The sequence below is a fragment of the Flectobacillus roseus genome, from assembly GCF_030056595.1.
Lineage (GTDB): Bacteria > Bacteroidota > Bacteroidia > Cytophagales > Spirosomataceae > Flectobacillus > Flectobacillus roseus.
Map to the genome: position 1 here is coordinate 57,672 of NZ_JASHIF010000003.1, position 57,671 is coordinate 115,342.

The 57,671-nt window shown below is 36.9% G+C and carries 45 protein-coding genes (1 of these 45 only partly in view); 13 read left to right on the top strand and 32 right to left on the bottom strand.

Features of this window, described 5'->3' with window-relative positions; genetic code table 11:
- Nucleotides 1–500, top strand: the final stretch of a protein-coding gene (locus tag QM524_RS04555; protein WP_283343673.1) for a sodium:solute symporter. It extends 946 nt beyond the left edge of the window; the window shows 500 of its 1,446 coding nt (coding positions 947–1,446); the start codon falls outside the window, past its left edge; the stop codon is at nt 498–500.
- 165 nt (nt 501–665) lie between these two features.
- On the opposite strand, the gene QM524_RS04560 is transcribed toward QM524_RS04555, so the two are convergent.
- Nucleotides 666–1,298 (bottom strand): LolA family protein, encoded by a 633-nt coding sequence (locus QM524_RS04560; RefSeq protein ID WP_283343674.1) that lies wholly within the window; start codon nt 1,296–1,298, stop codon nt 666–668.
- A 277-nt stretch (nt 1,299–1,575) separates the two neighbouring features.
- Here QM524_RS04560 and QM524_RS04565 point away from each other — a divergent pair, with 277 nt between their 5' ends.
- The 3 genes from QM524_RS04565 to QM524_RS04575 all read left to right on the top strand — a co-directional run bounded on the left by QM524_RS04565 (nt 1,576) and on the right by QM524_RS04575 (nt 6,166).
- Complete coding sequence (locus QM524_RS04565; RefSeq protein ID WP_283343675.1) at nt 1,576–4,020, top strand: hypothetical protein; 2,445 nt, start codon at nt 1,576–1,578, stop codon at nt 4,018–4,020.
- 260 nt (nt 4,021–4,280) lie between these two features.
- On the top strand, nt 4,281–4,997 hold the full coding sequence (locus tag QM524_RS04570) for a 3-keto-disaccharide hydrolase (protein ID WP_095165393.1): 717 nt from the start codon (nt 4,281–4,283) through the stop codon (nt 4,995–4,997).
- 293 nt (nt 4,998–5,290) lie between these two features.
- Entirely contained in the window at nt 5,291–6,166 is an 876-nt protein-coding gene (locus QM524_RS04575; RefSeq protein WP_166578172.1) for a YicC/YloC family endoribonuclease, read from the top strand.
- A gap of 159 nt (nt 6,167–6,325) precedes the next feature.
- Here QM524_RS04575 and QM524_RS04580 read toward each other — a convergent pair whose 3' ends face one another.
- Together QM524_RS04580 and QM524_RS04585 are read right to left on the bottom strand one after the other, a co-directional pair.
- A complete protein-coding gene (locus tag QM524_RS04580; protein ID WP_166578171.1) occupies nt 6,326–6,955 on the bottom strand; it encodes a response regulator in 630 nt (209 codons plus the stop codon).
- Nucleotides 6,948–9,935: a ligand-binding sensor domain-containing protein gene (locus tag QM524_RS04585; protein WP_283343676.1), complete on the bottom strand. Its 2,988-nt coding sequence runs from the start codon at nt 9,933–9,935 to the stop codon at nt 6,948–6,950. Before QM524_RS04585 ends, QM524_RS04580 begins: the two co-directional genes overlap by 8 nt.
- Nucleotides 9,936–10,092: 157 nt before the next feature.
- Between QM524_RS04585 and QM524_RS04590 the strand changes: the two genes are divergently transcribed.
- Nucleotides 10,093–10,665 carry a DNA-3-methyladenine glycosylase gene (locus QM524_RS04590; RefSeq protein ID WP_283343677.1) on the top strand — a complete coding sequence of 191 codons (573 nt, stop codon included), beginning with the start codon at nt 10,093–10,095 and terminating at the stop codon, nt 10,663–10,665.
- A 276-nt stretch (nt 10,666–10,941) separates the two neighbouring features.
- Here the strand turns inward: QM524_RS04590 and QM524_RS04595 are convergent, their stop codons facing one another.
- The 18 genes from QM524_RS04595 to QM524_RS04680 form a co-directional block, all read right to left on the bottom strand.
- The gene (locus tag QM524_RS04595; RefSeq protein ID WP_283343678.1) at nt 10,942–11,829 is read right to left on the bottom strand and encodes an EamA family transporter; all 888 of its coding nucleotides are present in this window, start codon (nt 11,827–11,829) and stop codon (nt 10,942–10,944) included.
- 215 nt (nt 11,830–12,044) lie between these two features.
- Nucleotides 12,045–13,118, bottom strand: a complete 1,074-nt coding sequence (hemH, locus tag QM524_RS04600; RefSeq protein WP_283343679.1) for a ferrochelatase — start codon at nt 13,116–13,118, stop codon at nt 12,045–12,047.
- A gap of 136 nt (nt 13,119–13,254) precedes the next feature.
- On the bottom strand, nt 13,255–14,409 hold the full coding sequence (locus tag QM524_RS04605; RefSeq protein WP_283343680.1) for a DUF4249 domain-containing protein: 1,155 nt from the start codon (nt 14,407–14,409) through the stop codon (nt 13,255–13,257).
- 20 nt (nt 14,410–14,429) lie between these two features.
- Nucleotides 14,430–16,862, bottom strand: a complete 2,433-nt coding sequence (locus tag QM524_RS04610) for a TonB-dependent receptor (RefSeq protein WP_283343681.1) — start codon at nt 16,860–16,862, stop codon at nt 14,430–14,432.
- 296 nt (nt 16,863–17,158) lie between these two features.
- Nucleotides 17,159–17,845, bottom strand: coding sequence for an HAD family hydrolase (locus QM524_RS04615; RefSeq protein ID WP_283343682.1), 687 nt, complete (start codon nt 17,843–17,845; stop codon nt 17,159–17,161).
- Between the two features lie 57 nt (nt 17,846–17,902).
- Nucleotides 17,903–19,501 carry a serine hydrolase gene (locus QM524_RS04620; RefSeq protein WP_283343683.1) on the bottom strand — a complete coding sequence of 533 codons (1,599 nt, stop codon included), beginning with the start codon at nt 19,499–19,501 and terminating at the stop codon, nt 17,903–17,905.
- 146 nt (nt 19,502–19,647) lie between these two features.
- Nucleotides 19,648–21,123: a serine hydrolase gene (locus QM524_RS04625; RefSeq protein ID WP_283343684.1), complete on the bottom strand. Its 1,476-nt coding sequence runs from the start codon at nt 21,121–21,123 to the stop codon at nt 19,648–19,650.
- A 166-nt stretch (nt 21,124–21,289) separates the two neighbouring features.
- Entirely contained in the window at nt 21,290–21,985 is a 696-nt protein-coding gene (locus QM524_RS04630) for a LytR/AlgR family response regulator transcription factor (RefSeq protein ID WP_095165420.1), read from the bottom strand.
- Between the two features lie 2 nt (nt 21,986–21,987).
- On the bottom strand, nt 21,988–23,565 hold the full coding sequence (locus QM524_RS04635) for a sensor histidine kinase (RefSeq protein ID WP_283343685.1): 1,578 nt from the start codon (nt 23,563–23,565) through the stop codon (nt 21,988–21,990).
- Nucleotides 23,566–24,198: 633 nt separating this feature from the next.
- Complete coding sequence (locus QM524_RS04640) at nt 24,199–25,713, bottom strand: DUF7133 domain-containing protein (protein WP_283343686.1); 1,515 nt, start codon at nt 25,711–25,713, stop codon at nt 24,199–24,201.
- Nucleotides 25,714–25,724: 11 nt separating this feature from the next.
- Nucleotides 25,725–26,759 (bottom strand): plastocyanin/azurin family copper-binding protein, encoded by a 1,035-nt coding sequence (locus QM524_RS04645; protein WP_283343687.1) that lies wholly within the window; start codon nt 26,757–26,759, stop codon nt 25,725–25,727.
- Between the two features lie 232 nt (nt 26,760–26,991).
- Nucleotides 26,992–28,101 carry a DUF2891 domain-containing protein gene (locus QM524_RS04650; protein WP_283343688.1) on the bottom strand — a complete coding sequence of 370 codons (1,110 nt, stop codon included), beginning with the start codon at nt 28,099–28,101 and terminating at the stop codon, nt 26,992–26,994.
- Nucleotides 28,102–28,331: 230 nt separating this feature from the next.
- Nucleotides 28,332–29,519: a helix-turn-helix domain-containing protein gene (locus QM524_RS04655; protein ID WP_283343689.1), complete on the bottom strand. Its 1,188-nt coding sequence runs from the start codon at nt 29,517–29,519 to the stop codon at nt 28,332–28,334.
- A gap of 532 nt (nt 29,520–30,051) precedes the next feature.
- Entirely contained in the window at nt 30,052–31,692 is a 1,641-nt protein-coding gene (locus tag QM524_RS04660) for a sodium/sugar symporter (protein WP_283343690.1), read from the bottom strand.
- Between the two features lie 199 nt (nt 31,693–31,891).
- Entirely contained in the window at nt 31,892–33,172 is a 1,281-nt protein-coding gene (locus QM524_RS04665) for a Xaa-Pro dipeptidase (RefSeq protein WP_283343691.1), read from the bottom strand.
- 151 nt (nt 33,173–33,323) lie between these two features.
- Nucleotides 33,324–34,649 (bottom strand): TolC family protein, encoded by a 1,326-nt coding sequence (locus tag QM524_RS04670; RefSeq protein ID WP_283343692.1) that lies wholly within the window; start codon nt 34,647–34,649, stop codon nt 33,324–33,326.
- Between the two features lie 108 nt (nt 34,650–34,757).
- Entirely contained in the window at nt 34,758–36,338 is a 1,581-nt protein-coding gene (locus QM524_RS04675) for a DHA2 family efflux MFS transporter permease subunit (RefSeq protein WP_283343693.1), read from the bottom strand.
- 316 nt (nt 36,339–36,654) lie between these two features.
- Nucleotides 36,655–37,674, bottom strand: a complete 1,020-nt coding sequence (locus QM524_RS04680) for an HlyD family secretion protein (RefSeq protein ID WP_283343694.1) — start codon at nt 37,672–37,674, stop codon at nt 36,655–36,657.
- 449 nt (nt 37,675–38,123) lie between these two features.
- Between QM524_RS04680 and QM524_RS04685 the strand changes: the two genes are divergently transcribed.
- Entirely contained in the window at nt 38,124–38,648 is a 525-nt protein-coding gene (locus tag QM524_RS04685; RefSeq protein ID WP_283343695.1) for a MarR family winged helix-turn-helix transcriptional regulator, read from the top strand.
- Between the two features lie 179 nt (nt 38,649–38,827).
- A complete protein-coding gene (locus QM524_RS04690; protein WP_283343696.1) occupies nt 38,828–39,292 on the top strand; it encodes a c-type cytochrome in 465 nt (154 codons plus the stop codon).
- A gap of 192 nt (nt 39,293–39,484) precedes the next feature.
- Here QM524_RS04690 and QM524_RS04695 read toward each other — a convergent pair whose 3' ends face one another.
- Both QM524_RS04695 and QM524_RS04700 read right to left on the bottom strand, forming a co-directional pair.
- Nucleotides 39,485–40,576 (bottom strand): complex I subunit 1/NuoH family protein, encoded by a 1,092-nt coding sequence (locus QM524_RS04695; protein ID WP_283343697.1) that lies wholly within the window; start codon nt 40,574–40,576, stop codon nt 39,485–39,487.
- An 80-nt stretch (nt 40,577–40,656) separates the two neighbouring features.
- On the bottom strand, nt 40,657–41,829 hold the full coding sequence (locus tag QM524_RS04700) for a trans-sulfuration enzyme family protein (RefSeq protein ID WP_283343698.1): 1,173 nt from the start codon (nt 41,827–41,829) through the stop codon (nt 40,657–40,659).
- A gap of 393 nt (nt 41,830–42,222) precedes the next feature.
- Here QM524_RS04700 and QM524_RS04705 point away from each other — a divergent pair, with 393 nt between their 5' ends.
- The gene (locus QM524_RS04705) at nt 42,223–43,503 is read left to right on the top strand and encodes a metal-dependent hydrolase family protein (protein WP_283343699.1); all 1,281 of its coding nucleotides are present in this window, start codon (nt 42,223–42,225) and stop codon (nt 43,501–43,503) included.
- 160 nt (nt 43,504–43,663) lie between these two features.
- Here the strand turns inward: QM524_RS04705 and QM524_RS04710 are convergent, their stop codons facing one another.
- Nucleotides 43,664–44,251: a DUF4202 domain-containing protein gene (locus tag QM524_RS04710; protein WP_283343700.1), complete on the bottom strand. Its 588-nt coding sequence runs from the start codon at nt 44,249–44,251 to the stop codon at nt 43,664–43,666.
- Nucleotides 44,252–44,409: 158 nt separating this feature from the next.
- Between QM524_RS04710 and QM524_RS04715 the strand changes: the two genes are divergently transcribed.
- The 3 genes from QM524_RS04715 (at nt 44,410) to QM524_RS04725 (ending at nt 46,452) form a co-directional block, all read left to right on the top strand.
- Nucleotides 44,410–45,186, top strand: coding sequence for a PspA/IM30 family protein (locus QM524_RS04715; protein ID WP_283343701.1), 777 nt, complete (start codon nt 44,410–44,412; stop codon nt 45,184–45,186).
- A gap of 82 nt (nt 45,187–45,268) precedes the next feature.
- Nucleotides 45,269–45,826, top strand: coding sequence for a TerD family protein (locus QM524_RS04720; RefSeq protein WP_283343702.1), 558 nt, complete (start codon nt 45,269–45,271; stop codon nt 45,824–45,826).
- Nucleotides 45,827–45,846: 20 nt separating this feature from the next.
- Nucleotides 45,847–46,452 (top strand): TerD family protein, encoded by a 606-nt coding sequence (locus QM524_RS04725; RefSeq protein ID WP_283343703.1) that lies wholly within the window; start codon nt 45,847–45,849, stop codon nt 46,450–46,452.
- Between the two features lie 274 nt (nt 46,453–46,726).
- On the opposite strand, the gene QM524_RS04730 is transcribed toward QM524_RS04725, so the two are convergent.
- Together QM524_RS04730 and QM524_RS04735 are read right to left on the bottom strand one after the other, a co-directional pair.
- Nucleotides 46,727–47,812, bottom strand: a complete 1,086-nt coding sequence (locus QM524_RS04730; protein ID WP_283343704.1) for a carboxypeptidase-like regulatory domain-containing protein — start codon at nt 47,810–47,812, stop codon at nt 46,727–46,729.
- A 436-nt stretch (nt 47,813–48,248) separates the two neighbouring features.
- Nucleotides 48,249–48,524, bottom strand: a complete 276-nt coding sequence (locus QM524_RS04735; RefSeq protein WP_166579332.1) for a DUF7710 domain-containing protein — start codon at nt 48,522–48,524, stop codon at nt 48,249–48,251.
- Between the two features lie 409 nt (nt 48,525–48,933).
- Here QM524_RS04735 and QM524_RS04740 point away from each other — a divergent pair, with 409 nt between their 5' ends.
- Both QM524_RS04740 and QM524_RS04745 read left to right on the top strand, forming a co-directional pair.
- Nucleotides 48,934–49,890, top strand: a complete 957-nt coding sequence (locus QM524_RS04740) for a TIM barrel protein (RefSeq protein ID WP_283343705.1) — start codon at nt 48,934–48,936, stop codon at nt 49,888–49,890.
- Between the two features lie 143 nt (nt 49,891–50,033).
- On the top strand, nt 50,034–50,849 hold the full coding sequence (locus tag QM524_RS04745) for a mechanosensitive ion channel family protein (RefSeq protein WP_283343706.1): 816 nt from the start codon (nt 50,034–50,036) through the stop codon (nt 50,847–50,849).
- Nucleotides 50,850–50,968: 119 nt separating this feature from the next.
- Here the strand turns inward: QM524_RS04745 and QM524_RS04750 are convergent, their stop codons facing one another.
- The 6 genes from QM524_RS04750 to QM524_RS04775 form a co-directional block, all read right to left on the bottom strand.
- Nucleotides 50,969–52,222, bottom strand: coding sequence for an aspartate aminotransferase family protein (locus tag QM524_RS04750; protein ID WP_283343707.1), 1,254 nt, complete (start codon nt 52,220–52,222; stop codon nt 50,969–50,971).
- A gap of 3 nt (nt 52,223–52,225) precedes the next feature.
- Nucleotides 52,226–53,422: a hypothetical protein gene (locus QM524_RS04755; RefSeq protein WP_283343708.1), complete on the bottom strand. Its 1,197-nt coding sequence runs from the start codon at nt 53,420–53,422 to the stop codon at nt 52,226–52,228.
- Nucleotides 53,423–53,484: 62 nt separating this feature from the next.
- A complete protein-coding gene (locus QM524_RS04760; RefSeq protein WP_283343709.1) occupies nt 53,485–54,336 on the bottom strand; it encodes a type 1 glutamine amidotransferase in 852 nt (283 codons plus the stop codon).
- Nucleotides 54,337–54,576: 240 nt separating this feature from the next.
- Nucleotides 54,577–55,680 carry a carboxylate-amine ligase gene (locus QM524_RS04765; protein WP_283343710.1) on the bottom strand — a complete coding sequence of 368 codons (1,104 nt, stop codon included), beginning with the start codon at nt 55,678–55,680 and terminating at the stop codon, nt 54,577–54,579.
- 66 nt (nt 55,681–55,746) lie between these two features.
- Nucleotides 55,747–56,724 (bottom strand): ATP-grasp domain-containing protein, encoded by a 978-nt coding sequence (locus tag QM524_RS04770; protein ID WP_095165474.1) that lies wholly within the window; start codon nt 56,722–56,724, stop codon nt 55,747–55,749.
- A gap of 62 nt (nt 56,725–56,786) precedes the next feature.
- A complete protein-coding gene (locus QM524_RS04775; protein ID WP_095165476.1) occupies nt 56,787–57,491 on the bottom strand; it encodes an esterase family protein in 705 nt (234 codons plus the stop codon).
- Nucleotides 57,492–57,671: the final 180 nt, after the last annotated feature.

Here is a 57,671-nt window from a genome sequence, read left to right on the forward strand (position 1 = left end):
CATTGGGTGGACATTTTGGAACCGTAGCTGCTATCACATTTTTACTAGGAATCACAGCAGCGACTTATGCAAGTTCTGATTCGGCGCTTACGGCATTGACGACTGCCTTTTGCATTGACTTTATGCACATCGAAAAATTTGAGGAATCACAACGTACCAAAATCAAGCATTATGTACATATAGGCTTTTCAGCTTTGTTCTTTGTCGTAATTATGATTTTCTATGCTTTTAGTGAACAGTCTATCGTTTCGGCAGTATTTAATATCGCTGGATACACTTATGGTCCGTTGTTAGGCTTATTTTCATTTGGTTTATTTACAAAGACTCCTGTAAAAGACAAGTTAGTTCCCTATTTGTGTGTTGCCTCTCCAATTCTGACGTACATTATTGATAGTAACTCACAAGCATGGTTGAATGGCTATCAATTCGGCTTTGAGAAACTATTAGTAAACGGAGCTATTACCTTTATTGGATTGTGGTTGTTGAGAAAACCAGAATAAGTATTAGTGCTGAATTGTGAATTAGTAACGTACGAAGAATTCTCAACAATTAAGGAATATATTTTCTTAAAAAATAGCAACTCACCATTCCGAAAATCCAGATCCGATATTTCAATAAAAAAAGGCTAACTCATTACTGAGTTAGCCTTTTTTTATGTCTATTATCTAGCGAAGATCATTAATCTCTACACCTGGATATTTCGATTTGTCGAATGAAAAGAATTTGTCATCAACATTTGTATTAGGATTAAATTTAATCACATTGAATGTTTGACGCTTTCCACTCTTGTCAATGATTGTCCAACCACCAACGGATTTGTCTGCTTTATTTACTTTAATTTTTACCTTCGAAACTTGACCACCCTTTTTTTCAGGAGAAAGCTCTACTAGTTCAAAAGTATTGGCTCCTTCCTTAGCTTCACCTGCAAAAGTATACTTGTATCCTTTCTTATCGAAAGAATAAACCTTTGCTGGATTTAAGTCATTTTCGCTTGGTTCGTATTCGGAGATATTAACTTCGTTAGTCTCCTTAATATAAGTTGCAACGTCTTTGCCGTTATTAAATAATTCCTGACCAGCTAGTTTTAGACGATACTTTTGGCCTTTTACCGTAATATCGCCTTTTAGCAATTGCTTACTACCGTCAGCTCCATAAGTAAATGTAGCGCTAAACGACTTCATCGACTTATATTTTTTTTGCATAGCATCAATGATTGCGCCAGCTTTTGAGTCTTGTGCATAGGCACCAGATAGGTTTACAGCCACCGCAAACGTGATAATCGAAATCAACTTTTTCATTATATCTAGTTATGAGTATTATTATACGTATTGACAAAGTTAAGGATAAATGGTTTGAATTTTTGAGGAAAAAAATCAAAACTCGATAAAAATAGCCTGTTTTTCTTTTAAAAATCCAATAATCATTGTCGCTATAACGTAATTAGTCCAAGAAACTGATATAAAAACTCTCGAAAGTGCCAACAAGTTCATTTATCAATGAAGGATTCCTTTTATCTTTGTTTCATAGCAGATAAGATATGTATTCATTAAATCAAGAAAATCTTAATCACAAAACATGCAATTTTCATTCAAAAAATTCCTTCCGCACGTTGTAGCGATTGTATTTTTTGCGGTATTGGCAGGGATTTACGCATCACCAGCCCTTAAAGGCAAAGTCATTCAGCAACATGATATTCAAATGGCTCAAGCAGCCGCTCACGAGTCTGTCGAGTTCAGAAAAACGACTGGTGAAGCCACTTGGTGGACTAACTCCATGTTTGGGGGTATGCCTACCTATATGATTTCGGCACAATACCCTAATAGTATTACAACCAAGATTGGTCAGTATGCCAATAATGCACTCCCTAGCCCTATCAACATGATATTCTTGAATATGCTTGGGATGTATATCTTCCTCATTATACTTGGTCTTAACAACTGGCTATCAGTTTTGGGAGCCATAGGCTATGCCTTGGGTACTTTTAATATGGTGATTATCCCCGCAGGACATAACTCAAAAGCTTTAGCTCTTGCCTTTGCTCCTTTAGTATTAGCAGGTACAGTTCTTATCATGCGAGGCAAATACTGGATTGGTGCGGCGCTTACTGCCCTATTTATGGGATTGGAGCTATATGCCAACCACGTTCAGATTACTTATTATCTATTCCTATCGTGGGGAATTTTAATAGTAGCAGAAGCCATCGAGAAAATCAAAGCAGGTCAAGTAAAACAATTGGTTATTTCGCTCGCTATTTTGGCTGGTTCGCTAGGTGTTGGTGCAGCAAACCACGCTATGCGTTTATGGAGTAACCTTGAATATTCGAAAGAAACAATTCGTGGCAAATCAGAATTAACATCGAATAAGCAGTCAAATGGTGGTTTGGACAAAGATTATGCTTTTGACTGGAGTTATGGTATAGGTGAAACAGGAACGTTACTTATTCCAAATTTTAGAGGGGGGGCTTCAGGTGGTTCACTTGGTGGCAACAAATCTGAAACATACAAAGTACTTCTTGATAACGGACAGCCAGAAGAAGTAGCACTTGGATTCTCGGAAAGAAGTGTAGCTTACTGGGGCGATCAAAGCTTTGTTGGTGGTCCTGCATACGCCGGTGCAGTAATCTGCTTTTTGTTCTTGCTAGGATGCTTTGTAGTAAGAGGTTCATTGAAATACTGGCTAATTGGCACTACGGTTTTATATATCGTATTGTCATGGGGTAAAAACTTCTTCTTTAATGATTTGATGTTTGATTACTTTCCAATGTTCAATAAGTTTAGAGCAGTGACTATGATTCTTTGTCTTGTACAATTCTCATTGGTTACCATGGCAGTATTAGCCATTAAACGTATTGTTGAAGAAAAGTTGACATTTGAGCAAATTAAGCAAGATTTGCTTATCAGCTTTGGTTTGACAGCAGGGTTCTCATTAATCTTAGCTTTACTTCCCGATTTGTTTTTCAATTTCCGTTCTCCAAACGACGCTACCTTCCAGTTATCAGGAAATCAGTCTTTTGATACACAAATCCTTAATGCCATTGTAAAAGATAGAGCTTCGTTGTTGCGCGCAGATGCTTTCCGCACATTTATCTACATTACGATTACTGCTGCGGCAATTTGGGCATTTGCCAAAGGAAAAATCAAAGAATCAGTATTATATCCCGTTTTGATTTTATTAGTAACGCTTGACTTGTTTTCAGTTGACAAACGCTATTTCAACAATGATTCATTTATCGACAAAGCAGCAGTTGAAGAAAATACAGCCCCTTCGCCAATTGATGCAGAAATTATGAAAGACAAAGGCATTTACAAAGTAATAGACCTTTCAACAAACTTTGTGGGTGATGCCAAAATGTCGTATTATCACCAATCATTGGGTGGTTACCACGGAGCAAAATTGCGTAGATACCAAGAATTAGTGGAGCATCATCTTTCTAAAAATCCGTTGAATCTTCAGGTATTAAATATGCTCAATGCGAAGTATGTAGTAGTCCCAGGTGCTCAAGGTACTCCAACAGTGCAATTAAATCCTGAAGCTTGTGGAAATGCTTGGTTTGTACAAGAAATCAAAATGGTACCTACCGCTGATGAAGAAATCAATGCACTAACCAACTTTAACCCTAAAAAGACAGCGGTTGTTGACCAACGTTTCAAAGCGGAATTAGGTAACTTGTCAGTGATTAAAACTGATTCTGTTAATAATAAAATTACTCTTACCAACTATAAGCCAAACCATTTGACTTATAGCTCAAACGCAAGTTCAGAACAATTAGCAGTTTTCTCTGAAATCTTCTACCGTGGTAACCAAGATTGGAAAGCTTATATCGACGGACAATACAAGCCGCATTTGCGTGCCGACTACGTATTGAGAGCGTTAGTAGTTCCAGCAGGAAAACACACCATCGAGTTTAAATTTGAACCAGAAGTAGTAGCAAAAGGCTCAAAAATTGACTTTGTTGCTTCGTTCTTTTTAGTTGGCTTGTTGGGATTGGCTATTTTCTTCGAAGTAAAAAAGAAAAAGTAATTTGATTATAGGTTAAAACTTATTTGAACAAATACTCAGTGCTTTTGGGCTTGCAACATGATGTTGCAAGCCCATTTTTTATATATTATAAAACGGATATATTTTCCAGTATTTCCGAAATCAGAAATCTCAAATCCGCAATTGAATGAAAGTTTCCCTCCTTGTCAGGTCATAATATTCAGAATTGAGTATTACATTTGTTTTTGTATATGATTGTACAATTTCCCCAATCAGCCCATTTTCTAAATTCCCTTTATTACATGAAAAAAACTAGTTTTATTACTTGCTTAATGCTTTCAGCATCGGTTTTTAGCCTACAAGCTAAAGAAACTCCAAATACTCTCTCTAAAAAAGAAATCAAATCAGGATGGCGTTTATTGTTTGACGGTAAGTCTACTACAGGTTGGCATACTTGGAAAAGCAAAGAAGTAAAAGCCAACTGGATTGTGTCAGATGGCGCTTTGAAATATGATACTTCGAAAGGCAAAGAAGGTTCGGGTGACTTGGTAAGCAATGAAGAGTTCGAAAACTTTGAATTGAGTATCGAATGGAAAATTTCACCAAATGGTAATAGTGGTATCTATATCAATAGCCAAGAAGATGCAAAATATGGATACGGATGGTTTACAGGTCCTGAAATCCAAGTAATCGACAACGATGGTCACCCAGATGGTAAAATCAAAAAACACCGTGCAAGCGACCTTTATGATTTGATTCAGTCATCATCAGAACCAGTGAAAGCCGTTGGTGAATGGAATACTGTTAAAATCATCAGTAACAAAGGAAGCCTTCAGGTATTCATGAATGGCGTAAAGGTAGTTGAAACTCGTATGGATGACCAAAACTGGAAGGATTTAATCGCAAATAGTAAATTCAAAAATATGCCAGACTTTGGTAAATTCTTGAAAGGACATATCGTATTACAAGATCACGGCAATGATGTTTGGTACCGTAGTATCAAAATCAAATCACTTTAGTATTTAGCTTCACAATTGAGTGAATGATGATTGAGAGATTTAGTGATTTTTCTAGCAGTAAATTTGTATAAGAAGCGGTCGAAAAGTATTTTCGACCGCTTCTTTTTTACCAATATTAAAATAGTCATAATTTCAGTAATCCCAGATCTAGCATTGTTTGGAAACTTTAGCTCTAGACAAACTCACCATTCTCGACTCCACACTCATACTTAATTACAAACACCTCCTCTTTTTTATTTGGACAAGTCAATTTTTACCTGCAAATTGCATAGAACGTAAAATATTGAATAACTATGTTGAAATCAATGACAGGCTTCGGGAAGGCAGTAGTAGAAGCAAATCATCTTACTGTAACTGCCGAAGTCAAAAGCTTGAACTCTAAATTCACTGATATATATTGCCGTATTCCGAAAACATTTTCTTCAAGAGAAATCGAGATTCGTAATATTCTCACTCAGCAATTAGAAAGAGGGAAAATAGAATTTAATTTACAGGTACAATATACAGATACAACCGCTGGCACTTCGGTCAACAGAGTTTTGGTACAAGCTTACGTAAAAGATTTGGCTGAAACCGCTGCTATTTTCGGAAGCATCGAAACTACTGAGCTATTGAAAATTGCCTTAACGATGCCAAACGCATTTAATACCGACGCTGTTTCGGAAGAGCAAAGCGAAGCAGAATGGAAAGTGATTGTACAGGCAGTAAATAAGGCAGTTGAAGAATGTAATAAGTTTAGACTTAGAGAAGGAGCTATCGTACAAGCTAAATTTATCGAATATGCACAGAGTATCGGTAGCCTCTTAACGGAAGTTGAGGAGTTAGACAAAACTCGTATCCCTGGCGTAAGAGAGCGCCTCCGTAAATCGGTGAGTGATTTGTTACAGGATGAAAATTTTGACAAAAATCGCTTCGAACAAGAATTGGTGTATTATGTAGAGAAATACGATATTTCGGAAGAAAAAGTACGTCTACGCACACATCTGGACTATTTCCAGACGATTGTTAAGGAAGGGAATGGTAAAAAGTTAAACTTCTTATCTCAGGAAATTGGTCGTGAAATCAATACCATCGGTTCAAAAGCTAATGACGTTGCTATTCAGCGATTAGTAGTGAATATGAAGGATGAGTTGGAGAAAATCAAAGAGCAGACTTCTAATGTTCTTTAAAATAGACTTACGATAAAACTACTATTAAAAAGCGGTTGGAAAATAATTTTCGATCGCTTTTTTGATGAATAGGCTAATAAATCATCATCGAACTCAAAGCTATTTGTTTCCAATACTGAAAAGAGTAATCACTCAATCACAACTCACTCATTATCTCATTTATAACCCATTCGCATTCGCAAATTCTATAAGTTCGGATACCTTTGAGACACCAAGCTTGAAATGAATATTTTTGCGATGTGAGCGTACTGTTTCTTCACTCAAATGTAAAGCCTCCGCGATTTGCCCAGAACTAGCTCCTTTCTTAATTAGTCGAATTATTTCAACTTCACGTGGGGTAAGCAAAAATTTCTTAACAAAATAATCTGTCTGATGGAGGTTTGTTTTCTCTAAATTCAATTTTGGGTCGAAGTATTTTCCCCCAGATAAAACTTTATCAATTGCCAAAATGAGCTCCTCCTTGGTAGAATGTTTGAGCATATAGCCATCGACTTTGAGTTTTTGGGCTTGATCGACAAATTTTCCTTCATTATACATCGTGAGAAATATAATCCTTACCTCTGCAAAATTAGACTTGATCAGTTTAGCTAACTCTAGTCCGTCGATATTAGGCAAGTTTATATCCAGCAAAATTAAGGCAGGTTTTCTTTCCAAAATTGCGTTCATAACCTGTTTCCCATCTGTGACAAGTCCCGAAAAATGATAGGTATCCCTCAGCATAGAGATAATTCCTTCACTAAACAAAACGTGATCATCGGCAATTAACAGGGATGCTTTAGATTCATTCATAGGGTATTTCCAATATAAAGGTGGTGCCAAGATTACTTGTATCTATATGCCATTGGGCTTGAAGGTTATCAACACGAGTTTGAATATTTTTGAAACCAATTCCCCAAGAAGAACTCTCTTCGTTAATACCAATGCCGTTATCCTCGATTGACAGATAAATCATTTGTTCATGAAAAATAAGCTGCATGGTGGCCTCATGCGCTTTAGAATGCTTTAAAATATTGTTGAATACCTCAAGTACGATTCGATAAATATGGATTCTTGATTTTTCGGGTAGTTGTTTCTCTTTGCCAAAATGGATAAACGTAAACTTAATGTCTGAAGATTTTTGTATTCGTTCTACAGCGTTTTCGAGTGCTGCAACCAAACCATCTTTCATCAAATCGGGTGGTAGTAAATTCCATGAAATTAACCTTAAATCCTGAATAGCTTGATTGACAAGCTGAATCATTTCATGACTTACGCCTTCATTGGATAGTCTTCCTCTTAAAATCGACAAGCTTCCACCTAAATCATCATGTAAATCCTGAGCTAATCGCTTTCGTTCGGACTCTTGTGTTTTAAGTATTGTCTCAAGCTCGTGCTGTTGGACCAGTAATTTACGATTTACCCAGTAAGTAGTTCCTATATAGCCACAGAAAATCAGTAGAAGAACAGAAGCTAGATAAAATGGAATTGTTCGCCCAAAAGGCGACTTAATCACGATGACCAACTCTTTAACAGGAAACCCTTCATTGTCTAGGTTTTTTACTTTTATCTTGAATTTGTATTCACCATAGGGTAAATGTGTATATCTTATCGACTGCTGAGATCCAACATTCATCCAACTTTTATCAAATCCTTCAAGTTGAACAAAATACGTATTACTAATCTGATTACTGTAGTCAATTCCGACATAAGATAGAGTGATTGTATTTTCATCATAATTGAGTATAATTTTATCCTGTTCACCAATATGTCCTTTTTCGACAGATAAAGGTTTGTCATTAACAGACATATCAGTCAAATAGATATTTATTAACGAATTGCGGGAGGGTGTAATCAAAGGGTTAAAATAGGTCAGTCCGTGGGTAGAACCAAAATAGATTGTACCATTAGAGGCTTTGAGACTTGCATTCCGATTATATTCTCGAAATTCCTCTTGTGTAATCGCCTTAAATTTTTCATGAGTCAGGTCAAATTGGGCTACACCTTTATTAGTACTCAGCCAAAGACTATTCTTAAAAGGCATAATGGCATATACTACATTATTGATTAGTCCACTTTTATCGGTAAATGCACGAAGCACCTGAAGTTTTTCTACATCAAATTTGATAAGTCCTTTGTTAGAAGAAATCCAAAGGATATCAGAATTGGGTTGTCGATAACACTCCATGACATTAAGACCTTGTAAAAACAATTGAGGCAATAGCACAGGCTTTTCAGTCTTAGTCGAATAGACCGCCAAGCCCTTTTCTCGCCAGCCCACGTACAGCCTCTGCGCCGAAGCGTCATAATAGAGACTTCCAGAACCAGGTTCTTTATCCTTTGAAAAAGCAGATATATGTTTGTCTTTTAGCAAAAACAATCCACTCATGGTGCTAAGCAAAATCTGGTTATCCTTATACCGACAAATCTCTCGCACATAGTTTGCATTGACATAATTGTTAGGGTCTGCATGATTAAGGACAGGAATAAACTTCTTTTTATGTTTATCAAAATAGGCCATCCCTAGAAAAGTAGCCACCCAGACAATTCCGTTGGTATCAATCAAAATATCGTTAACATCATGATCTGGCAATCCATCCTTAGTCGTAAATTTCTGTAGTGAAATAGGCTCTTCTACCATTCCAGTTCTGTTGGGATTCATTCTGATGTACCAAATTCCCTCATCAATCGAACCAACCCAGAGGTTATGCTCCTGATCTTCGGTTATTCCACGAATAGAAGCACCATTAAATTCTCCAAAATCACAGGGATTGCTATCAAAGGTATTGATTTGAAAATGCTGAGGTAAAATAACATCTATTCCAACAGGGTCTGGATTTGCCCATAGGATTTGTTGATCATCCAAAATAGCAGTAGAAATCTCCCAATTTGACAAACTCCTTGCGTTATTCAGTTGATGGGTGTAGTATCGACCTATTCGTTCTTGTAACAAATCAAAAACGACCAAACCATAATTACCACTAATCACTAGTTTTTGGGTGTCAAAGCTTTCTTTGATATCATATGTGGTAGGACTAATTCCTCTCAGATTAGGCAGTTTGAAGGATTTTAATTTTTTCGATAAAACTAAATACTTCCATAATTGGCTACCAGAGACACCCCAAACATTGCCTTTAGCATCTAGTTCAAAACTGGTGATATCACTTCTATTGGGAAGGATTTTGGGAGAAATGAGAATCTCTTCTTTGGTCTGGTAATTTAAACCTACTACTCCCGTAGGTAACAAAATCCATACAATTGGTCTGATAGGGTCTTTTTTTACTTTTCCTGAAAGGTAATCAGCTTTGTAAATAAAATCTTTCCATATTTTTCTTTTGTGAAAGCTTTTATAATTTAATGCCATAATGCCTTCTTCTTCATTGATATACCAGATTTCATCCTTATTGGCATAAAAAACTGTCGTAATCGTTGAACGTCTTGAGTTATTACTATAAAAACGCGTGAAGTTATTCGACTTTCTATTAAAACGATTTAGGCAATCCCCAGAACCAATCCAAAGGTCTCCATTAGCGTCCTCAACAACCCCTCGCAAATCTCCTCCGCCTATCGTTGTGCTATCATCATCAATAAACTGATAAACTTTTATATTAGAACCATCATAACGATTGAGCCCTGCCTGACTAGCAAGCCAGATAAATCCCCGAGAGTCTTTAAAAATGGTGTTGATAGAGCCTTGAGAAAGTCCATTTTTGATCGTAATATGCCTATACCCTTCCTGTGCTACACAAGGAAGACTTAGCAATAACCAAACTAGTAAAACTGAACCTTTCATAAATATTTTAGTTAATCGAGTAGGCTAGTTACTAATAAAAGATAAGCAATAAAATACTTAATTGTCAGTAGATATACAAATAGTAACGTCTTCAGTATTACATACAAACCAATAACTTTAACCTAAGACTTTACATTTGAGGATAAACTAATTAGAGATGAATTTAGATAACTTATTAACCCTAGATACCCTTCAACTTGCCAAAGCAATGTTGGGATGGCGTTTGAGACTTGATTCAGAAGAAGGAAGCTACGAAGGAATAATTGTTGAAACAGAGGCCTATCTACAGGGCGACCCAGCCTGTCATGCTTACAGAACAAAAACCAAACGCAATGCCGCCATGTTCGGAAAACCTGGTACGATCTATGTCTATCAGATTTATGGAATGCACTACTGTTTCAATATATCAGGGAATGAAGAAGGTATAGGCGAAGCAGTATTAATTCGTGCATTAGAACCAACGCTAGGAATAGAATTAATGAAAATGAGAAGAAATACAGCATCTCTAAAAAATCTCTGCTCAGGTCCAGCAAAATTGGTTCAGGCTTTTGGCATTCACATGGATATGAATTTTTGGAATGTCCGAACGGATGCCCTAAGCTTAATTCCTCCTCAAAATCTAATTGTAGATAATGACATTATTACGACTACACGCATAGGTATAACGCAAGGAGCAGATTTTCCATATCGGTTCTATATAAAAGGTAATTCGTTTATCAGTAAGAAATAGGTGATTTGCGATTGAGTGAATGAGTGGTTGAGTGATTATGTAAAAATTTGTTTTCCATTAGTAGAGACTCAAAGCTTTGCGTCTTAAGCTAAGTTATATCTACCATAGTCGCATCAAAAAAGCGGTCGAAAATATATTTTTCGACCGCTTTTTTGATAAAAACTTGGAGCATAATCTCAATCCTAAAAACCTATTGAGATACACAATATCAATTCTCAACCATTGAAAAACAAATTAAAACCATCACTCATTCACTCAATCGCAATTCACTCAATATCAAAAAAATCCTTGATGATTGATGAGAAAAATAGCGACCAAGGCCAGTAATAAACCTAGATAGTTAAGTTTGGTGAGTTTTTCTTTGAAGAAAACAATTCCCACCAAAGACGATACCATGATGACACTGATATTATACAAAGGCAGCACATAAGCTCCATTATTATCGTAATCGCTAAGTGCTTTTAGTAAAAAGTAAAAAGACAAAAAATTAGGGATACCTAATGGAAATGCAGCCAATATACTTTTAAGGTTAATATTCTCATTCAATTGGATTTTACGATATATCAATACTAAAGCACCAAAAGCCATTGAGCCAATCAAAATTGTAAGGGTATATGGAATGCGCTGTTCGTCTGTCTTGATAAACTCTGCCGACAGAAAGTTAAATGTTGTATTTGTGATACCATACATGACAAATACTGCCAGAGGTAATAACCAATTACTGCTAGTGTCTGTATCTTTTGCCTCCTCTTTTTTGAAAGTACTTAAACCTACTGCTCCAATTGCCAATGCTAAGCCAGCATAATTGAGCGCATCAAAACTGCCAGATTTTGTAATAAACAACAAGCTAAAAATAACAGGAATAACCAAAGAGATATTATTCGCCAAAGAAGTAGCTGTCATACCCATTTTTTGCGTTGAGATGCCAGACAGAATAAATGTCACGACAAATCCTATTCCTAATAACAAAGCATATTGTGAGCCTGTATTGAAAAAATTGAATTCGAAATGCTGTTGAGCTGGCATCATCAATAGTCCAGTAAGAAAACAAACGGGATAATTTAAAATAATTGCCTGAAATGTATTTACCTTAAAATTGGGATGAAGTCTAAAATTGACCAATAACAATACGGAAAAAAGTACGCTAAGTATTAGAGATAGCATGGTTAGTTTGTTAAAACGATAATATAAGATTTGAAAAAAAATACTCTATTTAAATTAAGAAGAAACTATTTTATTTCTTGCATGTGTAGCTACAAAAACAAATTTACAGGAATTCCTGAACACATTTAACAAGGTGTAAAAAATTACCCATCTTGTCTACATCAATATGAGTAAGACAAGACGGGTAAAGTAATATAATGAGATATGTATAAAACCTAAGAATTTTTGGTAACTAAATCCTTCAATAACTCTACCCAAATAGGGGAATTATTTAGGCTTTCTACGAGTTGCCAATGCTCTCCGCCTAACTCTTCAAAAACTTCTTTATACTCTTCTCCCACCTCAATGGTTGTTTCGAGACAGTCAGACACAAACGCTGGTGAAAATGCTAGCACGCTTTTCTTGCCTTCTTTAGCTAGTTTCTTAATGGTATCTTCGGTATAGGGTTGTATCCAAGGGTCTCTACCTAAACGAGACTGGAAAGTTGTAAGGTAAGTCCCTTCTTTTAAACCTAATTCTTTTACCATCAGTCGTGTTGTCTCATGACATTGTGCTCTGTAGCAATACTGATTAAAAGAATGAATTGTATCGCAACATGAACCAAAATTACAAGTCTTGCCTGTGCAATCTCCTTTACGAATCTGACGTTCAGGCACACCATGATAACTAAAAATAAAGTAGTCGTATTCATGAGAAGCCATGTAGTTACGAGCGGCTGTGGTAAAATGCTCGATAAACTTCGGATGGTCGTAGTAAGTATTAACAAACTTGATTTCAGGAATGATTTGCCACTGCGAAACAATCTTCATCACTTTTTCATATACCGAACCTGTTGTGGCAGAAGCATATTGTGGAAAAAACGGAATCACAATGATTTTTTGGTAGCCCGAATTTCTGAACTGCTCTAACACAACATCCAAACTTGGACTTTGGTAACGCATGGCTAATTTTACTTCAAACTCCTCTCCTAGTTCTTTTTGGAGCATTGCCTCCACATCTTCTCCATAAAACTTTAAAGGCGAGCCTCTATCTTCCCATAGTTCTTTGTAAGTTTTGGCTGACTTTGGAGAACGAAATGGTGCGATAATCAAATTGACCAACATCCAACGAAAAGCTACTGGAATATCAATAACCCTACCATCCATCAGAAATTCACGAAGGTATTTTCTTACATCTGGTGTATTGGGAGAATCAGGCGTTCCTAGATTAACGATTAAAACTCCAGTTTTCATTTTATTATGCGAAGTGGTCACAGAAGCTTGCGTGTTTTGAGTTTTTACTATTTCCATCTGAGTTAATTTGCCCCGAAAGGCATCCTATTAGTTTGGGATAACAAACCTACGGTACAAAGTTCGAAAAGGTTTCTTAATTTTTAACTTAACTCCTTCGCTTTTGTTTAATAATTTATCAAAGAATGAAAAATTACTAATCTATCCAACCCTCTGGCTTGAATGGTGTACGATAAAGCCCTTCCAAGCACGGTACTCTATCTTGGCAGTTTGGAGCGCCTGGAGGACAAGAATATACTTCCCCAACCGTAAAATTAATCAGTGGCCTTTCGTCAGCAGGAACGCCTGTTTGACGGTCGATATAAAAAACTCTTTTTTTCACAGCATATACATCAAAAATACCAAGGAGTTTCTCGGTTGGATCAGACTTTGATTTTATATTCAAACTAAATCGAGTCTCAGCAGGTACATCAAACAAGGTTCCTGTATTCTGGGTTTGATTGCTTAAGCTTTGATAATAATCGTAGGCATCTTTGGTAATAGAGCGCTGTTCGAGTCTTAAATAATATTTTGAATAATTATCGAATGGCACTCTAGCGACTTTTTTCCCAGTCAATCGTTGTCCATTCATCAGGGCATCCGACATAATATTGAGCTCGTTACTGAAAGTTAAATTCCAACAGGGAGCACTACAGATATAATTCCAAACTTCATCGGTAGGAATACGAGGAGGATCGCAGTTGGTGGTGGCAAAGTTATATTTTGCTCCGCTATAACAAGTCACACAAAATTCAGCTCTTTCATAATGCTTCCAAAACCATTGATAATAATCTCCCGCTGCTGGATCATCTTGAAAATCTGCATATATATTAAATCCTGCTCTTCGTGGATCGGCTTTACTGTAAACATCATTTATTTCAAATCTTGTAATTAAATTCTCAATCTCTGGTGCTTTACGCATTTTTTCGGGCGAAGACTCATATTCTTTGCCGTTCGACAAGCGAAAATGTAAGGTATAAGTTTCGCCAACAGCGCCCTTAAACGTATCTGGTGAAGAATAAACACCCTTGGCAGCGCTTACTCCAGATTCAATATAATTAATGGTCGAACCTGAGGCTGTTGTTAGCCATACCTTCGCACCTGTGATTGGCGTAAAACCGCTCGTTCCGTCGATTCGGTCGGCAGACCAGTAGAGCTTTACCTTTTGTGCCTCCGTAAGGTCAGACAAAGAAGCTTCTACTGTAATAAATTTCAAATAGGCCGCTTGCTCAAAATCACTGACAGGATTGATACAAGCTACCAGATTGAATAATACAATAATGATGATATATAAATACGAAAAACACTTCATAACAATAGCTGGAATAAGTTTTATAAGAACTTGAAATTATAAGTTAACGAAACAAATGGTGCTCCAAACACACTTAACTCATACGGGCGTACACCATAGGCAACAGGCTTGAAGAATACCGAATAGGCATTTTGTCGGGCATAAATGTTATATACTGTAAAAGTCCAACTACCTTCCCAACGTTTTTCTTTGAGTGACGGATTGGTAATAGTCCACGAAAAATCTAAACGGTGATAATCAGAAATACGGGAGTTGTTACGAGCAATATATACAGGATACCTTTGATTATCTATTTGGAATAAACCCACTGGCGAAGAAACAGGGCGACCTGTTTGATAAGCAAAAGTAAAAGAGAAACTATGATGTTTGGATGGCTGGATATTAACCAACATATTAAAATTATGAGGCTTATCATAATTAGATGGAAACCAGTCGCCATTACTAATCTGCTGAACACTTGGAAAATCACCCAACATTTGTTGTAAACTTCTGGCATAAGTATAGCTCAACCAACCGTTGACTTCTCCTCTTCTTTTTGTCAACATTAACTCTAGCCCATAGGCCTTGCCTTTCCCTGATATAATTTGAGTTTCAAGGTTTTTATTTAACTGTAAATTCGCTCCTGAAACGTAATCCAAGATATGCTGTGCATTTCGGTAATACCCTTCAGCTGACAGCTCCCAAATATCATCTTTGAATGAGTGGAAACCTCCAATCGTATAAAAATCGCTAAACTGAGGTTTTACAAATTCGTCTGCCAATTTCCAACGAGCCGTAGGCAATGGAGTCGTATTATTGGAAATCAGTTGGAAAAACTGTTGCATTCTATTGTATCCCAACTTCAATGTATTCTTTTCATCAATAGAATATTTCATCGTCAATCTTGGCTCAAAACCACCATAAGATTTCATCACTTCCCCACTACTGTAAGTTCTGGTACTCACGATTGTATTTAAAGATTTGGGTTCAGTTGTCAGATAGGTATTTACTGTTCCTGCACCCAAAGCCAAATAATGTGCATATCTAAGTCCAGCTTGAATAGTCAATTTGTTGTTAAACTTATATTCGTCATCAACAAAAATCCCAAATTCCATTCCTTGTTCCCTAGGAATTTCCACGGCTGCAATACGTGATTTCACATCTTTATTCAAGCTCCCCGGCTGTATATCATAACGAATACCACTGATACCAAAGTTGATCTTTTGCTTGTCGTCGGGTAAATAATCCCATTGAGCCTTCAGGTTATTGTAAAAAACCTGATTGCGCAAGTCAATATTATTCACTGAATCTGGTGCATACGTTCGGGTTTTGTACAAACTGGTGACTCCCACAATCTCCATACTTAATTTTGGACCAAAATAATGACTCCAATGAATAGAAGCATTTTGATGTCCGTAATCAAACTGAGTTTTTGAGGCAATCACATTTTCAAGACTAAATAGCGAGTCTACCTGATAATAGTCTTCACTCAAATAGGCTGAGAGCGTAATGGTATTATTTTTATTTGGTCGATAAAATACCTTTGAGGCAAAATCATAAAAATTTGCCTTTGTTCCTTTCATATTGTCTGGCGCTAACCATTTGAATAGAAAATCATTGAACGAAACCCTTCCTGCTACTAGCACAGAAAGTTTTTCTTTTACGATTGGAATTTCAGCCATTGCTCGGTTTGAGACCAAGCCAATTCCTCCCGATAACTTAAATTTCTCAGTACTTGGTTCGGTCACCTTAATATCCAACACCGCTGCGCTTCTACCACCAAATCTGGCAGGTATTCCTCCTTTGTAAAGTTCTAATTCGCGAATCGCATCTGAAGCAAAAACAGAAAACAATCCAAACAAGTGTGTAGGGTTGAAAATGGGCATATCGTCAATGTAAATCAAATTTTGATCTACATTACCTCCTCGAATATTCACACCATTTGAACCCTCTCCCACAGACGAAACCCCAGGTAGTGTTTGAATGGAGCGAATGATATCTATTTCACCCATCATGGCAGGAAGCTTCTTGATACCCTTAATGTTGAGAAGAGTTACTCCTAAAGAAGGCGTTTGAATGTCTTTTCGAGTAGCTTGACTCGACACAATTACCTCCTCTAAGGTCTTGCTGATTTCATCCAGCTCAATATTCAACTGGACATTTTTAGTAAGAACAACCCTTGTCCTAAATGGTTTGTAACCAATAGCACTTACTTTCACGACATATTCACCATTTGGCAAATACAATTTGAATACCCCTAAAGTATCGCTAATAAATCCAGATTTTTTGAAATCAAGTGAAATACTTGCATTGGCAATAGGCTCCCCTGTGCGAGAATCAGTCACTTTTCCAGCAATTTCCAGAAGATTGCTTAAAGTCTTATTTTGTGCGTAACAGGAGTTTGAACTTCCTATTGCCATCAATAGCAACAGGATTTTCAGCAATAATGCTGTTTTACGTAGTTGTTGAATCATGTAAATAAGTGTTTGAGGAAAGACAATCGTCTCATTGTTGGTAAAAACGGCAATATAAGTAATTTTCCTCATTTGCTGCCCTGATTCTATACAAACGGTGACGGGGCTACGATAAGTCAGGTGATTTTATCTACTAGAAGAATAATCTTGGAGAGGGTAATGGTGAGTTGTGAATTAGTGCTATAAGAAGGATTTTATGTTATTCAAATGCGTTCTTATCTTTAGCTTTTTTGATGTAGCAGCAATTTTATTTTAAAGACAGCACTAATTCACCATTCACAATTCATCATTAATAATTATAAAATAGCCAGTACCTCATTGGCATGGGTAAACTCGTAGAAGTTTGCATGTTCGACCTTATGTTCGACGGTCTCGTGTGCCCAAGTGGTGTGATAAGGCACATGTACGCCTATTCCACCCAATTTTAGTACTGGCAACACATCTGATTTCAAAGAGTTTCCAATCATCATAAACTCTTCGGGCGCAATGTCCAAATGACTAATCAGTTTTTGATAATCAGCTTCCTGCTTATCTGACATGATTTCGATATGGTGAAAATATTTTTCCAGACCTGACTTCTTCAATTTTCTTTCTTGGTCAAGCAAATCTCCCTTGGTGGCTACGACCAATCGGTATTTTCCTTGGAGCTGTTGTAAGACTTCTTCTACTCCATCAAGCAGCTCGATCGGTTTTTCGAGCATTTCTTTTCCCAAATCCAATATCTTTTCGATAGCCTCGATCGAAATAGTTTTACCCGAAATATGTAAAGCTGCTTCTATCATACTCAAGATATAACCTTTTACCCCGTAACCGTAAAGCGATAAATTAGCAATTTCAATTTTGAGCAACTCCCTCGAAATAGTATGCTGTGGATGATAATCTTCCATCATTTCACAGAATTTATTTTCTACTTCTTGAAAATAGGGTTCATTCACCCACAAGGTATCGTCTGCGTCAAAGGCAATTACTTTTAGTTTGTTCATTTCTTAGAAAATAAAAATGGATGATTTTTCTAACAAATATACAAGAGAGGTTCTACTTTATAATTTTTTCAAAGAAAACCGTGGCTTTGAGGCTACCGTCATATCCAACATTATATCATATTTACCTGTTTCTTTAATTTTGATGTTGTATCCATCATAACATAAGTTTTTGTCATCATTATTGAGAGCCAAGCTATTATTCCAATCGTTGTTTAATCGAAACCTTAGTTCTCCTGCATTTAATGGATAGTTTTTGAGATAAAATAGATTAGGATTACCCTTTTTAGTTTGCATCAGAATATCTTTTCCATCCCAGCCGCTTGTTGTCGCCGTTCCAATAATTCCCCAAGGAAAAGTATCAGATGTTTTTTCAGCGGTTTTAACGCCTCTTAAATTAGTAACTGTAATGGCTTTTATTTTACCAAATTGGTCAGTTTTAAAGTTAAAAGTAAAACTATCAACCAATTTATATAGCGTTTTTGTCACTGGAATGAGCGGAACTCTTGGCAAGATACTTCCATTAAATACCACCGTTCCATCTACAATTCTTACGTAAAAAGTTCCTTCCTTTGAAGAGTATATCCCTTCTATTTGGTACAAATCGTTTTGAGTCACTTTACCTACCTCGATTTTCTTTTGTGACTTACCATATACAATACCTGTTATTTCTTCTGCGATTTTGTCTACTGGCACCATCTCTGAATTAGCTAATATGATGATGGCGATTTCTTGCTCACGGTCTCTGATAAATCTACATCTATAACCAGGTCCAAGTCCGCCGTGACCAAACAATATTTTATCAGAATTTTGAATCCTATACACCTCTTGTCCAAGTCCATAATGCTCTTCCAGATAAGGATTACACATATATTTGACCAAATTAGAGTCAATGATTTTACCTGTATAAAATGCCTCACTAAATTTGTACAAATCCTCTACGGTCGAATACATGGCTCCTGCAGCATAGGGATGATCTGACTTAAACCGTAATGCCTCATTAGAGTTTTTCCCATCCATAAACTCATAACCGAGGGCCTTATGTGAATCTTTCAAATCATTAAAATGAAAACCACTGTTCGCCATTTGACAAGGCTTAAAAATCATTTCGGCAATAACTTCCTCGTATGGCTTTCCCGTAACCTTTTGAATAATATACCCTAGCAGGTAAAAATTCGTATTAGAATAACTCCATTTAGTTTCAACAGAAAAATCAAGCGGTTTGCTCAAAAGTTGTTTGATGAGTTCCTCCTCGCTGTTTGATTCATCAGTTTCGGGAATTCCTGAGGTATGCGATAGCATATTTCTGATGGTAATACTATTTCCTTTCGAGTAATTGGGGAAATATTTAGAAAGATTATCCTCTATAGAAAGCTTGCCTAGTTCTTGTAATTTTAGAATAACTGTGGTCGTAAACATTTTGGTGGTTGAGTATACTCTATAGCGGCTATGATTGGTGTTCTTTTCCTTTTTTACCGCATTCCGATAACCATAGCTTTTCTCGAAAATGATTTTTCCTTTTTCTGCAACTAATACCGAGCCGCTAAACTGGTTGATTTTTTCGTAGGAACTCAATAATTCGTCGATAACAACATTTTTCTGGGCGAAAACAGTACTCTGTGATATCACAAAAAGTAACGTAACTAATATATGTTTCATAAAATGATTGGTTTAAAAAGATTTAGGTTTGGGCAATAGTCTATCCTACCGCCGAAATACATTTCGGCTTGATTCAATAAAAAAAGGTGATTTGATTTTACAAAGATGTTTACTTTTTTGTCAGCGCTTGAGGAATTGTATTTCTATTATTCTATTTTAAAAGTCAAATTATTATCTTCTGTTTTGTCTGTGTTTAAAGCATATTTTGGTGTATTAATCCAACTAGTTTGGTTAATCACAAATTTAAAAGCATAGGTTTTTCCTTTTTCAAATTGCGATTTGGGTACTTCAAGCTCATAGATATTATTACCTTTTAGGTGCATCTTAAAATCTTTGCGTTCAGGGTTCCAATCATTGAATGAACCTGCCACTGTGATTCTTTTTATCAATTTTGGGTCTAATTTTCGATTATATTCAAAGCTAAAAATCACCTTATCTTCTGTTAATCTGTATCCATAGTTTATTTTTTCAGTTGATGTAGTTTCTAAATCTTCTACTATTTTCACCACCGTTTCATATAAATTGCCAAAGGTATTTTCTCCAGAAATATTAACGATAACGCATATCCCTATTTGAAGTTCTGGATAGACTATAAATAGAGTGTTTGTTCCAAAAGCGCCTCCATGTTTAAAACAATACTTTCCATTTTCTGATACGCCAATTTCGTCCCAAAAATATCCATTCCACGATTGATCGCTGTTGGAAATATTGCGCTGAGATTCTTGCACTATTTTATTTTTTGGATCTAACTCAAATCTTAAAAATTTGATTAAATCGTTCATCGTTGAATTTCTATTTCCACCAGCAGCCCACAAATTGGTAAAACTATTGGGCATCAACAGGTAATTGTTGTTATAACCACTCGCAAGACTATTATCTATTTTTATATTACGCTTCGTTTCTTTCATTTTTGTTTCAGAAAAGAAGCTTTCACTCAAAAGTGTTTCAAAGTTTTTATTATACACTTTTTCTAAAATAAGCGCCGACAATTCAAGGCTTGTATTGCTGTATTTATGCTTTTTCCCAGGGATAGTATCTAGTTTTATCGTTTCTAGGTCTTCAAGAAACTGCTTCTTACTATAACTTTCGTCTATTTTTTTTATGCGAAAACAAGTACTATCGTCCATATTCTTTTTCAGATAACTGAAATCTGGAATTTCTCTATCAAAGGAAGATTGAAAGGAGATTAAATCCTTTATTCGTACTGGAATACCTTTATAGGCCAAATTGGGATATGAACCATTGAGATATTTCCTGATGTCATCATCAAGATTGACTTTCTTTTCCAGAACAGCTTTGGCCATCAAATAGCCCGTCATCACTTTTGTAACGGAAGCAACATCAAAACTGGTCTTATTATCGGCTTTATTACCTTTTCCTTTGTCAATTTCTCCATAATGTTTGGTATAAACTTTTCCGTTTTTTACTATGCCAATAGAAACGGAATAGGTATTTGACTTTTTGAGCAAATAATCGGCATTATTGTCTAAAATCGTGAAAATCCCCTTATTTGAAGCATTTTGTTGTTGAGCAAATAGCGTATTATTGAAAAAAGTACATAAAAAAAGAAAGAGTGAACAGTATAGCCTCAACAACTGAAGCATCCTTAATCCTTGTTTCATAATTGAGAAGTTTAAAATGTTTTAGGTTTGTTTTCTAAATTGTTTCGATTGAAAAAAAGAAGATTAAAGAGGTTTATTGGTTATACTTTTTAAAATTTGGGCAAAAAGGTTCATTTCTCTGAATTTGAGCTTCAGATGCTTACAATTGACCATCAAACAGAAAATTTTATCTCAATTTAGCCTTGGCTTCAGCCCAAGCCTCCTCGTAACTTGCGCCAATGGCAATTTCTTTGGATTTAATTTCTACAGCATTTTTGGCGATTTTTTCTATCTTATCGAGCGCAATCAAATACGAACGATGTATACGTAGGAATAGGTTTGTAGGTAATAACTCAGACATTTCGTTGAGGGTCATTCTAACGACTACTCTTCTTTCTGTCAAAATCACATTGAGATAATTTCCTTCGGCTTCGATATAATGGATTTCGTCCAGAAAAACCTTTTCTTCCTGATAACCCGTCTTTAAAAAAATGGACTCAGGTACAGATTTAGCAGATTTCTGAATGACTTCGCTGGCTTTGTTACAAGCTTTCAAGAATCTTGGGAAAGAAAAAGGCTTCAAAAGATAGTCCAAGGCATCCACTTCAAAGCCCTGAACGGCATACTCGGAATAGGCAGTGGTAAACACCACAAAAGGTTTAGAGGTTAAACTAGAAAGCAGTTCCAAGCCCGTAATATCGGGCATGCGTATATCCAAAAAAATCAAGTCCACCTGATTGGTCCGCAAATAATCTAAGGCTTCAAAAGCATTGGTAAACATCGCTTTTAGTTCTAAAAACGGCACTTTCTCTGCATGAATTTGAATTACCTCTAGGGCTTTGGGTTCGTCGTCGATGGCGATTGCTTGGATAGCTTGGTTCATGCTTATTGGGTTTGGAATGGTAAATAATTGATTTGCAAAGAAACAAAATATTCATGCGAATTCGACTGAATATCTAACCTATGGCGATTAGGATAAATCATTTGTAGGCGTTTTTTCAAATTATCCAGCCCAATACCTGAAGCTTTTTCAGTATCCAAACCTTGTCGAACATGCATCGAATTATGAACCTTGCAATACAAATAGGTATCATCAAAAGTAATCGTAATATATATCCACGAGGGATTTCTCAGACTTACTCCATGCTTAAAAGCATTTTCAACTAGGGGATTAATCAACATAGGTGCTATCCAAATTTCTTTTTCTTGAGGCTGAATAATCACTTTTATATCAATCGAAAAGTTTTGATCTAGGCGAAGTTTCTGTAAACTAATGTAGTTTTCGAGATATTCTATTTCTTTGACTAATGAAATCTTATCTTGGTTGTTGTCATGCAACATAAAGCGCATCATGTCACCCAGTTTTTGAATTCCAGTCGATGTATCCTCCGCCTTTTCTCGTAAAGCCACAGCATATAAGGTATTCAAAGCATTAAACAAAAAGTGCGGATTGACTTGTGCTTTCAAAGAAGCCAACTCCGTGGATTTATGGACAATCTGGTTGGTGAGTGTCGTTCGGGTATAATCAATATATGAACGAATCACCGCGGAGATATAGCCAATCCCAGCAGATAAGGTAAACACCGCTTCCAAATCAAAGGTTTCGCATGGAATATGTTTATAAATAACTGCATAAGATACCACGCAAAACACAACATAGGCAAATCCTCCAAATATGAACACCAAAACTCCCTTGGCAGTCTTAATTGACTGTGGAATCAGCACAAAAGGAAACAGCCCATAGTACGCCAACCCGTGAAATAAGATAGCTCCAAAAGCAATGGATGCCCAGTATGCTGGTTGTGGAGGATGAATCACTACATTGCCAATCGAACCAACCGATACCCAAAATATCCCTGTTAACACCCAAATGGCCGCCACACATACATAGGCACCAACGTTGGCTTGGTCGGTTTTTTCAATGGCTTTCTTTTCCAAATGATAGACCAATAACATTCCCAGCTCGTAGGCAAGCAAAACAAAACAGGCATTGAGAAAACTATTGAAGACAAACCATTTCCGATAAATAGATTCAGTCGCAAAACCTGATACCTGATTGAGTTCTTCTTTCTCAATTCTCCAGTTAAGTTTTAAAAAATGGTATGACCAAACACTGAGAAACGTAAGTAACAATACGCCTGCCAACATTAAAATGACCGTTGTATTAAACTCTTTTCTCACAATTTTAGGAACGGTAAAAAAGTGCAACAACGTCCAAGCTCCAAAAAATAGTACCGCCGCAATAATCGTTGGTAAGTTTATATACTTAATGGTATCATACTCTCGAACAGCGTCCCAGAAGGATGTATAATCCATCAGTATGTATTCGTAGTTTTGTACTTTACCAATTTCATTATCAAAATATTTTATGACCCTCGTAAGGTGTACAACATTGTATAGTACCGTAAACAGTAGTGCCAATGACCACTCTGTAATTCGTAGTTTTTTCTGGATAGGATTCATGGTTTAGCCGTTTTTTCTTCAAACTTAGACAATCCTCTTTTACTGAGTGAATGAATGGGATGAAACTTCCTAAAAATGGGATAAAATGCTTCAATTAGTGCTTTGCTAAAAGAATTAGCTGTTTGTATAGACATGTTTCAGATAAAAAATCTTCAAATCTTTCACTTGTAAAGCATAAGCAGTAAGGACATAAAATTAGCATGGCGAGAGCACAGTCTTAAAATAATCAGTCAAAAATATTACTCTTGATCAATGCGTTCTCAACCAAAAAATATATTCAGGTTTAGGGCTTGAGAAATAAAATGCAGACACCAAGATAAACACTTCTGGACGACCATTACTCAACCTTCACGTTGAATAAACTCTGTTTTCTTTATAATAATACTAGCGAATGATTGAAAAATGTAGACAGCAGAAAATCATCAATAAACGCATTTTTTATTCTTTAAAATAAACAAAAATGAAGCTCGTGAGGCTGACTAAATTTGGTGTACAAATTTCTTGGTCAGTTTCACGAGCTTCACGTTTAGAATTCAACTTTACCTATCAATCCTTAATTGATTGAAGATTAACAACTTAAACCTTATAAAAGATTAATAAAACATTTATAGAGAATATTTTATGTTGATTTTTTTATTTAAGTTGGTTGAGAGAGTAACAAACCAAATTATTCAATACTCTTTTAGACTTATTGGCATTAATTATTTCTCCTAGACGCATTTCGTAGACATATCCTGCTTTCATCTCATCTAGTACCACATGCACTTTTGTTTTATCATCGGAGAGAGAAATACTCTTTACCCCTATCTCTTTTACGTCAAATTGCTTTGAACCATAGGCTTGATGATATTCATAGTAAAAGCGCTTGAATTTAAAATTGGCTACATTTTGTGCACTTTCGGCATCAAGTGGCATCGAGAAAGTCAAATCAAAACCATCCTTGGTCAGGTTCATTGCCATGAGATCTAGGTGTTTTTCGCCCTTCCATTTAATCCTTTGTATACCCCTAGCTCCTACCCAACCGTGGTCGTTTTGACCTACCCACAAAGCACCATCTGGGGCAAATGCTAAACGGTTGTTACCAATTCGCATCTTCGTACCAACATTTAATGGTATACATGCTCCTTGCATTTTACCATTCACTTCTTCAAGTAAAAGGCGAATCATGTACTTATGATCCATATCTCCAATCAACATTTGACCTCCAAATTGACCAAACTTTCCATTGGTATTATCCAATACTGGTTGTGTAGGTGAGTTAGCAAAATAACCATGTGGAAATTGTACTATTTCTTTAGTACGCATACTATCCAACTGCGCTACAGGAAGCGAAATAGGCACTACTCTTGGAAAGTCCTTCTTCCAAATAAGACCAGCTGGATGTCCATAAAACTTACCTTCTTCAACATGAAATAGCTTGCTTGTACCTAACCAATCTCCTTGATTATCGGATACCAGCAATCTACCTTGTGCATCAAATCCTAGCCCGTTGGGCGAACGGAAACCTACTGCATAAGGATGCAATTTGCCCTGCTTATCCAATCGCATAATCCAACCACGATAGTCCACACAGGCATACATACGACCTGGTCTTGACAAAGAATCGTAAGTACCTCGAATCTCGGGACGGATACCTGCGCCATTGGAAGCTAGATTAAGCGCTATAAACAAATTACCTTGTTTATCTTTGACAGGACCAAAAGCGAACTCATGGTAATTGCCTGACAAGCCAAAATCATCGGTAACTTTCTGGTACAAGTCTGCCTCGCCATCTCCGTCAGTATCTTTTATTCTCGTTAATTCTGGTCTTTGCATGACCAAAATTTCATTATTGCTCACCACCATCAAACCTAAAGGGTCGTGTAAGCCCTCTGCAAAGCGTTTCCATGTACGAGTTTTGGGATTGTAAATCATAATTTCCCCACGGTGGAAACCCGCGACAAAACGTCCATCTGGCAAAAAGCCAATAGAGCCTGTTTCAGCAATCAAACCATCTGGGAGCGGTATATCTTCAACCTCATAATACATCGCCGCAGAATCTTTAGGCATTGATGTGTTTTGCGCCTGCACAGCAGAGCCTAGTAAGCTAACTAATAAGCCCACTCCAAATGATTTCCATAGCTTATGCTTCAAATCTTTCCTTTTCATGAAATAGGTTTTTATTTTCTTTTAATGATAACACTAAAGGATTTTATAGTCTTCGGAACTGCAATAGCCCCATTTTTAAGCGTTACTCCTTTTAATTGATAAGTAATTGCATCATTTTTGGGTAAAGTAAAGTTCATAGTTGAACTGCGCTCTCCAATTACAAACGTTCTGGTGAGAGATTGAGCAGTCTCATTCCAAGTCAAGGTTTCACTAACTTTTATCCCGTCTAGGGTATATTCGAAGGTTGGTACTCGCTTTACCAATTTATATCCTTTAAAGTCTACCTTGGGTTGGGTTTTATTGATACCAATTGTAAAAGGAAATTGTTGTTCTTTCCAATAAATTTCACCCTCAACTTTTGTCAGCTTGCTTCCATTTCCTTTCCATTGTTCGGCGTTATCTACGAATCCGCCTGTCCAAATGTAACGCAAGTAACATTTACCAGCATCCCAACAATAGGACTCTGTAGGAGTCAGACCAACAGCAATTGCCGCTGGACTAGCTTCTGGCATAAACGTACGATAGAGCATTGGAAATTCAATCGGATATGGATGTGGAGAACTAGGCATTCCATGTCCATGATGGGCGTGTTCATTACCAGTACCTGCGCGTTGAGATTCAGGGATATTGGTATCTTTTTCGAATGGTGGAATATAAGATTGTCCTACATAAATAACACCAAACATCACATAGCCATGTCCCGGGTAAGTACATACATAAGGATATTGACCAGCTTTATCAAGCACAAACGAAATAGTTTCCATGTTACCTGGCTCTACTATTTTAGTACTAGCGATTACCAAAGGTGATGTTGGAACATAATTCATTTTTGCACCACGTTCAGCTAACTTTGCGGCCTCCTCAACTACCTTTAACCGAGAACTGGGTTTGGTCAATACAAAATTATGTGCCATATCATCATGATTGTCCAGTATCAGCGTAACACGAGTATTGGGTTTTAGTATCAATCTTGGCGTATCAAACTGCAAACCGCCGAGCACTTTTATCGTTATAGTGGTATCTGACAATACTTGGGCTTCAGTCATTACTGGTAGACAGGACAAGAGTATTATTCCTGAAAGCACATTCCTTATTTGGCAAAATACTTTTTTCAATTTAAGATTCATTGAATACAATGTTTTGAGAAAAACGGGCAAAATCGTTTACTAAATTAGGTAGAGGTAGAATACAACAGCCCTACCTAGTTCAATAAAGACAGCAATCTTTGAAATTTACCTATGTTCGCTTATTAGAATTTCCATATAAAATCCTTTAATCTTACTGATTCAAAGCATACATAGCAAATGAACCAAGCCAGTGATCACCACCGTAATTACCATTGGCTATATTGGGTAAGGTCTTTTGTAAGAACATAACAGCCGTTTCTTGAAATTGTTTTTTGCGTGGATCGGAAGTAGGAAGCTGTTTGGCAATACCTTGCAAACACCATGCTTTACTCAATGACAAACCATCCAAATGTACGATTGAGTAATCAGAACGGTCACTCACGATAGGCAATTGTAACACATTTTTCAAACCTTCAGGCGTGTAAAATTGGTTAAACCAAACTCCAAACTCTTTATTAGGTAACACTCTGCGCATCAAATCGGCAATTTCTAAACTTGGAGATAGGAAATCTGTTCCATCTGGTTCTAGAATGGCAGCAACTGCCTTATTTTTCAAATAATAATCCTTACTGCGTTGTACTAATAAGCTTTCAAACGCCGTATTTTTCGTAGCACGTGCCCAATCCAAAGCGAACACCATCCCAAAAGCCGTGTTGGGATGCACACCCGTACGATTGGGATAAGTTTGCTTCGGTAAATAGTCTTTCCAACGTTGAACAATTATTTGCGTCAACGGCTGTAAATTTTTATGCCATTTTTTCGCCAATGGACTGTCCCAAGCCAATAATTCCTCATCCAGTTTCAGCAACCAAGCCCAGCCATAGGTTCTTTCAAAGCCCTTTGCTAGTTTATATTTGGAAAAATAATCGGCTTCGGTTTGCAAATTTTCCGGAAGAAAACTGTGTTCCAACACTTTGATAATTTGTGCTGTTTCTGGCAAATCTGGATACGATTTTAGAATTTTTACCAACATCCAATGTCCATGTACAGACGAATGCCAGTCCAAACAACCATAGAATGACGGGTGCAATTTTTTGGGACTTAAAGCCACTTCCTCGGCTGTTTCAATGGTGTGGTTGGGTTTATTAGGAAATTCTGTTTCGATACAATGCAAAGGTAACTGCGCCAAGAACGAAACCCCTGCTTGGGTTAGCTCAACCTTTTTTCCATCCTTCGACACACTGATATATGGATTTTGCTGTGCAAAACCTGATATGCTACTTGTAAGCAGTATTCCGAGTAATATTTTTTTAGCGTTCATTATAAAAAAGTTTTAGCAATGCTTGAAGTGTTTTTTACAAAAATGGAGAAGAATAAAATGCCCTTTATCTTGCCTTGGGTTGTACTGTTCGTAAAGCTTTTTCAAAGAAAAAAAGAAAAGTACAAATAAGTAGCTCAGTAGACATATGCCCAAACCTCGAATATAAATAAAGGTCAGGACATTGTAGCACTACAACGTCCTGACCCTTGTATAAAATTTTCGAGTAACGTTTACTCGTTGGAGATGGCCACTTTGATATTCTTTTGAAACTCGGAGGGTGTTAATCCAGTATGTTTTTTAAATACGGTAAAAAAAGTACTCTTCGCATTAAATCCACAGTCTTTCGAAATACCTTCTATACTGTAATTTTGGTATTCATCATCACTCAAACGACGCTTAACCTCCTCAACCCTCAATGAGTTGATATAATCACTGAAATTCATACCATAATGAACACGCATCATACTAGATATTTGATAGGCAGGTAAATTCGTTTCATAGGCAATATCATTCAATGAATACTTTGCTCTTAAATATGGCTTTTGGAGATGGATATAGTTTTCAAAGTTTTTAATAATTTCTGGTTCTATTTCGATTGTTTCAAGAACAAGTGGCTCGCTATCGTTTACAGAAAAGTCAAAAACTTCTTCATAAACTGACCACATTTTTCCTATTTCACCACGATTTACCCAAAGAAAACCACAGAGGGTATAAAAAAATACGCTTTGAATAATTATTACCTGCGTAAAAATTCCTTTGAATGCGGATATACCTAAATTATTTACTATGACACCAAAATAAGCTATTTTAAGGATGAATAGCCCAGTCACCATTACTGCAACAAATATACTCCATTTGAAATGTCCCAAAGGAGTATTGGGGTTTTGCTTAAATCTTTGGGCAATTATATGCCAAATAAGTAATCCGTATACCATAAATAACAATCCTAGTAGAAAATCTCTGATATCATTTCCTATAAAACCTTCATGCCCAACAAACAAATTGGCAGGGTTCTCTTTGATCGACTCCAATATCTTCACCTTTTCTTGGAAAGGAAGGATATAATAAGGTATCAATTCAAGGAATACAAGCACTACTGGTATCCCGTGGGCTAAATCCACAGGTTTTATTTTTAAGGAAGGATCGTTGATTTGACGTACATAGAAATAGGTTAATGCAGGCAAAATGAAATATACTGGCATTGCTACTCTGAAAATTACCGCTTGAAATTCAGTTGGCAATGGCCCATAGAGAATGGTATTGGCTAATCCATTGATTGACCAAATAAAGAAAATTGCCCCTAGTATATTTTTTCCTTGGTGTGTAAACTTGGTTAATACCCAATATCCTAAGAGGCATCCGATTAAAAATGAAAACAATCCTAATCCAAAAACAAATGTTTCGAATAGATGACCCATGTGAGTTGAAATGGTTTAAAAGTAAGGTTCAGGCGATGCAACTGCTATTCTAAGTAGAGTAAATAGCTTTTGAAAACCTTCGAGGATGCATTCTAACTTAAATATACCACAAAAGTTAAAAATATTTGTGGTTGTTCAAAATTATTGGTGAGATTATCCGATTTATTGACAGAAGTGAATAAAACAAAAAAGTTTGAAGATAACATGATCTTCAAACTTTAAACTTTACATCCTTACTTTATATTTATCTTTAAACTTTGGTCTATCAGCTAGATGCTGAACAACTCTAAGTATTTATTACTAATTTATAAAAACCTACAATAGAATGATTATTCAAACAAGACTTTTCAATTCTAATATTCTATTGAAAAGTGAGTTTTGTTTTCTCTATTGTTGAAACAAATTTACATTTTCAAAGTGTTCGATGATTAAAAAAATGGTTCAAAAAGGTTCAGAATATTAAATTCTGAACCTTTTTGAACCATTTTTCGGCATAAACTGCTACTTTTTCTTTATTTACACCCATTCAATACTACCAAAAGGCAGTATATAGAGCCACAAGTATTCCAGAAATTAATATCGAAGAAACCACAAATGACTGACTTACTCTGAACATTTTGGATTCAATCTCTAACCCTTGAGGGTTATTTTTACTGTTAGGGTCAGTCAAAGTTACGATAATCATTAAAGCTACCAAGAGTAGAAATACCCAGAGAGTTCTATCTAGGAATGGCATTGGTTCAACAATCATACCGAAGAACATCTCTGCCAAAGCAGGAATAGACTTGAAAGCCACGGATAAAGGCAATGCTAAAAATGCAGCAACAATAGCTGCTTTTGATGTAGTTCTTTTCCAGAATAAACCCAAGAAAAACAGTGCGAAAGCCCCCGGGGTGATGTAGTTGGAGTATTCTTGAATAAACTGATAAGCTTGCTCTAATTTACGGAGTTGTGGAGTAATACAAAGTGCAATAATGAAAGAAACAATTACGGCTAAACGTCCTACTTTCACGGTTCTGTCTTCTGAAGCATCCTTATTATAGAACTTTTTATAAATATCCAAACTGAAAATAGTAGCTATACTATTACATTTTCCTGCCAAGGAGGCTACGATGGCTGCAGTTAATGCCGCAAAAGCCAAACCCTTCATTCCAGCAGGTAGAAGATTCATTAAGGTTGGATATGCGTGATCTGGTTTTACTTGTCCGCTCACATCAAGCATTTCTTGTTGAAACTCACCATTTTGGAACAAAACATACGCAGCAATCCCTGGAATCACGACAATGAGTGGCATTAATAACTTCATAAATGCCGCAAAAATTATCCCTCCACGGGCAGTATTGAGATCAGCCCCCAAAGTACGTTGTATAATATACTGATTACACCCCCAATAGTTGAAATTATTAATCCACATACCACCAATCAAGATTGAAAGTCCCGGCAATTCATAATAGTGAGGGTCACCTTTCGAGAAAATCATGTGAAAATGGCTATCAGCTTGTTGACGCAAAATACCGAGAGCATCTACGACTCCATCTCCATTAAATTTATCTGATACCATATTTAAGGCCAAATAGGTGGTTGCTAAACCTCCAAGTACTAGTACAACTACTTGAATCACATCAGTATAGCCAATCACTTTCATGCCTCCTAGGGTAATAAACACCGCAAACACAGCTAGTCCAAACATACAATAATAAAAGGGAATCCCAGAGATGGTTTCTACGGCAAGAGCACCTAAGTACAAAATCGATGTTAAATTGACAAAAACATAGAGCAACAACCAGAAAACAGCCATAATGGTAGCAACTGTGTCATTATACCTTGTGGAAAGAAACTGGGGCATGGTATAAATTTTATTTTTCAGATAAACTGGAATAAAAAATATGGCCACCAAGATTAAAGTTGCGGCTGACATCCATTCGTAGGAAGAAATTGCTAGTCCAATGGCGAAACCTGAGCCAGACATACCTATAAAATGTTCAGCGGAGATGTTAGAAGCAATTAGTGAAGCACCTATGGCCCACCAAGTTAAAGAGCCTTCTGCGAGAAAAAAATCTTTGGTTTTGGAAGAAGTTCCTTGCTTCTTTTTAAAAACCCAAATACCGTAGCTAATTACTACAATAAAATACACAAAAAATACTAAATAATCTGCTGTTTGCAGTTGTTTCATGGTTGTTATAGTTAATTGGGGATTAAAGATAGAATTATTCTTATGTAAAATATAAAATTTCACACCATTCTCCAATTAAAGACAACAAGGACTCTTATATAATCAAAAATGTGTTGCTCTTTTGATAAATTTTATCTCAGAACAACACATTTTATTTTTAAATAGCTAATATATAACAAATTAAGCTCCGTTATCTAAACTATTTTTGTAGATATACTTTCCCTTCCTTCATTACAAATTTTATTTTCTTTTCTAGAACTGTAATATCTTGTTCTGGATTTCCTTCTACAGCAACAATATCAGCCCATTTTCCTTGAGTAATTGAACCAAGTTTGGTCTTCACTCCTATCAAGTCCGCTGCATTGATTGTTGCAGCTTGGATAGCCTGTGCAGGTGATAAACCAAATTTTACCATGTAAAAGAACTGTTTTCCGTTATTACCATGTGGATATACCCCTGCATCGGTTCCATAAGCAATTTTTACACCAGCCTTGGCTGCCTTTTGGAAACTTTCTCTCTGGGTTTTGCCAACTGTTCTTTCTTTTTCAATAAGTTTCTCTGGATAGCCTAATTTGGCAAATTCCGACAGAATATAATCATCATTGTAAATATCAGCCACCAAATATGTTCCTTTCTGCTTCATTAATTCAATTGCCTCCTCATCCAAGAAGCTTCCATGTTCGATAGAAGCCACACCAGCTTTAATCGCCATTTTGATACCCGTAGTTCCGTGTGCATGTGCGGCTACTTTTTTGTCCCACATCGCTGCCTCGGCCACTAGTGCATTCATCTCTTCTTGCGAGTATTGTGGCGCACCCACCGACTCTTCCTCTGATAAAACTCCAGCTGTAGCCGTAAATTTGATTAAATCAGCACCATATTTAATATTATATCGTACTTGTTTACGAATCTCATCTATGCCGTCTGCAACCCCAGAAATTGCTTTAAATGAAAGATATGGAGAAAAACCGCTGATATCAGCATGTCCACCGGTAGCTCCAATGATTGGCCCTGAAACAAATAGTCTAGGACCAGAAATATGACCTGCATTAATAGAACGCTTCAATGCCACATCAATTAATTCAGGTGCACCCACATCTCGACAAGTGGTAAAGCCTGCCTCTAAGGTCTTTCTGGCAAAAATATGAGCCTCAACCGCATAATCTATTGGTGATTTTCGGAACAAATCCTCCATATAATTGTCAGGCTGTGAGGTAATATGTGTATGGCAGTCTATAAACCCAGGCAATACTGTTGCTTTGGATAAGTCAATCACTTTGGCTTGTGCAGGATATTTGAGATTTGTTCCTACCGATTGAATGATATTACCTTTGATAAGGATGGTCTGATTTTCGAGAAAAACACCTTTTTCACTATCAAACATTCGTCCTGCTTTGATGACAATGAGTGAATCAGAAGATTGTGCTAAAACAGCTCCATGTAATAAAAGACCAACTAGTAGTGTCCAGATTTTTTTCATAAAGAAATGTGTTGATGAAAAATTGATTTAAGCAAAGGTAAGTATTATTTGGCTATCGGCTATCAGCTACTAGAATTTGGAGAAACTCTTAAAACAAAAAAACTCCAATCCCGCAAAAGCAGCATTGGAGTTAACAACAGAGATTGTTTTTCTACCAAAATTTTAAACCTGACAAACGGCTCACTTCAAGTTTTGCCTGTGTCATCATGTATTGATATTGTAACTGTGTCAATTGAGCTTCACGTAAAGCAGTTTGTGCAGCCTCAATTTCAACATTGGTAATAACGCCATTTTTGTAACGACTTTCAGCTAATTTCAATGCATATTGTGCTTGGAATACGTTTTTCTCTGAAAGGTCAAGTTTGTTTTTTGCAATTGTGTAGTCGTTCTCCGCAGCATCCAAATCTCGTTTCAAAGCTTGATTGGTAGCTTCTGAAGAGTATTTCAACATTTCTTTGCTCAATTTCGCCATTTCGGTTGAGTACGCTCCACGTCCACCTGCATAAATTGGGATAGTCATTTTTAAACCTAAGACTGTGTTAAATTTAAAATCTTTATCCACTGGAGGCACTTCCCCATTGATGCGTGGCAAATATCCGTTTTTAATGCCTAGTTGACCCACTGCAGAGACGGTTGGAGCCATGCTCAATTGCGCAATTTTAACATCCTTATCCGCTATCAAATCTTTTTCTCTGATATTTTTCAAATCAACGTTATTGGTTTGAGCTTGCTCAAATGCTGCTGAAACAGTCAAATCTGCCCAAGTTGCTGAAAAATCTGCATCAGTAGGAACCATAGTTCTTGCATCTGCACCAATCAAGGAACTCAAATAAATCAACTGGCGATCTAATTGACCCTGTAAATCTGTTAATCTAGTTTCGGCATTTTTATAACGTACTTGAATCGAAACTCTATCGTAATCCAACGCATCGCCTTGTTTCAAACGATCTGAGATTAGTTTTTCGTTATTGGCAACCAATTTCAATTGTTCTTTTTGTACCTCGATGGCTTTTTGCAAATACACAATACCGTAATACAAATTCGCTACTTGGTAAGCATAATTTTGTTTCAACCCTTCAACATTATTTTTAGAGAGGTTTGTTTCTAATTTTGCTCTTTCAATCGCTAAAGCTTGCTTACCCCAGTCGGCAATGGTATAATTGGCGCCAACATTGGCATTGTAGTTCATATTTGGCTGAAAACTCAACTCTGTCGAAGTAGAACCAAAGGCAAAACTTGCCTTGGCAACAGGGTCAATACGAGTTACGCTTAATTCTGATTGAACTTGTGGTTTTAGTGCTGCTTCTTGAATTTTTGTTTTGTAATCTCCAATCGAAACCAACTGTTGCTGTTCCTTAATTCTTGGAGAATAATCAATAGCAGCCTTCACCAACCGACCCAAAGCGTCCGTATTTTTATCTTGTGCAAAGCTCATCTGTGCACAAAGGATAAGTCCGAAAACTGTTAATTTTTTCATTATCTTCTTTAAAATTATGTCTGTTAAAATAGAGGTTGAGGAATTGGGTCATAAGACATCCGTTGCAATTTTGTCAACCGATGTCTATTCCCCGTGACCTTATGCCTGTTAATGACTATCTGCTGCTGCTTTTGCTGCGGCTGCGATTTCTTCTTTGGTTTTCTTTTTCGTTCTCAACAATAAGAGCAATGGAAAAATTGCGATGAAAAACAAAGAAACTACTCTGTAAGTATCTAAGTAAGCAAGGTAATATGCCTGTTTAGCAACTAAACCTTCGAGTTGGGCATACGCCATCTTGGTTGCGCCAAAGTAATCACCTGTTTTAGAGGCAAAATTGGCAATACTACCGTTAAGGCGTTGTACAAACAAAGGATTATCCATGGTCATATTCGCCATCAAGTCCGAACGGTGTTGTGCTGCGGCATTCGTTACATAGTTGTTGGCCAACGCAATACCAAAAGCACCTCCCAGTTGTCGAATCATATTGGTAAGGGCGATACCCGCAGGATATTCTCTTTGTTGCAAACCTGCTACAGCTTGGTTGATCAATGGCATTTGTAACATGGCAACCCCTAGCACACGACATACTTGCATAGGAAAGAAATCCCATTTGCCCATTTCGGGAGTAGCTGTACCACTGTAAAAGCCAAAGAATACAAATATCAGGATACCAATTGCCATATATGGAAGTGGAGAATCGCCTGCCGCCATACGTCTTCCTATGACTGGAAATAATATTACACCGAGCATGGTTGGCGCAATCAATGACAAACCTGTCTCGAGCGGCGTAAACCCATTGATACGTTGTACCATTACTGGGTATACGAATACTGAGGTAAACAAACCAAGACCTGCAACAAAGGTAAATATGGTAGAAAGTCCAAAAACTTTGTATCTAAATATCTTCAGGTCAACAACAGGGTGTTCGGTGGTCAATTCTCGCCAGACAAACCCTACTAATCCCACTACAGCCGACAAACTTAGGATTACAATGGTTCTAGATTCGAACCAGTCATCAGATTCTCCCTTTTCTAATACGTATTGCAATGAACCAATACCAAGCATAAGTAAGAAAATCCCAGGGTAATCTATAATAATCTTGTCTTTCTTCTGTCCTTCTCCTTCTTTTCTTTCAATGTAAAGAATCGTCAAAATCGTAGCAGCAATACATATTGGAATATTTACGAAAAATATATCTTGCCATGTAAAATGTTCAACGATATATCCACCCAAAGCTGGGCCTAAAGTTGGCCCTAGGATAATACCCATCCCAAAAATACCTGAGGCTATTGGTCTATCTTTAGGTTCGAAGGCATCAAATAAGATAGCCTGTGAGGTTGATAGCAAGGCTCCCCCTCCTACACCTTGAATAAATCTCCAAAATACTAATTCCCAAAGTCCATGAGAAGCTCCACAGAAGTAGGAAGAAATACCAAATAATAGAATAGAACCTAAATAATATGTTTTTCGTCCGAAGTAATCTCCTAAAAATCCCGTCATTGGGATAATGATTACGTTAGCGATGGCGTAAGATGTTACGACCCAAGCTACGTCTTCGATTGTAGCCCCTAGTGAACCAGCCATCTGGTTGAGGGCTACGTTAACGATTGTGGTATCCAAAAGCTCCATCACCGCTGCCGAGATGGTGGTTATCACAATCATTGCTCTTGCTAATCCTTTAGCCGCCATAGTTGATGATTATTTTAGTCTCGAAACTAAAGCTGAGCAATTCAAGAAGTGTTGGATATTTCTCCAATCAGTCCCTTATCATTGGTAGTCAATATCCGCTTTACGAGGCATTGTTACACTTGATATCAAATGGCTGAAGAATTACAATTATGAATTGTGAGTCTGAAGTAGATTCAACAATTGACAACCGCGCAATCCCTTGCTTATTTCTTCACCTCAATTTGTCTTTAGATAAGCAAAACCCTAAATCATGATTACTCACAAAACTTATCTAAGCCTCCACTTCTTATGACCAATTGCCCAACTTTATCTCGAATTATTTTACAGGAACAGAAACTTCTAATGAAAGACCTGCACGTAAAATATCTTTGTTTTTAGCAATGTCCTCAATTTCAATTTTTACAGGAACTCTCTGAGTTACTTTCACAAAGTTACCAGATGCATTATCAGGAGGTAACAAAGAAGCCTTGGCACCAGTAGATTCTGAAATTGAAATAATTTTTCCTTTTAATGGACGGTTTGGATACGCATCTAAAGTCAATTCGGTCTCATCTCCTACTTTCAAACGAGCGATTTGGTTTTCTTTGAAATTAGCAACTACCCAAAATTGTTGATCTTGAACGACCGTCATCAAAGTTTGACCAGCTTGAATAAACTGTCCAGCCTCAACCGTTTTCTTACCGATACGACCTTCAGATGGAGCATACACTTTTGCATAAGACAACTTCAACTCCTGTTGAGCAATTTTCACTTTCTTTACTGCTAATGTGGCTTCAGCTTTGTGTAAAGCGGCAGTCAAAATTCCCATTTTAGATTTGTTCGAAGCGATGTCTTGTACAGAAGCATTATATTGAGCAACTAATACATCATAGTTTGAACGAGAATCTTCTGCTTGTTTTTTAGTGATTGCATTATCTGCTACCAACGCATTGTCACGATCTGCATCACGCTTTGCTTTATCACGACGAATTGCCGTAGCTTTTAGGTTAGCTTCCATTGCCGCTATGCTCATTTTCAAATTTTGAATATTCGCTTTAGCGTTTTCTACATCTGTTTCTGCTTGCAACAAATCAGCTTTTAGTTCCTCTAATGCCAATTTCCCTTCTTCCGAATCAATTTCGATCAACAACTGATCTTTTTTAACTACATCGTAATCTTTTACTGAAATTGATTTTACATAACCCGAAGTACGAGGTAGTACTGGCACAAAGTAAGATTCGATTTGTGCGTTATCAGTATCCTCATGCGTCTGAGAATAATGATATTCCTTATATCCCAAAAATCCACCGACAGCCACTACTGTTAATAAAATTAACTTTGGCAATTGCTTTTTCATTGAACTCTGATTTTCCATAATTTTTATAATCTTAAATAATCATTGTATTTATTCTAGTCGCTGTATGCTTATAGAATCAATTCCTACAAATGGCCCATCGAACTTATCTTTTGTGTTGCGTCATCAAATGGTAAGAGATGCATATGTATGAGAAAAATTCAATTTGTGTGTGAATTGATGACACAAAGGTAAACTAAGTTTACTAAATTAGTCAAGTAAGTTGACAAATATTTTTTCATTTATTAACTTTGTATCAGATTCAACGAAAAAACAGTCAAAATTTCCTTGGATTATTCATCTTTTTGGTAAAAGATACTTAAAATGACTACTGCAATTGTGTGTAACAATTTGTAATTTTGAGAATCTAAACCCGCAAGATGACTTAAATAAGATGTACCACAGAATAACCGAGGTATTGTTTTTGTACAAAACACTATCCTAGAATCATTATGACAGAAGATGATGTAATTAAGCTAAAAGAGTTTAAAGCGAGTAAAAATCGCTTGATGGGGCGCTTGTTGAATCGCTCCTACAGATATATGTCCACATTAGCAGTAAAGTTTTTAACAGATAAAGGCTATACCAATTTTAGGGTAGGTCAAATTGTTGCGCTAGTAAACATTGATGTGGAAGGTACAAGTGTCAATAAAATTGCCCAGAAAGCAGGAATGACCAAACAAGGTATGAGCAAGCTTGTAAAAGAATTGGCTGATGAGGGTTTTGTATATACCGAAAAAGACCCTAGCGATGCTCGTGCTCTGATTGTTAAACTCACAGACTTAGGAGTTAGATGTATTTTGGACTGGAAAGCATGTACAGAGTATATCGATCAAAACTTCGAGGAGGTGATTGGAGCTGAGCAATTGAATATATTGAAAGATATATTACGGAATCTGGTTGATAAATATGAAGAAATGATAGAAACAGGAGAAGTTCCCTGCGAGCCTATTCCATTGGCTTTTATGAAGAAATAAATATCAGTTTTAGAGCCAATTAATATCATTGAAGGAACTAATCGGATTCCTGAAATTGCATACCAAACAATAGAATATAGCGTAAAATTAAGGCAAATATCCTGCTTTATATACCCCAATTGGGATATTATCTTTATTTTTGCCCTGTTATTTTCCTCCAAGGCACTAAAAACAAAAAAATGGAAAACAAAATTTTCAAAACCCTACGTGTAGTAAACACCCTTTTAATTGTAGTTGTAGTTTGCTTTATTTTTACCTTGTTGGCGTTTGCTATGATGCCTAGCCAAGCTGAAACAGCGGCAGCTGGTGGTCCAGGCCCTCAGAATCCTGTTACTCCAGTGGCAGCAGCACTTTCAGCAGAAGCTACAAAAGGTAAAGAAATTTTCACAAACAACTGTGCAGCTTGCCACGCTTCAACTGACGAAGTTGTAGTAGGTCCAGGATTGAAAGGAATCGAATCACGTAGAGATGCGGCTTGGGTTGAGAAATGGGTACAAAATCCACAAAAAGTGTTGGCTGGCGGTGATAAATACGCTAACGACCTTTTCAAGAAATTTAATGGTACTCAAATGACGGCTTTCCCTAATTTAGGCACTGAGGACATCAAAAACATTTTGGCATTCTTAAAAGAAAGTAACCCTTAAGATAATCTCATCTTTAATTGAGTGATTGGGATTGATTGAATGAGTAATTATTCTTTGAATCCACGTTTTATCGGTAGAGTAACAATGCTCTGCTTCTCAAGATGAGTAATCCAACATCTAGCATCAAAAAAGCGGTCGAAAAATTTTCGACCGCTTTTTTGTTATAACTTTAATATTAGCGCAATTGACTTCTTAAATCATCAACATTCTCCAAATAGCAGATAAAAATACTGCCAAAATTGAAAATGGTGTAAGTACTTTCCATGTAAGATACATCAGCTGGTCTACACGTAAACGAGGGAATGTCCATCGCACCCACATTTGTACAAAAATGAGCATATAAGCTTTGGCTAACAACCAAACAAATCCCCAAATTGCGCCAGACCATGAGCCGGGCTCCCCAGAAGTCCAAGTTGCTAGTTTGACAGAACCAATATTCGGGAAAGGTGAATTCCAACCTCCCAAAAACAGAATAACGCCTAAGACACTTACCAATAGCATCATACCGTATTCCGAAAGAAATATCAATGCCCATCGCATGCCAGAATACTCAGTATGAAAACCTCCTACCAACTCAGACTCAGCTTCGGGTAAGTCAAAAGGTGCACGGTTACATTCTGCCAAAGAAGCGATAAAGAAAATAATAAACACCCCTAAGAAGAACGGAACTCTGAAAATATTCCAAGTCAAAAACCCACCCACTTGCGTTACATCGATTCCTAAAGATTTTAGTCCAAAAAGGTAATTATCATGTGCTGAAAAAATACCTTGTTGTGTACTTATTTCTTGTAGATTTAAGGTTTGAGAAACCATCACCACACATAAAACCGACAAGCCTAATGGAATCTCATACGATACGATTTGAGCAACCGAACGCATCGCTCCTAACAATGAATATTTGTTATTTGAAGACCAGCCAGCCATCAAAACTCCAATAATATCTATTGAGACAATCGCCAATAGATAGAATACACCAATTTGTGCTTGTGAACCTTGCAAATATTCTCCTGGACCCAGCGGTATTACCGCAAAACCCGCAAAAATTGCCACAAAAATCATACAAGGCGCTGCTAAAAACAACCTCTTGTCTGCTAGTTTGGGTACAATATCTTCTTTCGACAAAAGTTTGACCAAGTCAGCAATCAATTGAAGTGAACCGTATTTACCTACAACCATAGGACCCAAACGGTCTTGCATGAAAGCGGAGACCTTACGTTCGGTGTAAACACCAATCACAACATTTGCTAAAACAAGACTCAAACAAATTAGTAATGCAACGAACATATCTTATTATTTTAATATTTCGTCGTTGAGGAAAAGCACATTTGAATCAAGCACAAATATTCTTTTCCTCAAAAACATTATTATTCAGCAATCGCTTTTTCCAAAGCTTGTTGGAAATCAGCTATTAAATCGTCTACAGACTCCAAACCTACCGCAATACGAACCAAGCCGTCGGTGATACCCACTTCAGCACGTTGTTCAGCACTTAATTTTGAGTGCGTCGTCGACGCTGGGTGAGTGATAATGGTACGAGTATCTCCTAAGTTTGGCGAAATAGACGCAATTTTCAAGTGTTTTGACATTTTATTCACTACCTCAAAACCGCCTTTTACATCTATCGTCATGATTGCTCCACCCATCTTCATTTGCTTTTTCGCTAATTCGTATTGAGGGTGCGAAGTTAAGAATGGATATTTTACCGCATTTAAAGCTTCATTTCCTTCCAACGCTGAAGCCAATTTGTAAGCATTTTCTGAATGCTTTTCCATACGAAGGTGAATCAACTCTAAACTTTTCGATAGAATCCAAGCATTGAATGGCGACATAGATGGACCTGTATGACGAGCGAAGAAACGAATTTCCTTAATCAAGTCGGCACGACCACAAACTACCCCACCCAAAACACGACCTTGTCCGTCGATATATTTCGTAGCTGAGTGAATCACTAAATCTGCACCCCAATCAGCAGGTGTTTGAATAACTGGCGTAGCAAAACAATTATCGACAGCCAAAATCAAGTTATGTTTTGCTTTCAACTGAGCGATTGCCTCAAGGTCAATCAAATCCAAGCCTGGGTTTGACGGACTTTCACAAAACAAAAACTTGGTATTAGGTTGAATAGCATTTTCCCACTCCTCAATATTATGTCCATCCACATAGGTACAAGTAATGCCCCATTTAGTAGTGATTTTACTCAAAATCTGAATCGCGGAACCAAACAGCGCTTTTGATGCTACCACATGGTCGCCTTGCTGTAATAATGCTGCCATCGCTGCGAAGTTGGCTGCCATACCAGAGGCAAAAGCAAGTCCATCTTCTGTGTTTTCGAGCATACACATTTTCTCAACGAACTCATCCACGTTAGGATTCATATAACGAGAGTAAATGTTACCTTCCATTTCTTCTGCAAAAATGGCTCTTCCTTGCTCAACATCTTCAAAAGTAAAACTTGAAGTAAGGTACAATGGCACTGAATGTTCACGATTGTGTGAGCGTTCTGCCTGAATTCTGATGGCTTTAGTTTGTTTCTTCATCTTGGCCCTCCAATTTCTACCAAAATCAACAGTGATCTCAGTAATTTTATTAAGTTTTTGATTAACAAAGGCTTTCTCAAACCCACGCTTTTTCTTGATTCAATAGCGTTTTTTTACCCTTTTTAGCAAGCTTTACACAATAATACTCGACAAAATCAATATACTAAATTGAGTAATTGCTTATTTCAAAAGAATTAGACCCCTAAGTTACGCCCAAAAGCTCGAATGACGAGAAAAAATCATCTCTTTTTCAAAAAGAAGCGACATTTTTCGATTTTATAAAACCGAATTCTTATTTTTAGAAAGTGGTATCATAAATATTGATTTTATGATAGGTTTACAGGCATCACAATTTTCACCGCCATTTTGGCTAAACTACCTTTATTAACAAACATGAAAAAAACGTTACAGACCATCGCCGCTATTGCGATTTTCAGTACTGCTTCATTGGCTCAACGCACACTTCTTCATTGCGGTACATTTATCGATGTTACCAAGGGAAATACCCAAAGTCAAGTGACTATAATAGTCGAGGGCAAAAGAGTTACAGGCGTGCAAACAGGATATCTTGCGCCTAAAGGGACTGATAAGGTCATTGACCTAAAGTCAAAAACCGTTATGCCAGGACTAACAGATATGCACGTGCATATTGAGGGCGAAACCAGTAAAGACCAGTTGGTAAAACGCTATCAATTTAATCAAGCAGATGTGGCTTTTGAAGCAGCTCGTAATGCTAAGACTACGCTCATGGCTGGATTTACCTCAGTGCGTGACTTGGGCGGTTCGGGTGTGAATATCGCACTTCGCAATGCGATCAGTAAAGGTATCGCTGTAGGTCCTCGTATTTATACTGCTGGTAGAACCATTGCTACTACAGGAGGCCATGGTGACCCAACCAATGCTTTAAGCGAAAACTACACGCCAGATCCGCATATGGTTACGGGCGTAATCAACGGTGCTGAGGAGGCACGTCAGGCCGTTCGTCAGCGTTACAAAGATGGCTCTGACTGTATTAAAATCACGGCAACTGGTGGTGTTTTGAGTATTGCAAAAAATGGAAAATCACCACAGTTTCAAGAAGACGAGCTGGAAGCAATCATCAAAACAGCCAAAGACTATGGATACCATGTGGCAGCTCACGCACACGGTGCTGAAGGTATCAAACGTGCAGCTAAAGCAGGCGTAACAACTATCGAACATGGTACTTTTATGGACGATGAAGCCATTGAAATTATGAAGCAAAAAGGTACTTACTTAGTGGCAACAATCTTGGCTGGTAAAACTGTTGCCGACTCTGCTAAAGTCCCTGGCTATTATCATCCTCTGGTAGTTCCAAAAGCTTTGGAAACAGGACCACTTATTCAGAATATGTTTGGAAAAGCTTACAAAGCAGGCGTGAAAATTGCTTTTGGTACCGACTCTGGTGTGTCATTACATGGATTAAATGCCTACGAATTTCAATATATGGTAGAAGCAGGTATGCCAGCAATCGAAGCCATTCAAGCAGCCACGGTAACTCCAGCTAAAATTTTAGGTGTTGAAAAAGATCTAGGCTCTATCGAAGCAGGTAAATTCGCTGATATTATTGCTACTGACGGCAATCCTTTACAAGACATTACTCAAATGCGTAAAGTGAGCTTCGTAATGAAAGATGGCGTAGTTTATAAACAATAAAATAGGTATTGCTTATAAACTTCTGAATCTTCGCAACATAAGTCATCTCGAAATTTAGAAATACAAAAGCGGTCGAAAATTATATTTCGACCGCTTTTTTTGATTGCTTAAGAAGCAAGGTATTACGTCTCTACTTGTGGAAATCAATCATATTTTTCTCCTAGCCCAATCTCTCCAAAGCTTTCTGAATTAACGCTAATCCTTTTTCACTGTAAGACAATTGTAGAGCCAAACTATGTCCGTGGGCATCCATCTTCAACAATGATTTTCTGATAATCTCAATCATTTTTTCATCGTCATGTTTTTGAAAAAATGCTTCATATTGAAACTCTAAAAACACTAAACAAAGCGCATTCTCGATAGTTTGCACATCGGCATCCTGCTTTATTTTTTGTTTTGTAATAATTTGCTTTACTCTTTCTATTAATGATTCTTCGTAGCCTACCTCTCCAAGGATTTGAGCGGCAGTTTCAGCATGAAACTTTCCTAAATCCTTTCTCCAAGTCAAATATCCTACTTTTCCCTCAGGATAAGTATTGCGAGGAATGCTCCAACGTCCAATATGTTGGCTTCTCGATGCTAATTGTAGCTCTTCACTTGCTTGAGGATTTAGTTTTAGAACCCAATCAGAACATTTCAAGGCCATAAAATATTCTTGTGGATAGGTTTCACCATCCCACACAAATACATTAGGATCTTGTTTGTTGTAATTATCGAACTTTTCGAATGCTAATCCAATTTTTTCCATATATTTAGAAGAGTGTTTGATTCCTGTACATTTATTTTTGATTCCATCCAAAGCTACAGCACATCATCCATACTAGCAACCAATCATCCTGATTTTGCTTGTTAGTTAAGCATTAAACCTGCTAAATTTCGAACAAATAAACCAAAACATGATTTAAAATGTGGTCTGACTTACTACAAATCCTATTTAACCATGAAAAAAAGTCCTCCACCGACCCTAACCCTCAAGACCCAAACGTTTTGTTGGCTTTGGCCGAAAAAGAACTCATTAAAGCGATTGCCGATGCTGAGCAAGTAAAAAAGGTTGCCCAAAATAATTATCATAGTCTTCTCGCCAAAGCGGAGGAACTACAAGGGCAAGCGAATCAACTGTATCAGGCTGCACAAAAATCGTTACAAACTGGCAATGAGGAACAAGCTCAACAATGGTTACGTAAAAAATCACTCGTCGATGAACGTATCAGTGAGTATAAAACCTTGTTGGAACAAGCCCAACAATTACTTCATCAACTCGAAGCGCAACATCAGGATTTACAATTTCGCCTAGAGTCTACTCGACTAAAAGGTCAGATGCTTATTGCCAAAGTTGAAGCGGCTAAAACGCAAAAACTAGTAGAAGGTGTTCAAAATCAGGAAAATGCCTCAGCACTAGAGCAAATTTCAGCCTTGGAGCAGCAGTTTCAAATCAAAGAAGATGAGCGAAGCATGCGAGAAGAATTGCAACAAAATGATACCATCATCAAAAAAGCATTTGAAGAAATTGCCTTTCAGCAAAGTATCGAAAAAGACTGGGAAAAACTTAAATCTGAAAAAGATTTGAAAATAACTGATAAACAAGCCAAGAAAATAGAAGACTTTTTTAGTAAAACAAAAGATACTCCGACAGAAAAACCACAAAGCGATAAACAGAAAAAAATCGACGATTTCTTTAAATAGGCAAGAGTCATACATTTTTATCAGATGTAGTCAAAGCCACATACCTGTTTCCTATTTTAAAAATACTTAAACTCAAAACAACATGGCAATCAATCTCAAAAAAGGCGGTTCAATAAACCTATCAAAATCAATGACAAAGCTCAACAAACTGATGATTGGGCTTGGCTGGGAATACGCTTCTATTCCTGTAGACTTAGACGCATCAGTCTTTATCCTTGGAGCAAACGGCAAACTCTTATCGGATGAGTATTTTGTTTTTTACAACAATTTAAAAGCTCCAGATGGCTCCGTTCAACACACGGGTGACAATCGTACAGGTAGCGATAATGATGACGATGAGGTTATTTTAGCAAACTTAGATAATATTCATCCTAACGCAACGGAAATATGTATCTGCGTAACTATTCACCAAGCGCAACTTCGTAATCATTCGTTTGGGATGTTGCGTGATGCCTATATACGTATAGTGGACATGGATACCAAATCAGAAGTAGTAAACTATGACTTGGACAGTTCACACAATGCCGAAAATGCACTCGTGTTTGCCAGAATCAAGAAATCAGGAAATGAATGGTATTTTTATGCTGATTCTCAAGGTTCAAAGGATGAATTGCAAGCACTAGTAGATATGTTCGTTTAATAGATAAACACCTTAATTTTATGATAAATCTGACCAAAAACAGCCGCATTTCTTTAGAGAAAAATGGCTCTCAACTAAAAGAAATCAGCATTGGACTAGACTGGGGAAGTATTCAACATTCTTACTTATTTGGACTTTTGAAGGATTCGACCGCTGTAGATTTAGATGGGTCGGTTTCGCTTTTTGCTGATGATAAACAAGAAATTGAAACCGTATATTTTCACAATCTAAAATCCAGAGATGGAGCTATCAAGCATAGTGGAGACGACAGGGTTGGGGACAGTAGCGCCGACAATAAAGATAATGAAATCATTTACATCAATCTTGAGCAAATAAATCCAAAAGTCACATCGATTTTCATCTATTTAAACTCCTATAAACAACAAGATTTTGCCTCTATCCCTTATGCCAAAATCAAAATTGTCGAAGGTAAAAATCACAACCCACAACAGACTTTTGCAACCTATAACATTGCCTCAGACGAGACTTACAGTGGATATGTGTCAATGATTATGGGCAAAATCGAAAAACTCAACAATAACTGGACATTTACTGCCTTGGGAGATCCAATTAAAGCCAAAAACATTAAGGAGACAGTTATGTTAATTCAAGACAGATATATGTAGATTATCAGAGCTATTTTCTGTAAATAGCTCTCCAAGGTATTCCGAGTATCTCAAAGCCATTTCGATAGTTAAATATAGAACTACCTGAAATGGCTTTTTGGTATCTTTTTTACTGCCACTGCTGGTGAAAGTAATATACCAACTTGCCATTGCTGGAGTTTTCTCCAGCAAACTCGCGTCAGCAATACCAACTTATTCATCATTTAAAGTTGCTGAATGGGAATAACTCCAAAGAGGGCATAATTAATAGGTATTTTTGCTTGTTAAACATTGTCTATTCTATAACAAAATCTGCTGGCAAAGACACAGAAAGTCCTTCATTAGCCCAAAAACCAGTAAGAATCACACCATTCGGTTTTAATAACCAACCTCCTTTTGAAAAAGTCAAAGTATTTTGGGGAAGAATTACCATCGCATTTATATAAGGATAATCTGAAAAAATTGGAACTTCCTCTTCTCTCTCCTTCAAAAAAACTAACAACTGTTTATTTGTAAAAAGATTATGTTCATCTTTGATCTTATCATAAAAATAAAAGTCTGAGAGCTTACAAGGAATAATGTTTTTCTTTGCAACTTCCTCATACACAGAGGTATTAACAGTATATGTTCTCTCTTTAAAATTAGTTTGAAATACCTCAAGCTTATCATTTTTAAGTCTGTTGTTGGCAACAGAAACCAAAAAATTCCTAAATGACCTTTTGAATGCGATTTTTCGATTTTTGTTCCAAATAAATTCTTGTTCAGTATCTCTGGGCACCAGTTTCTCAAAAAATTGATCAATAACAGATTCCGATTGGCTACCATTACATTTAAAATAAGACATTTGAATAGTTATTTTATATCCCAAAGCATCATTTTGGATATAAATAGGTTCAACAGCAGAAGCAAATAAATTCTTATCATCATCATATTGAAGCCTTATTACATCTGGGTTTATTATCTTGCATTCTCTTGCAAAATCTGATTGTCCCAACAATGCCGCTTGAAATAACTGCCATTTTCTTTTGAAATCTTTAGGCCGTTTAGCAGTTATAGTAACTTCTGGTATGGCGATAGGCTTTAGTGAAAATGAGTAAATTTTCTCTGTCCCTAATTGCTGAGTAATATTTTCTCTCAAGCCTTGAAAACCCACAAAGGAAACCACCAGTTCTATATTGGGAACAGTATTTGGAATTTGAAGTTTGAAACTACCATTTGAATCGGTTGTTGATCTAAAAGAAGTGTTGTTAGCAAAAACATTAGCCAATTCAACAGGATTTTGTTTTTCGTCTACTACTTTACCTGTGATTTCCCAAAATAGTTTTTGAGAAAAAGAACTCTGAATATTTAACAAATAGATGAGGATTAGTAATTTTTTCATAGAAATAAGTTTGTGAATCTAACTAATACTGAGAACTAGACTATAGGCATCAAACATAACATTAAACTATTTAAATCCAGATAATTACAGATTACAATTACATTATATTCTATCACCACCGATTTTTTTACAAATAGAAGTAGTTTTGACTTTTGCCATTAATGCCATTGCTGGAGTTTTCTCTAGCAAACTCGCGTCAGCAATACTAACTTATTTCTCTGCTAAATACCTAACTCGTTGCAAACGCGAGTCTATTTGGAGATAACTCCAAAGAGGGTGAAAGAGAACAAAAATAATTCATCTGCCATTGCTGGAGTTTTCTCCAGCAAACTCGCGTCAGCAATATACCAACTTAATTCTCTTCTAAATATCTGGCTCGTTGCTAACGCGACTTTCTTTGGAGATAACTCCAAAGAGGGCGAAAGAAGATAATTATTTAGTTAACACAAACACCTTCCTCATAGTGGAAATGGTCTACTGATGCACAACTAAATTGGCCAATATATTTGGGGCTTTTTTGATATTCCTTTTTGATATCGAAATATTTTTTTTCAATTGCCCAATCATACAATAGCATATCTATTGGATATAAACTAAGTATACCTGTCAATGAATAACGTTTAATAACTTCTTCAGCTTTTTCCTTACTTTCAAATATTCCTGCTGGGTAATTCGCCCCTTCTCCCATAAAAACATAGACTTGGTTTTTCATTTTTTATATATTAATGTACTGATGAAATTAAAACTTTTAAATAATCTATTGGAGTTTTCTCCAGCAAACTCGCGTCAGCAATACCAGCTTATTTCTCTGCTAAATACCTAACTCGTTGATGACGCTAGTCTCTTTGGAGATAACTCAAAAGAGAGCGAAAGAGGACAAAATAGTTACTGCCATTGCTGGAGTTTTCTCCAGCAAACTCGCGTCAGCAACTTATCAATGTGCTTATATCCTAAAACTTGGTTCGTTGCCGAAACATTAAGCTCATTGGAGATAGCTTTACCTAAGGCAAATATGGTATGTAATCGATTTATATTTCAAAAAAATTAATTATTCTTTTTGATACAATAAATCAAATATTTACATTTACATCTATAAATAATCTAAAAACTATCCAATTATAATGAATACTAGAAGAGATTTTCTGAAAACTTCAGGTGGTGCTTTGGCAGCAAGCTTATTACCTTGGAACGATTTGTTTGCAAAGGCAGGTCTTGTTAACAAAGTAGGAATTCAATTATTTTCTCTCCCCAAAATGCTCGATAAAGACTTTGCAGGTACAATGCAATTCTTATCTAAAATGGGCTACAAGGAAATTGAGCTATTCGGACCGTATCCATTCAGTGATGCAGCTGCTCGTGAGAGTTGGAGCAAGGTAACGCCAATGCTTGGGTTTAGTGGAAGTGGATATTTCGGAAAATCAGCTAAAGAAATAAAGCAAATTCTTCAAGATAATGGTTTAAAAACTCCTTCAGCTCATACAGATTTAGCAACGCTTCTCAACAATATGCCGCAACTTGGAGAAGCAGGACGTGCTTTGGGTTTTGAATACGTAGTATTGCCTGCTATTCCTGAAGACCATCGTAAAAATTTGGATGACTACAAAAGAATTATCGACGATTTCAATAAAATTGGTGAAAATGCGAAAAAAGAAGGCCTGAAGTTTGGGTATCATAACCATGGATACGGTTTAAGTAAGATGGACGGAGTTGTCCCATTGGAGCTGATCATGGAAAAAACAGATCCAAATTTGGTGTTCTTCGAAATGGATATTTATTGGACAACCGCTGGTGGAACGGACCCAATCTCCTTGTTAGATAAGTACAAAAATCGCTATCATATGCTTCATTTGAAGGATATGAAGGAGAAAAAACGCTTCTCAGGTGATGGTAATAGCTCTAACCAATGGTTTGAATTATTCCCATACATGACATCTGCTGGTGATGGGGTTTTGGGTGTGAAAGAGATTGTAGAAAAGGCAAAGCAGGTAGGCGTAAAACACTATTTTGTAGAACAAGATTTAGTAGCTAATCCAGATGTAGCTTTAAAGAAAAGCATCGATTTTATTAAGTCGGTTTAAAAATATTGACCTGAACATTACTATCCACTATTAATTTGTACAATGGGAGACTACAACGGTCTCCCTTTTTTGTTTACAAAGGTGACTATTTTAAGCAATTGCGTCCGAAAGTCAAATTATTCACTTAAACCTCACTTATTACCATGGACATTAGTTTCACAAATCTCAAAGACCAAATCTTTCTTGCTATTACACAGTATGGAGGAAAAATTTTATTAGCACTTATCGTTTTTATCATTGGTCGTAAAGTTATTGCAAAAGCCTCGCAAGTTTTAGGATCAAAAATGAACAAGAGTAATTTTGATAAAGATGTTCAGCCATTTCTCATCTCTCTTGTTTCGGTTGCCTTGAATATTATGCTATTGCTAAGTTGCGCAGGTATTTTGGGTATTCAAACCACTTCTTTTGTAGCAGTACTTGGAGCGGCTGGTTTGGCGGTTGGGTTAGCTTTACAGGGGAGTTTATCAAACTTTGCTGGTGGTGTATTAATCCTCATTTTCAAACCTTACAAAGTTGGTGACCTGATTAGTGCACAGGGATTCACTGGAACAGTAGAATCGGTGCAAATATTCAATACCATTTTGGTAACACCAGACAATAAAACATTGATTTTACCCAACGGAGCATTAGCCACATCTGCGATTACCAATATTAGCGGAAAAGGAACAATACGTGTAGATATGGTTTTTGCCGTTGGCAATCAAAACTCGTTAGCCTCTGTCAAAAAAGCATTTACAAATGCGGTGAAACTATGTCCTACTGCATTACAAAATATGGAACATGACATTTTACTCAACTCAATGACAGAGAATGCTTTAAAATTTGACGTGAGAGTATGGACTAACTCTGAAAATTACTGGGCCACTTATTATGGAGTAACGGAGTTGGTATATGAACACTTGAAGAAGGAAGGCATTGAGGCACCTAAAATTCATTTAAACTTACATCAGTTATCATAAAGATAATTCATCAAAAAAGCGGTCGGAAAATACATTCCGACCGCTTTTTTGATGCTACTATGCTAGATTTTACTGAGCCTGAGACGCAGGCATTGCGGCTCTACTATGGATAACCGTTTTTATTCAATGCAAGCAAGTATAATTTCACAAGCAGTTCTAATTTGTTCCTCTGTAATGATTAAAGGCGGAGCAATTCGCATGGAATTATCACAAAACAAAAACCAATCTGTCAATAAACCTTTTTCAATCGCTCGGTCGATAATCCCTTTTAGTTCATCAAAATCAGCAAATTCCACGGCCATCATCAAACCCTGATTGCGGACTTCTTTGATTTTAGGATGCACTAGCAATGAGCGAAATAAAGCGGCTTTTTCTGGAACAGACTCATATAATTTTTCACCTCGAATTAAATTAATCGTTGCCAGCGATGCCGCCGACGACACAGGATGTCCGCCGAAAGTAGTGATATGTCCCAAAATAGGATTATCCTTAAACACGCTCATTACCTTCTGATTCGCAATAAACGCACCGATAGGCATACCTCCGCCCATTCCTTTGGCACTTGTAATGACATCGGGATAAATACCAAATTGCTCAAACGCCCAAAAACTGCCTGTTCGTCCAAAACCAGTTTGTATTTCATCAATAATCAAAAGTGCTCCTACCTCATCGCATTTTTTTCTTAGTACTTGAAAATACTCAACTGTGGGTACTCGCACCCCAGCTTCGCCGCCAATAATTTCAATAATAACAGCAGCAGTTTGCTCTGTAATTTGCTCAATGTCAGCCATATTGCCATGGGTAATATTTTTGGTCATTGGCAATAGAGGTCTAAAATTTCTTTTAAAGTTTTCACTCCCCGACAATGACAATGCTCCTTGTGTAGCACCATGATACGCATTATAGCAAGACACAAACTCTGTTCTTTGGGTATATCGTTTAGCCAACTTCATGGCTCCTTCGATCGCTTCCGTTCCTGAGTTGGTAAAATATACATTGTCTAATACAGGTCTATCCCCTGCGCTAGGTGTTAACGAATCTACCAAGGCTTTTGCCAATAGCACCTGTGGACTTTGCACAAATTCTCCGTACACCATTAGGTGCATATATTTGTCGACTTGGTCTTTGATGGCCTCCACAACCTTTGGGTGGCGATGTCCGACATTGGATACCCCAATGCCCGAAATCAAATCCATATAAGACTTACCCTCTTTATCGTATAAATAAACCCCTTCGGCACGCTCAATTTCCAAGGCTAATGGAAAATCTGAGGTTTGGGCCACATTTTTCAAAAATAACTCACGCTGCGTAATCAAAACCTTAATGTTTAATATGTGATGAAGCCACAAAATTACAAGATTTTGTGGCTTCATTTCTTATTTTTCCATAAAACAAACTGTTCCCCCTACCCAATCAAAGTCTTTGTTGAACCTCACTCCTATCATTTCCCCTCTCGATAATCGGGCTAAATTGGTCAATAAGGTGGGTTTGGGTGCTCCTTGTTCCCATCCGTAGAGCAAACGTATTTCAGCTTTTACTTTGCTCCCATCTGTTGTTTCTATAACTGGTAAATAATTGACTTTCCTTTGTAAAATATACTCTGCAGGATTTTCGACTTCTTGCAAATCTGTTTCTGTAATATTAATTTTTACGCCACTTCCTGCAAAAGAAAACAATGGTTTTAAGACATAATTCTCTAAATCTTTCGGAAAATCTCCTTGAAAATCAGATAAGTAATGACTTTCAGGAATATATTGGTGTTTGAATAAAGGCAAAATATATTTGCTAATTCTAAAAAACCAATTGGGGTGTCCTACCCATTCAACATCAACATTGTCGGTGAAGTTAAACGCCGTTTGAAGCTCAGGATAATTGGCTAAATCATCAAATATCAATCGATTATAGATACGTTTGATAGGTACAAGTTCTCCTTCTTCTTCGTAAAAGAGTAATTTTCCCTTTTTAATAATCTTAGTAATGCATATTGCTTTTACCCCCAATAATTCTTCCGTGACTTTAAAATCAATTCTCGTTTTTTGGGTTTCGGGATAAATTTCTAACAAAATCACATTTTCGGGTTTTTCTTCTCCGACAATTAAATTCCTTAAAAACTCGACATATTTTGGTCGAGTTAGGTCATTAAACAAAAAGTCAAAGTTATCAGGAATAGGATATTGATTTTGAAACTGTTTTGAAAGAAAATATTGAAAGGCAAACAAGGAAGGAAATCCTTGCAATTCAATCAATTGAGGTTCTATTTCACCTGTTTCATTTTCACAGATTGCAAAATCTATCGCCAAAAAAGAAGAATTCTGGTTTTCATGAGGCACATTTTGCCCCGTTGGAATGGCCTTTTCTGTTTTTCCCTTAAAGTCAGTTGAAGTTAATACCGAAATAATATGCTCACAGGCGTCCAGCAATTGATTTTTAAAAGATTTTGGCACAAAAACAGGAGTCTCCGCCACTCGAAAATCTAATTGTTTAGGATACGCATGGTGAATTGATGCAAGAAATTGCTGATAGGTATCAGAAGAAAATTGAGCATTAAAGTTTTGTCGAGAAGCTTTATGCATATTTTTCAATCGGACGGCCCTATCCGAGGGTATTTATCGTGAACAGATAGGGCCATCCGTTGTTAATTCTGTGAAGTAGTTTTGAAAATTGCTGTACTAGCTGTTTTCAAAAAGTTAGGTAAAATTACCGATTCTGTCAGCAAAATTTTGTCTGGGTCGGCCAATTGCTCTACCATACTATTATATTTTGCCAAACCATGTGATTTTACTACAGCATGTCGCTTATCTTCTTTTTGCAAATAACGTAACATTCCTTCACCATCAGCTTCTGGGTGAAATTGTGTTCCGAAAACTTCTTTAGAAAAACGAATAGCCATGATGGCACGCTCTAAATTTACATGTGGACGTTCCTTTTCTAATCTTAAAATAGTTACACCCAAATCCTTAATGCGCTTTTTATTGGGACGAACCAATTGATAATCTCGCGAGTCGACCACATAAAACGGTTCTGGCAATCCATCAAAAAATGGTTCTGAACCAGCCTCAGCAGTACGATGCACTGGAAATACGCCAAAAGAGGTACTTCTACGTTTCGAAACCATTCCTATTCCCAAATGACGTGAGACCAATTGGAAAGAATGGCAAATCAAAAACATATACTTAGGTTTTTGGATACCTGCTATTACCTCCTCGCCACGATTATAGGCAAAAATAGAATCGATAAAAGTGAAATATGGTGCTTCCCAAGATTCGCCAGATTCGAGCGGACTACCTGGACCGCCAGTCGAGATATAGATATCATAACTTAGGTCTGGCAAAGCCATTTCGGCACGCACATTATATATATCGTACTGTAAGGAAATATGAGATTCTTCCTCAAAGTTTTTAATCAAATTCAGGATACAACGCATACCTTCATTGGCTACGTTGTCGTACATATCGAGAATGGCTATTCGAAGACTATTGTGATTCATCTGAAACAAAGTTGATGGAAATGCTTAGGGATTATTAGTGGTAGCACTCATCTTTAGAAAGTACAATACTTAAAGTGCTTAATTACTTAATATTAGAATGTAAAATTAGCCATTTTAAGTCATTTTTGTGGCTAAAATTTTACATTTCCCTAATCTTTATTTCGCAATAACTTTATTTACTTTTTGTTTCGAATAGTCTAAATATTGATTCAAGAAATATTATTTTGTATTTCCTAAATCTTAAAAAATACCTACCTTGGTTTCTTCAACGATATAGTCTACTACTTTTTTCAAATCACCTCCTGATTGCTCAAAAACTGCCAATTGACGATCGGCACCCGTACCATTATCAAGAATCGTTCGAATATACTCTACTTCATGGCGACTGCCCAATTCGTCCAGTACATCATCTACGAAATCAAGTAGCTCGTCACAAAGGTTTCTGTATGGAACTTCCTCTTGTTTCCCGAAATCAATTAATTTCCCATGAATACCATAGCGAGCTGCACGCCACTTATTCTCATTAATCAATACTTTTCGATAGCTTCTAAAATTGAGATTTTGCTTCAACAATTTATAGATTTTTACTACCAAAGCCTGCATCAATGCCGCTAAACATATTGTTTCGTCGGCACGCATAGGAATATCACAAATACGAAATTCGATGGTATTGAAGTAAGGATGTAAGCGAATATCCCACCAGATTTTTTTACCGTCGTCAATACAATTTGTTTTTACTAGTAAATTGACATAATCGTCATATTCACTTGCAGAGGCAAAAAACTCAGGGATACCCGTACGTGGAAATTTATCAAAAACCTTTGAACGATAGGACTTGAAGCCTGTATTGCGTCCACACCAAAAAGGAGAATTGGTAGACAGCGCATAAATATGTGGCAAGAAGTAACGAACCGCATTCAAAATCTCCAATCCTTGGTTACGGTTTTCGATACCCACATGAACATGCAACCCAAAAATCAAATTTCCTCTTGCCACGTCACGCATTTCGTCAATGAGGGCATCGTAACGAGGGTTGTCGGTTATGAGTTGGTCTTGCCAGTCAGCAAAGGGGTGAGTTCCTGCGGCTGCCACTTTTAGATTTTGGGCATCGGCTAATTCAATGATATGTTTTCGAAGATAAATTACCTCATCACGCGCCTGTTGGATATTATAACAAATATTTGTCCCAACCTCCACCACTGCTTGGTGCATTTCGGCTTTTACTCTTTCTTGTAAACTGATTTTTCCTCCTTCCACAATTTTGGACATGTGCGAACGCAAATCTCTTGTTTCAGGGTCTATTGTTTGAAATTCTTCTTCAATTCCTAGGGTAAATAATGACATAGTTATTTGCGGTTGGGTGGTTTGATTGAGAACTATGTTGTTTCCAAACACAGTTCTCAATAAGGTCTATTTTTCCATCATTTTATCGCGAGCTACGCCTGCTACGGAGCTACGAACAAATGTTCCCCAAGTAAGATTGTCTTTGCCTGGTTTATGCTTTTTCGCACGGTCAATAGCGAACTTTGCGGAAGTCTCGACCACCCATTCAAAGTTTTCTTGACCCACTGAATTTACGTCTGCATCGGGCGCAGGGTTACAGAAGTCAATCGCATAAGGAATACCGTCACGCACTGCAAACTCCACAGTGTTAAAATCGTAGCCAAGCGCATGGTTTAGCGCCAATACATAATCTTTGACGGTAGCTAATAGCTTTTTAGCAGCAGGTCCTGTGGGTAATTGAGCATCGTAGCGCAAATGGTGTGGGTTTCTTGGTTCGTAAGGCATAATACGAACATCTTTGCCACCGATACAATAGCAACGGAAATAATCAGTGAAAAGAATTTCCTCTTGTAAGAGCATCACCAATTGACCCGTCTCATCGTATGCATTGAAAAGCTCATCGGCATCACGTACTTTGTATACGTTTTTCCAACCTCCTCCTGAGTGTGGTTTCATATAGGCAGGAAAACCAATATAATCGAAAATATCACCCCATGGCATCGGGAATTTTAAGTTGCGAAAAGAAGTATCTGAGGTATCATCAGGACGAACTTTTGAAGGCAAAATCACAGTTTTGGGTACAGGAACGCCAATATTTACCGCCAATGCATTGTTAAAGAACTTTTCATCAGCACTCCACCAAAAGGGATTATTGATTACCGCTGTTCCTGCCATAGCTGTGTTTTTCAACATTGCTCTATAATAGGGTACGTCTTGCGAAATACGGTCGATAATTACATCATATCCAGAAGATTCCCCTTGAATTACTTTATCAATTAAGGCTCTTTCAGCGACAATTCCTTTAGGTGCAATTTGGTTGACTCTTTCTACAAATGCTTCAGGAAAAGTATTCTCCATTCCATGTAAAATACCGATTTTCTTCATAGTTTTATTCGTAAGTTTTTTGTTGAGTGAACTTTATGAAATTTCTTTAATATTTATTTTTACTAAATTCTTGACAGGTATTCTGGAAACATTTCTCTCCAAATAGGCCAATCGTGGGTTCCATGCCAGCGGACATCCAACCAGTGATCGACATGTTTACTTTTAAGAATTCCTGAAAGTCTTTCTGTTTCTGGTCTACAGAAGTCTGCATTACATGTGCCTAATACGATATTCATCTGCCACAAATTCGGGTCATTCAGATTGGGTAAATAATCAGGAGGATTATTAAAATATACCTGATCATTATAAAAACCATTGAGAAAGGAACGAATATCAAAAGCCGCACCCATCGTAAAAAGGTGAGAAACCTTATCAGGATGTCTGAAGGCAAAATTTGCTGCATGAAAACCGCCGAAACTACAACCTGCAACCGCCACTTTTGCGACGCCACATTCTCTTTGAATGGCAGGAATCAGCTCTTCATTGAGATATTGATCGTAGTAGATATGGTTTTGAATACGCTCTGAAGGATGAAGATGTTTGGCATACCAAGAGTATTTGTCAATACTATCAGGGCAATAGATTTTGACTTTCCCGTCATTAATTAAACCTTTAGCAGCGTCAATGAGTTTGAAATCTTTGGCCTCGTAATAGCGCCCCATAGTAGTTGGAAACACAATAACTGGATAGCCCCAGTGGCCATATATTAAGATTTCGTTGTCTGCCCCCAAATGATGCGAATAGTATTTAATGTATCTTTCCTGCATATGGTTAATGGTTTTGAAGTGTTTGGGCAGTTCGAGGCAAAGATCAAAAATTGTATTTCAAAGGAAAAATTGTGCTTTTGACTCTCTCAAACTGGCATTCCTTGGAGGATTTTCTCTTAAAAATAGGCATTGTTTTTTATTTTCAAAATTTTTCAAAATAATTAACTCATTAATTTATTG

Bases quoted from the DNA above. Each gene is read 5' to 3' on its own strand.
- QM524_RS04635 (WP_283343685.1), bottom strand. From the start codon at position 23,565: ATGAATCCTATCCAGAAAAAACTACGAATTACAGAGTGGTCATTGGCA.
- QM524_RS04590 (WP_283343677.1), top strand. From the start codon at position 10,093: ATGAATTTAGATAACTTATTAACCCTAGATACCCTTCAACTTGCCAAA.
- QM524_RS04565 (WP_283343675.1), top strand. From the start codon at position 1,576: ATGCAATTTTCATTCAAAAAATTCCTTCCGCACGTTGTAGCGATTGTA.
- QM524_RS04720 (WP_283343702.1), top strand. From the start codon at position 45,269: ATGGCAATCAATCTCAAAAAAGGCGGTTCAATAAACCTATCAAAATCA.
- QM524_RS04630 (WP_095165420.1), bottom strand. From the start codon at position 21,985: ATGAACCAAGCTATCCAAGCAATCGCCATCGACGACGAACCCAAAGCC.
- QM524_RS04735 (WP_166579332.1), bottom strand. From the start codon at position 48,524: ATGAAAAACCAAGTCTATGTTTTTATGGGAGAAGGGGCGAATTACCCA.
- QM524_RS04680 (WP_283343694.1), bottom strand. From the start codon at position 37,674: ATGAAAAAGCAATTGCCAAAGTTAATTTTATTAACAGTAGTGGCTGTC.
- QM524_RS04640 (WP_283343686.1), bottom strand. From the start codon at position 25,713: ATGAAAAGGAAAGATTTGAAGCATAAGCTATGGAAATCATTTGGAGTG.
- QM524_RS04575 (WP_166578172.1), top strand. From the start codon at position 5,291: ATGTTGAAATCAATGACAGGCTTCGGGAAGGCAGTAGTAGAAGCAAAT.
- QM524_RS04570 (WP_095165393.1), top strand. From the start codon at position 4,281: ATGAAAAAAACTAGTTTTATTACTTGCTTAATGCTTTCAGCATCGGTT.
- QM524_RS04610 (WP_283343681.1), bottom strand. From the start codon at position 16,862: ATGATTCAACAACTACGTAAAACAGCATTATTGCTGAAAATCCTGTTG.
- QM524_RS04645 (WP_283343687.1), bottom strand. From the start codon at position 26,759: ATGACTGAAGCCCAAGTATTGTCAGATACCACTATAACGATAAAAGTG.
- QM524_RS04585 (WP_283343676.1), bottom strand. From the start codon at position 9,935: ATGAAAGGTTCAGTTTTACTAGTTTGGTTATTGCTAAGTCTTCCTTGT.
- QM524_RS04670 (WP_283343692.1), bottom strand. From the start codon at position 34,649: ATGAAAAAATTAACAGTTTTCGGACTTATCCTTTGTGCACAGATGAGC.
- QM524_RS04620 (WP_283343683.1), bottom strand. From the start codon at position 19,501: ATGAAACATATATTAGTTACGTTACTTTTTGTGATATCACAGAGTACT.
- QM524_RS04725 (WP_283343703.1), top strand. From the start codon at position 45,847: ATGATAAATCTGACCAAAAACAGCCGCATTTCTTTAGAGAAAAATGGC.
- QM524_RS04650 (WP_283343688.1), bottom strand. From the start codon at position 28,101: ATGAACGCTAAAAAAATATTACTCGGAATACTGCTTACAAGTAGCATA.
- QM524_RS04685 (WP_283343695.1), top strand. From the start codon at position 38,124: ATGACAGAAGATGATGTAATTAAGCTAAAAGAGTTTAAAGCGAGTAAA.
- QM524_RS04775 (WP_095165476.1), bottom strand. From the start codon at position 57,491: ATGCAGGAAAGATACATTAAATACTATTCGCATCATTTGGGGGCAGAC.
- QM524_RS04700 (WP_283343698.1), bottom strand. From the start codon at position 41,829: ATGAAGAAACAAACTAAAGCCATCAGAATTCAGGCAGAACGCTCACAC.
- QM524_RS04730 (WP_283343704.1), bottom strand. From the start codon at position 47,812: ATGAAAAAATTACTAATCCTCATCTATTTGTTAAATATTCAGAGTTCT.
- QM524_RS04770 (WP_095165474.1), bottom strand. From the start codon at position 56,724: ATGAAGAAAATCGGTATTTTACATGGAATGGAGAATACTTTTCCTGAA.
- QM524_RS04710 (WP_283343700.1), bottom strand. From the start codon at position 44,251: ATGGAAAAAATTGGATTAGCATTCGAAAAGTTCGATAATTACAACAAA.
- QM524_RS04560 (WP_283343674.1), bottom strand. From the start codon at position 1,298: ATGAAAAAGTTGATTTCGATTATCACGTTTGCGGTGGCTGTAAACCTA.
- QM524_RS04765 (WP_283343710.1), bottom strand. From the start codon at position 55,680: ATGTCATTATTTACCCTAGGAATTGAAGAAGAATTTCAAACAATAGAC.
- hemH (WP_283343679.1), bottom strand. From the start codon at position 13,118: ATGGAAATAGTAAAAACTCAAAACACGCAAGCTTCTGTGACCACTTCG.
- QM524_RS04655 (WP_283343689.1), bottom strand. From the start codon at position 29,519: ATGGGTCATCTATTCGAAACATTTGTTTTTGGATTAGGATTGTTTTCA.
- QM524_RS04690 (WP_283343696.1), top strand. From the start codon at position 38,828: ATGGAAAACAAAATTTTCAAAACCCTACGTGTAGTAAACACCCTTTTA.
- QM524_RS04715 (WP_283343701.1), top strand. From the start codon at position 44,410: ATGTGGTCTGACTTACTACAAATCCTATTTAACCATGAAAAAAAGTCC.
- QM524_RS04745 (WP_283343706.1), top strand. From the start codon at position 50,034: ATGGACATTAGTTTCACAAATCTCAAAGACCAAATCTTTCTTGCTATT.
- QM524_RS04750 (WP_283343707.1), bottom strand. From the start codon at position 52,222: ATGAAGCCACAAAATCTTGTAATTTTGTGGCTTCATCACATATTAAAC.
- QM524_RS04695 (WP_283343697.1), bottom strand. From the start codon at position 40,576: ATGTTCGTTGCATTACTAATTTGTTTGAGTCTTGTTTTAGCAAATGTT.
- QM524_RS04605 (WP_283343680.1), bottom strand. From the start codon at position 14,409: ATGAAGTGTTTTTCGTATTTATATATCATCATTATTGTATTATTCAAT.
- QM524_RS04675 (WP_283343693.1), bottom strand. From the start codon at position 36,338: ATGGCGGCTAAAGGATTAGCAAGAGCAATGATTGTGATAACCACCATC.
- QM524_RS04665 (WP_283343691.1), bottom strand. From the start codon at position 33,172: ATGAAAAAAATCTGGACACTACTAGTTGGTCTTTTATTACATGGAGCT.
- QM524_RS04755 (WP_283343708.1), bottom strand. From the start codon at position 53,422: ATGCATAAAGCTTCTCGACAAAACTTTAATGCTCAATTTTCTTCTGAT.
- QM524_RS04580 (WP_166578171.1), bottom strand. From the start codon at position 6,955: ATGAATGAATCTAAAGCATCCCTGTTAATTGCCGATGATCACGTTTTG.
- QM524_RS04595 (WP_283343678.1), bottom strand. From the start codon at position 11,829: ATGCTATCTCTAATACTTAGCGTACTTTTTTCCGTATTGTTATTGGTC.
- QM524_RS04660 (WP_283343690.1), bottom strand. From the start codon at position 31,692: ATGAAACAACTGCAAACAGCAGATTATTTAGTATTTTTTGTGTATTTT.
- QM524_RS04760 (WP_283343709.1), bottom strand. From the start codon at position 54,336: ATGAATCACAATAGTCTTCGAATAGCCATTCTCGATATGTACGACAAC.
- QM524_RS04740 (WP_283343705.1), top strand. From the start codon at position 48,934: ATGAATACTAGAAGAGATTTTCTGAAAACTTCAGGTGGTGCTTTGGCA.
- QM524_RS04615 (WP_283343682.1), bottom strand. From the start codon at position 17,845: ATGAACAAACTAAAAGTAATTGCCTTTGACGCAGACGATACCTTGTGG.
- QM524_RS04705 (WP_283343699.1), top strand. From the start codon at position 42,223: ATGAAAAAAACGTTACAGACCATCGCCGCTATTGCGATTTTCAGTACT.
- QM524_RS04625 (WP_283343684.1), bottom strand. From the start codon at position 21,123: ATGAAACAAGGATTAAGGATGCTTCAGTTGTTGAGGCTATACTGTTCA.